The organism is Streptomyces sp. NPDC029836 (assembly GCF_055574495.1).
The window spans coordinates 894,855-951,728 of record NZ_JBVHZI010000002.1; the positions used below are offsets into that span (position 1 = coordinate 894,855).

Genomic DNA, 56,874 nt, shown 5'->3' on the forward strand with positions numbered 1-56,874 from the left:
GGGGGGCGGGGCTGCACCCGCGGCGGATTTTCTTGTCCCCCAACACCCCCCTGGGGGGGGGGGGGGGGGGCCGCGGGGGGCGGGGCCGGCGGGGGGGGGGGGGGGCGCCCCGGCCCCCCACCACCCCTTTTCCCGCTCCGCGCCGCGACTGGAGAGACCCGCCCATGCGCATCCGCCGCCGCCCCACGCGCCCCCGCAGCGTCGCCGTCCTGCTGGCCGGTCTGTGCGCCCTGCTGCTCCCCGCCACCGCCCCGAGCACGGCCACGGCCGCGGACAACGGCACCTGGGGCGTCTTCCCCACGCCCCCGGCCGGGGCGGCGATGACCGACCGCGCCTACTTCTTCCACCAGGGCGCCGCCGGGACGACCCTCGGCGACAGCGTGACGATCCTGAACTCCTCCGACCGTGATCTGACGTTCCAGGTCTTCGCGACGGACGCGATGAACACCCCGTCGGGCGGTGCGTTCGCCCTGCTGCCGGTCGAGGCGAAGCCGAAGGACGTCGGCGCGTGGATCGCGTTGGCTCCCGAGGCGGCGACGACCGTGACCGTCCCGCCGAAGGGCCGCAAGGACGTCCCGTTCCATGTGAAGGTGCCCGCGGACGCGACCCCGGGCGACCACGTCGGCGGGATCGTCGCCTTGAACACAGCCGTCGAGGGCGTGCAACGGGACGGCAAGGTGCAGGTCGGTGTGAAGCGGTCGGTGGGCGCGCGTCTGTACTTCCGGGTGCCGGGACCGGTGACCGCGGGCCTGAGCGTGGAGGACGTACGGGTCAGCCGCGGCACCCCCCTCGTGCCCTGGCTGGGCGACGCCCGCGCCCGCGTCACCTACACCCTGGTCAACCGGGGCAACGTGGTGGTCGAACCGCGCGTGACGATCTCCGCGCGCGGACTGTTCGGACGGGAGGTCCTGGACCGGCCCGCCAGGGCGACCGGCCTGGTCCTGCTCCCCGGGCAGCGCGTCGAACTGGCCGAAGCGTGGCCGGACGCACCGCAGTTGGACTGGGTGGACGTGAAGGTCTCGGCGGACGCGACCGCCCACCCGGATCTGCGGTCGCAGTCCGGTACGGACTTCCTCGCCGTTCCCTGGCCGGCCGCCGGCACCGTCCTCCTGCCGGCGACCGCCGGCGCCGCCCTCCTGATCCTGCGGCGTCGCCGCCGCGCCGTCCCGGAACACCCGGATCCCGTACCGGACCTGGTGGGCGGGCGCTGACGACCAGCCGCGACCCCTCCCCGTGCGCTCGCACCGTGCAGCTCACGGCGAAGTCGGGCGACGGCAGGAAGCCCCCGACCGGTGAGGGTGGTCGGGGGCTTCCTGGGTTCGTGGGGGGCGGCCGTCAGTGGTTGCGGGGGAAGCCCAGGTCCACGCCGGACGGGGCGTCGGCCGGGTCGGGCCAGCGGGTCGTGACGACCTTGCCGCGGGTGTAGAAGTGGATGCCGTCGTTGCCGTAGATGTGGTGGTCCCCGAAGAGGGAGTCCTTCCAGCCGCCGAAGGAGTGGTAGCCCACCGGCACCGGGATCGGCACGTTCACGCCGACCATGCCCGCCTGGATCTCCAGCTGGAAGCGGCGGGCGGCGCCGCCGTCGCGGGTGAAGATCGCGGTGCCGTTGCCGAACGGCGAGGCGTTGATGAGGGCGACGCCCTCCTCGTAGGTGTCGGTGCGCAGCACGCACAGCACCGGGCCGAAGATCTCGTCGCGGTAGGCGTCGGAGTCGGTCTTGACGTTGTCGAGGAGGGACAGGCCGATCCAGTGGCCGTTCTCGTTGCCCTCGACCGTATAGCCGGTGCCGTCGAGGACGACGTCCGCGCCCTGGGCGGCGGCGCCCTTGACGTACGAGGCGACCTTGTCGCGGTGGGCGGCGGTGATCAGCGGGCCCATCTCGGAGGTCGGGTCGTTACCGGGGCCGACCTTGATCTTCTCGGCGCGCTCGCGGATCTTCTCGACGAGTTCGTCGGCGATGGCTCCGACGGCGACGACGGCGGAGATCGCCATGCAGCGCTCGCCGGCCGAGCCGTAGGCGGCGGAGACGGCCGCGTCGGCGGCGGCGTCCAGGTCGGCGTCGGGCAGGACGAGCATGTGGTTCTTGGCGCCGCCCAGCGCCTGGACGCGCTTGCCGTTGGCGGAGGCGGTGGTGTGGATGTGGCGGGCGATCGGGGTCGAGCCGACGAAGGAGACGGCCGCGACGTCGGGGTGCGCGAGCAGCGCGTCGACCGCGACCTTGTCGCCGTGGACGACGTTGAGGACGCCCGCCGGCAGGCCGGCCTCCGTCATCAGCTCGGCCAGCTTGTTGGCGGCCGAGGGGTCCTTCTCGCTCGGCTTGAGGATGAAGGTGTTTCCGCAGGCCACGGCCAGCGGGAACATCCACATCGGGACCATCGCCGGGAAGTTGAAGGGGGTGATGCCCGCGACGACGCCGATCGGCTGGCGGATCGAGGCGACGTCCACCCGGTTGGAGACGGACGTGGACAGCTCGCCCTTGAGCTGCACGGTGATCCCGCAGGCCAGCTCGACAATCTCCAGGCCGCGGGCCACCTCGCCCAGCGCGTCCGAGTGGACCTTGCCGTGCTCGGCGGTGATCAGCTCGGCGATGGCGTCGCGGTTGGCGTCCAGCAGGGCGCGGTAGGCGAACAGCACCTTGGTGCGGGCGGCCAGCGAGGACTGGCCCCAGCTGAGGAAGGCCTCCTTGGCGACCCGGACGGCCGCGTCGACCTCTTCGGTCGAGGCGAGGGCGACCTGAGTGGTGACCTCGCCCGTCGCCGGGTCGGTGACCGGGCCGTAGTTGCCCGACGCGCCCTCGACGGTCTTGCCACCGATCCAGTGGTTGACGGTCTTCATGCCTTGCTCCTTCACAGATGGCGACGTCGCTGCGCGGCTTGCCGGTCGTACTCTTCACGGGCCAGGGCCGCCGACGTACGGGTCGCGGTCTCGGCCACAGGAACATCCCACCACGCCTGTGCCGGGGGTGGGCCCGACACAGTGTCGGGTGTTCGGGTCTGTGCGTAGACACATGTGGGACGGTCCGCCTCCCGCGCTTCGGCGAGGGCTTTTCGCAGGTCACCGACGGTGCGGGTGCGGATGACGGCCATCCCCAGGGAGGCCGCGTTCGCCGCGAGGTCCACCGGAAGGGGAGCGCCGTCGTACGCGCCGTCGGCCCCCCGGAAGCGGTACGCGGTGGCGAACCCCTCCGCGCCCACGGCCCCGGACAGGCCGCCGATGGAGGCGTAGCCGTGGTTGTCGAGGATCACCAGCCGCAGCGGCAGGCCCTCCTGGACGGCGGTGACGATCTCGGTGGGGTTCATCAGGTACGTCCCGTCGCCGACCAGCGCCCACACGGGGCGGCCGGGCGCGGCGAGGGTCACGCCGATCGCGGCGGGGATCTCGTAGCCCATGCAGGAGTAGCCGTACTCGACGTGGTACTGGTCGCCGGAGCGGGCCCGCCACAGTGCGTGGAGGTCGCCGGGGAGGGAGCCGGCGGCGTTGATGAGGATGTCGGTGTCGTCGACGAGGGCGTCGAGCAGGCCGAGGACCTGGCCTTGCGTGGGCGGCCGGTCCTCGTCGGGGGCGGGTACGGCGTAGGCGGCGTCGACGCGGGTCTGCCAGTCGGCCTTCGCCGCCGTGTACGCGGCCTCGTACGCGGGGTCCACGCGGTGTCCGGCCAGGCCCTCGGCGAGTGCCCGCAGGCCGGCCCGGGCGTCGGCGAGCAGCGGGGCGCCGGCCATCTTGTGCGCGTCGAACGCGGCGACGTTGAGGTTGACGAACCGGACGTCGGGGTTCTGGAACAGGGTGGCGGAGGCGGTCGTGAAGTCGGTGTACCGGGTGCCGACGCCCAGCACCAGGTCGGCTTCGCGGGCCAGGTGGTTGGCGGTGGCCGTGCCGGTGTGGCCGATGCCGCCGACGTCGGCCGGGTGGTCGAAGGGCAGCGAGCCCTTGCCCGCCTGGGTGGACGCGACGGGGATGCCGGTGGCCGCGGCGAGCGCCCCGAGGGCGTTCCCGCCGCCGCTGTGCCGCACCCCGCCGCCGGCGATGATCAGCGGTCGACGGGCCGCGCGGAGGGCGGCGCGGGCCGCGTCGAGTTCCTCGGGGTCGGGTTGCGGCGCCCTGATCCGCCAGACCCGTTCGGCGAAGAACTCCTCGGGCCAGTCGTACGCCTCCACCTGTACGTCCTGCGGCAGCGCGAGGGTGACGGCGCCGGTCGCGGCGGGGTCGGTGAGCACCCGCATCGCCTGGAGGGCGGCGGGGACCAGCGCCTCGGGCCGGGTGATCCGGTCGAAGTAGCGGGACACGGGCCGCAGGGTGTCGTTGACGGAGACGTCGCCCGCGTGGGGCACTTCGAGCTGTTGGAGCACCGGATCGGCGGGCCGGGTCGCGAAGGTGTCCCCGGGGAGCAGCAGCACCGGCAGGTGGTTGATCGTGGCGAGGGCGGCGCCGGTGACGAGGTTGGTCGCGCCGGGCCCGATGGAGGTGGTCACGGCGTGCGCGGACAGCCGGCCGCGCTGGCGGGCGAAGCCGACGGCGGCGTGCACCATGGCCTGCTCGTTGCGTCCCTGGAAGAACGGCATCGCCCGCGGCCCGCTCTCCAGCAGGGCCTGGCCGATCCCGGCGACGTTGCCGTGCCCGAAGATCCCCCAGGTCGCGGCGATGAGCCGCTGCCGGTGGCCGTCGCGTTCGGTGTACTGGCGGGCCAGGAAGCGTACGAGCGCCTGGGCGACGGTGAGCCTCATGCTTGCTCCGCGCGGTAGAAGGGCAGCCGGGGGTCCACGGGGTGCCCGGCCCAGGTGTCCCGGATCCAGCCGTGCTCGGGGTGGTCGCGGATCAGCCACTCCCGGGTGCCGTCGGCCGGGCCGGCCATGACGTTGAGGTAGTACATGTCGTGTCCGGGAGCGGCGATGGAGGGGCCGTGCCAGCCATCCGGGATGAGGACGGTGTCGCCCGTCCGCACCTCCGTGAGGATGTCCGTCCGCCCCGCCGGGGAGGGGCTGACCCGCTGGTAGCCGAGGCCGGGGACGCCCCCGTGGGCGGCGATCTCGAACCAGTAGATCTCCTCCAGCCGGGATTCCTCGCCGGGATGGTGCTCGTCGTGCTTGTGGGGCGGGTACGAGGACCAGTTCCCGCCGGGGGTGAGCACCTCGACGGCGATGAGCCGGTCGCAGCGGAAGGCGTCGGCGGCGGCGAAGTTGTTGACCTGCCGGGAGCAGGTCCCGGCGCCGCGCAGCTCGACGGGTACCCCGGCGGCCGGCCCGTGGCGGGCGGGCAGCCGGCGCTCGCACAGGGCGCCGGCGAGGGCGAAGCGCCCGCCGGCCGCCGAGGTGACCTCCGCGTGCGCGTCGCGCGGCAGGTAGGCGAAGTCACTGACCGCGTCGAACACCCCGCTCCGCCCGCGCAACGGGAACACCGCGTCCCCCGCTTCCGCTTCCGCGCAGCGGACCTCGCAGCCGCCCGACAGCGGGAGCACGATCCACTCCGCCTCCCCGCACGCGAAGGCGTACGTCTCCCCGGGCGCGAGGTCGAGGACCCGCAGCCGGGTGAAGGCCATCTCCGTCTCAGACACCAGCGGCACGCGCCAGCACCTCCTCCACCTCGGCGGGGAACGGCATCGCCGCCCCGCACGCGAGCCGGGAGGCGACGATGGCCCCCGCGGCATTGGCGTACCGCAGGATCCGTTCCAGGTCCCAGCCGGCGAGCAGCCCGTGGACCAGGGCGCCCCCGAAGGCGTCGCCGGCGCCCAGGCCGTTCACCACGGTCACGGGTACGGGCGGCACCTCCACCACCGCGCCGCCGCGATCCGCGGCCAGCACGCCCAACGGGCCCCGCTTGACGACGGCGAGTTCCACCCCGGCCGCGAGCAGCGCGCGGGCGGCGGCGTGCGGGTCGCTCTCCCCGGTGGCGATCTCGCACTCCTCGGCGTTGCCGACGGCAACGGTCGCCAACGCGAGCGCCCGCCCGTACCAGGGCTGCGGCGGCCCCTCCCACAGCATGGGCCGCCAGTCCAGGTCGAAGACGGTGGCGCGGGCCGGCCCGGATTCCGAGCGGGCCTCCAGCGCGGCCGACCCGGATTCCGAGCGGGCCTCCAGCGCGGCGAGAGTGGCGCTGCGGCTCGGCTCCGCGCTGAGGCCCGTACCCGTCATCCAGAACACCCGGGCGGCGCGCACCGCGTCCCGGTCCACCTCTTCGGGGCGGATCTCCAGGTCGGGGGCCTTGGGCAGCCGGTAGAAGTACAGCGGGAAGTGGTCCGGCGGGAAGATCTCGCAGAAGGTGACGGGGGTCGGCCAGCGGTCCACCTCCCCCGCCCACCGGTCGTCGACGCCGAAGCCGCGCAGTTCGGAGCGCAGGTAGGCGCCGAAGGGGTCCGCGCCGGTCCGGGTGATGACCGCGGTACGGCGCCCCAGTCGGGAGGCGGCGACGGCGACGTTCGTCGGCGAGCCGCCGAGGAACTTGCCGAAGGTGTCCGCCTCGGCGAGCGGTACACCGGTCTTCAGCGGGTAGAGATCCACCCCGATCCGCCCCATGGTGATGAGGTCGTACGCCCCGCCGTCCGCCCCACCGTCCGCCCCGCCGTCCGCGCGGCCTTGCTCCGTGGTCACCGCAGGCCCTCCTCCCACTCGTCTTCCTCGTCCCTTCGAGCCTCGCACCCTAAGGTGGCCGACATGACGTCCTCCCCGCCCGCGTTGACCCGTATCCGCATCGGTTCGGCTCCGGACTCCTGGGGTGTCTGGTTCCCCGAGGATCCCCTCCAGACGCCCTGGGACCGTTTCCTCGACGAGGTCGCGGACGCCGGTTACGAGTGGATCGAGTTGGGCCCGTACGGCTACCTGCCCACCGATCCGGTCCGCCTCGCCGACGAGACCGCCCGGCGGGGCCTGCGGGTGTCCGCCGGCACGGTCTTCACCGGACTCCATCACGGGCCCGCCGTGTGGGACGAGACCTGGGCGCACGTGTCGCGGATCGCGGAACTCACGGCGGCGACGGGCGCGGACCGGCTGGTCGTCATCCCTTCCTTCTGGCGCGACGACAAGACCGGGAAGGTGCTGGAGGACCGGGTGCTGACCCCGGAGCAATGGCGTGAACTGGCCGCGCAGACCGAGCGCCTGGGCCGGGAGGTCCAGGACCGGTACGGGTTGGGGATCGTCGTCCACCCGCACGCCGACACCCACATCGACACCCCGCAGAACGTGGCCCGGTTCCTGGACGCCACCGACCCCGCGCTGGTCTCCCTGTGCCTGGACACGGGGCACTACGCGTACTGCGGCGGGGACAGCGTCGAGGCCGTGGAGGCCTTCGGGGAGCGGATCGGCTACCTGCACCTCAAGCAGGTGGATCCGCGGATCCTCGCCGAAGTGGTCGCGGAGCAACTGCCGTTCGGACCGGCGGTGGCGCGCGGGGTGATGTGCGAGCCCCCGTCGGGGGTGCCCGCGCTGGAACCCGTACTGGCGGCCGCGCAGCGGCTCGGCGTGGACCTGTTCGCGATCGTGGAGCAGGACATGTACCCGTGTCCGCCGGACCGGCCGCTGCCCATCGCCCGGCGCACCCGCGCCTACCTGCGCTCCTGCGGCGCCCGCTGACCGGCCTGACCCCCGAAGGGACACCCGTTACATGAGCACGCTCGGCATCGCCGTCATCGGGACGGGGAGGATGGGCGCCGACCACGTGCGCCGGATCGGCGCCGCGGTCGGCGGGGCCCGGGTGGTGGCGTTGGCCGATCCCGACGGGGACCGGGTCAAGGAGATCGCCGCGGGCCTGGACGGCGCGGGCGCGTACACCGACCCGGCGGCGGCGATCGCCCACCCCGGGGTGGAGGCCGTACTGATCGCCTCGCCCGGCCCGGCCCACGAGGAAGCGATTCTGCACGCGCTGGGACGGCAGTTGCCGGTGCTCTGCGAGAAGCCGCTGACCCCCGACCCGGAGGGCGCCCTGCGGGTGATGGAGGCCGAACGCCGCCTCGGCCGGCGCCTGGTGCAGGTGGGGTTCATGCGGCGCTACGACGCCGAGTACGCGCGCCTCAAGGAACTCCTCGACGCGGGCGGCATCGGACGGCCGCTCTTCCTGCACTGCCGCCACCGCAACGCCGCCTCGCCGGCCTTCTTCACCAGCGACATGCTGATCACCGATTCGGTGGTGCACGAGGTCGACGCGGCACGCTGGCTGCTCGGCCAGGAGGTGACCGCCGTGACGGTGCTCTCCCCCACGCCGTCCTCGGCCGCCCCCGAAGGGCTGCGCGATCCCCGGCTGGTGCTGCTGGAGACCTCGGGCGGGGTGATCGTGGACGTCGAGATCTTTGTCAACTGCGGTTTCGGCTACCAGGTCCGCTGCGAGGCGGTCGGCGAGTCCGGCAGCGCGCGGATCGGGGACGGCCACGCGATGGTCGTCGAGTCGGCCGGCCGCTGGGGCGGGGAGATCACCCAGGACTTCACCACCCGGTTCGCCGACGCCTACGACCGCCAGGTCCGCCGGTGGGTCACCGCCGCCGCGCGGGGCTGCGTCGAGGGTCCGGACGCCTGGGACGGGTACGCGGCGGCCGCGGTCTCCGCGGCGGGACTGACCGCGGCCCGCACCGGCGTTCGGACCGAGGTCCGACTGGCGGAGCGCCCGGACCTGTACCGCCGCTGACGGGACTCTCGGCGACCGCCGGCCGCCGTGTCGCCGGTCGCCGTGTCGCCGGTCGTACAAGCATCTTCTGGACAGCGTTTTCACCCGTCGACTCCTGTGCCGCATCCGTCACAGGAGTCGCTCTCGTGTCACACGTGTCCGCATTACGCGGGTTTTCCGTCACAGGCGCTCGACAGCCGCTCCCCTGCCTTCACCCAGCGTCGTTCTCCGGGCACAACCTGAGTGATCGTCTGTGTCCACGCGCCGGCTCCCCCGACGGCCTCCCGGCCGGCCCTGCGGCGTGGACGAGGAGGTGTCGTCGATGAGCGACCGTCAACTGTGGTCGTACAAGGAGATCGCCGCCCATATCCGGGTGCAGCCGGACACGGTGCGGTCCTACCGAAAGCACGGACTGCTTCCCCAGCCCGACCACGTGGAGGGCGGCAAGCCCTACTGGTACGCCGACACCGTCCGGGAGTGGGTGGCACGCCGCCCCGGCAACCGGGGCCGCCGCGAGGACTGACCGCGCCGCCCGGTCCGGGGCCCCGCCCCGGACCGGGCGGTTCACCAGGATTCCGCCTCGTCCGCCGCCCGGGTGCCCCGCGGCCGCGGGGTCCCCGACCGGGCCCGCAGCCGCATCCCCAGCAGCGGGAAGACCAGCACCGACAGCATTCCGGCCCCGACCAGCGCCGCCGCCTCGCCCGGCTCCACCTTCCCGGCCTCCACGCCGAGGGTGGTGATCGCGACCACCAGCGGCAGGGCGGTCGAGCCGAACAGGACGAGCGCCGAGCGGTCCCGGCGCCCCAGGTCGCGCGGGGCCAGCAGCCACATCGGCAGTCCGCGCACCACCAGGAACAGCGCGAGGAAGACGGGCAGCAGCAACAGCGTCCCGCCGCCCGCCAGCAGGGCGTCGAGGTCGAACTCGATGCCGGTGACCACGAAGAAGAGCGGCACCAGGAAACCGAACCCGATGGCCTCCACCTTCGACAGCACGGCCTCGCTGCTCTCCGGCGCCGCCCCGTGCAGCACCAGCCGGGTGATCAGCCCGGCGGCGAAGGCGCCGAGGAGGACGTCGAGCCCCAGGACCTCGGCCAGCGCGAGCATGGCGACCAGCATCAGGAACACCAGCCGGACGGCGAACTGCGCGCTGCTGTGCAGGGTGGTGGCGATGACCTTGGAGAACCACGGAGGCTTGGGTCGCAGGGCCCAGAACACGGCGGCCGCCGTCAGTACCCCGAAGGCGATCAGCACGGCCGCCGAACCGGCCGGGGCCCGCCCGCTGAGCAGCAGCGCCATGGCGATGATCGGCCCGAACTCGCCGACCGCGCCCATGGCCATCATCACCGTCCCGAAGCGGCTCCCAAGGTCCCCGGCGTCCCGCAGCACCGGCAGGATCGTGCCGAGGGCGGTGCTGGTGAGGGCGGTGCCGATGTAGACGCCCTTCTCGAAGCCGTCGCCGTGGGCGAGCAGGATGCCGGCCACGAGGCCGAGCACCAGGGTCACGAGCCAGGCCACCACGGAACGGTTGAGGGTGTCGCCCTTGACCTGCTCGAACCGGATCTCGTACCCGGCGAGGAAGATGAGCATCGCGAGGCCGAGTTCGCTGAGGACGTCGATCACGTCGCCCGTGTGGGCCCAGCCGAGCACGTCGGGCCCGATGAGGATGCCCAGCACGATTTCGAAGATCACCAGCGGGACGGAAAGCCGGCGCGAGACCCAGTGGGCGAGGATCGGAGCGAGGACGGCGATGGCCATGATCAGGAGGAGTGTCCCCGGATGATCCATGAGGGACATTTACTGATGTTCCGGATGGTTTGTCCATCACGCGGGCCGCGCCGACGCCACACGACCCGCCGAATGGTCGCTCAATACCCCCTAGGGGTATAATCTATGAGAAAGACCCCCCGAAAGAGGAGAACGAGATGACCGCCGAGACGGACACCCCGCAGTCGAGCGGATCCTGCTGCTCCAGCACCGGCTCCTGCCACGACGGCACCGTCGACGTCGGCGCCGTCACCGCCGTGTACAAGGTCACCGGCATGACCTGTGGGCACTGCGAGGGCGCCGTGACCGCCGAGCTCACCGCCCTGCCCGGCGTGACCTCGGTCAAGGCCGTCGCCGCCACCGGCGAGGTGACCGTGATCTCCGGCGCCCCGCTCACCGACGAGGACGTGCGCGCCGCCGTGGACGAGGCCGGTTACGAGCTCGCCGGTCGGGCCTGAGCCCGGCAGCCCCGCACTTCCGCGGCACTCCGCCGGGTCGTGCCGGCCGGCTCATACCGGTTCCGTACGGCCCGGCCCTCCCCCTGGAGCCGGACATGAGCAGCAGCACAGTGCACGACGGGCCCATGGTGGCGACCGGTGCGGCCGAGGTCGAGCTGGTGATCGGCGGCATGACCTGCGCCTCCTGCGCGGCCCGCATCGAGAAGAAGCTGAACCGGATGGACGGGGTCACCGCCACGGTGAACTACGCCACCGAGAAGGCCCGGGTCTCGTACGCGGGTGACGTACGCGTCGCCGACCTCATCGCGACCGTCGAGAAGACCGGCTACACCGCCGAGGAACCCCCGCCGCCGGCTCCGGCGGCCGATGCCGACGCGCAGGCCGCCGCTCCGGTGGGCGACCCCGAATCGGCGGCGCTGCGGCAGCGGTTGCTGGTGTCCGCCGCGCTGGCGTTGCCCGTCGTCCTGCTCTCGATGGTCCCGGCCCTCCAGTTCGACAACTGGCAGTGGCTCTCGCTCACCCTCGCCTCCCCCGTGGTCGTCTGGGGCGGCCTGCCCTTCCACCGGGCCGCCTGGACCAACGCCCGGCACGGCGCCGCCACCATGGACACCCTGGTCTCCGTCGGCACCCTCGCCGCCTACGCCTGGTCGCTGTGGGCCCTGTTCTTCGGACACGCGGGCATGCCCGGCATGCGGCACGGCTTCGCCCTCTTCACCGTTCAGGGGGGCGCCGTCACCCGCACGGACGGCTCCTCCGCCCTGTACCTGGAGGTCGCGGCGGGCGTCATCACGTTCATCCTGCTCGGCCGGTACCTGGAAGCCCGCTCCAAGCGGAAGGCGGGCGCCGCCCTGCGGGCGCTGCTGGAACTGGGCGCCAAGGAGGTGGCGGTGCTGCGCGGGGGCCGGGAGGTGATGGTCCCGGTGGGCGCGCTCGCCGTGGGCGACCGCTTCGTGGTCCGCCCCGGGGAGAAGATCGCCACCGACGGGAAGGTCGTCGAGGGCGGCTCGGCAGTGGACGCCTCCATGCTGACCGGCGAGTCCGTGCCCGTGGAGGTCTCCGTCGGCGATCCCGTCACCGGCGCCACCGTCAACACCTCGGGCCGCATCGTGGTGGAGGCCTCCCGCGTCGGAGCCGACACCCAGCTCGCCCGGATGGCGAAGATGGTCGAGGACGCGCAGAACGGCAAGGCCGAGGTGCAGCGCCTCGCCGACCGGATCTCCGCCGTGTTCGTACCGGTCGTCCTGCTGCTCGCGCTGGGCACCTGGGTGGCCTGGCTGCTGATCACCGACGATCCGACGGCCGCCTTCACCGCCGCCGTGGCCGTCCTGATCATCGCCTGCCCCTGCGCCCTGGGCCTGGCCACGCCGACCGCCCTGATGGTCGGCACCGGCCGGGGCGCGCAGCTCGGCATCCTGATCAAGGGGCCGGAGGTGCTGGAGTCCACCCGTCGGGTCGACACCGTCGTCCTGGACAAGACCGGAACGGTCACCACCGGCCGGATGGCCCTGTCCGCGGTGCACGTCGCCGAGGGCGTCGACGAGAAGGAACTGCTGCGGCTCGCGGGCGCCTTGGAGCACGCCTCCGAGCACCCGGTCGCCCGCGCGATCACGGTGGGGGCCGTCGAGCGGACCGGTGGGGGCGAGGGCGCGCTGCCGGTCCCGGAGGCCTTCGAGAACCTGGCCGGGCTCGGGGTCAGCGGCGTGATCGACGGCCGCGGCGTGCTGGTGGGGCGGGAGCGGCTGCTCGCCGACCGGTCCGTCACCCTGCCGCCCGGCCTCGCCCGGGCCAAGGCCGCCGCCGAGGCCGAGGGCGGCACCGCCGTCCTGGTCGCCTGGGACGGCGAGGCGCGCGGGGTGCTCGTGGTCGCCGACGCCGTCAAGGAGACCAGCGCCGAGGCCGTGTCCCGGCTGCGGGCGCTCGGCCTCACGCCGGTGCTGCTGACCGGCGACAACCGGGCCGTCGCCGAGACGGTGGCCCGGGAGGTGGGCATCGAGGAGGTGATCGCCGAGGTGCTCCCGCAGGACAAGGTGGAGGTCGTACGCCGCCTCCAGGCCGAGGGCCGGACGGTCGCCATGGTGGGCGACGGCGTCAACGACGCGGCCGCGCTGGCCCGGGCGGACCTGGGGCTGGCCATGGGCACCGGCACCGACGCGGCCATCGAGGCCGCGGACCTGACCCTCGTACGGGGTGACCTGCGGGTGGCCGCCGACGCCATCCGGCTCTCCCGCCGGACCCTGGCCACCATCAAGGGGAACCTGTTCTGGGCCTTCGGCTACAACGTGGCGGCGCTGCCTCTGGCCGCCGCGGGCCTGCTCAACCCGATGATCGCGGGGGCGGCGATGGCCTTCTCCTCGGTCTTCGTCGTCACCAACAGCCTTCGCCTGCGCTCCTTCCGCTGAGGGACCGCAGGCGGTACCGCCCGGGTGATCACCGGGAGCAGCGCCTCCCCCGGTCCTCCACATCTCCTTCACGGGAGACGCAGATCACAGTGATGACAACGTAACCATCCGGGGTCGCCACGGGTCTAATGGGGCGATGCCAAAAACGTCTTGGGGGACGTTTGACGGAGGTCTTGGGGGACGTCCGGGCATCAGCCGGCCGGGGCACGTGCCCGCGGGAGCCTTGAGCGGCCTTCCCGAACCGAACGGGTCCCGGCACACAGACGCCCCGGCGCGGGTCCCGTGGGGGGAGTCCGCATCCGGGGAATGGGAAGCGCCCCGACCGTCGACCCGTGGGGGGATCGACGGCGGGGCGCTTTTCGCACAGGTCCCGCCGCGGCTCACCGCGGCGGCACGAACGCCGAGAGGTCCGGTGTCAGCGGGCCTCGACCGGGACGAAGTCGCGCAGGACCTCGCCGGTGTAGATCTGGCGCGGGCGGCCGATGCGGGAGCCGGGCTCCTTGATCATCTCGTGCCACTGGGCGATCCAGCCGGGAAGCCGGCCGATCGCGAAGAGCACGGTGAACATCTCGGTCGGGAAGCCCATGGCCCGGTAGATCAGGCCGGTGTAGAAGTCCACGTTCGGGTAGAGGTTGCGCTCGACGAAGTACTCGTCGGCCAGCGCGTGCTCTTCCAGCTTGAGCGCGATGTCCAGCAGCTCGTCGCTCTTGCCGAGCGCCGACAGGACGTCGTGGGCCGCCGCCTTGATGATCTTCGCCCGGGGGTCGAAGCTCTTGTAGACGCGGTGTCCGAAGCCCATGAGCCGGACGCCGTCCTCCTTGTTCTTCACCTTGCGGATGAAGGCGTCGACGTCGCCGCCGTCCTGCTTGATGCCTTCCAGCATCTCCAGGACGGACTGGTTGGCGCCACCGTGCAGCGGGCCCCACAGGGCCGAGATGCCGGCGGAGATCGAGGCGAACATGTTCGCCTGCGAGGAGCCGACCAGACGCACGGTGGAGGTCGAGCAGTTCTGCTCGTGGTCCGCGTGCAGGATCAGCAGCTTGTCGAGCGCCGAGACCACGACCGGGTCCAGGTCGTACTCCTGGGCCGGCACGGAGAAGGTCATGCGCAGGAAGTTCTCGACGTAGCCGAGGTCGTTGCGCGGGTAGACCACCGGGTGGCCGACCGACTTCTTGTACGCGTACGCCGCGATCGTCGGCAGCTTGGCCAGCAGCCGGATCGTCGAGAGGTGGCGCTGCTGGTCGTCGAAGGGGTTGTGGCTGTCCTGGTAGAACGTGGACAGTGCGCTGACCACGGAGGACAGCATCGCCATCGGGTGCGCGTCCCGCGGGAAGCCGTCGTAGAAGCGCTTCACGTCCTCGTGCAGCAGCGTGTGCTGGGTGATCTCGTTGCGGAACGACGCGAGCTGGTCGACGGTCGGCAGCTCCCCGTTGATCAGCAGGTAGGCGACCTCGATGAAGGTCGAACGCTCGGCCAGCTGCTCGATCGGGTACCCGCGGTAACGCAGGATCCCCTGCTCGCCGTCGAGATAGGTAATCGCGGACTTGTAGGCGGCGGTGTTGCCGTAGCCACTGTCCAGAGTGACGAGCCCGGTCTGGGCCCGCAGCTTCGCGATGTCGAAGCCCTGGTCACCGACGGTGCTCTCGACCACCGGGTAGGTGTATTCACCGTCCGCGTACCGGAGTACTACAGAGTTGTCGCTCACGTCATCCCTCACCGACGTAGTGCCTCTTCTTCGAGGTGCCCTGACTGCCTCTACCTTCCCCCATTTGGCGCAGGAGAGTGCACTCGGGGTCGGCCTTTGGTCCTTTTGACGGCACTGAGTGCCGTCAACTTGAACATCCTGCCCCTTCCGCACCGGGCGGGGAACCCCGAATGATCGATCATTTAGGTGATGTTTCCCACCGGTATCCGGCCGGAGAGTCTGGATGCCACCGCCGTGTACCTCCTGCCAGCCGAAACGGTACGCACCGCCTGGCCGAGGGCCTTGCGTGACCCGACCAGGACGACCAGTTTCTTCGCCCTGGTCACGGCCGTGTAGAGCAGGTTCCGCTGGAGCATCATCCAGGCGCCGGTGGTGACCGGGATCACGACGGCCGGATATTCACTCCCCTGGGAACGGTGGATGGTGACCGCGTAGGCGTGGGCGAGCTCGTCGAGTTCGGCGAACTCGTACACGACCTCCTCGTCCTCCTCCGTACGGACCGTCAGGCGCTGTTCGTCCAGGTCCAGGGCGGTGACCACGCCGACGGTGCCGTTGAAGACGCCGTTGGCGCCCTTCTCGTAGTTGTTCCGGATCTGGGTCACCTTGTCCCCCACCCGGAAGACCCGGCCGCCGAACCGCTTCTCGGGGAGGTTCGGCCGGGCCGGCGTGATGGCCTGCTGGAGCAGCCCGTTGAGGTTGCCGGCGCCGGCGGGGCCGCGGTGCATCGGGGCGAGGACCTGGATGTCCCGGCGGGGGTCGAGCCCGAATCTGGCCGGAATGCGTCGTGCGGCCACGTCGACCGTGAGGATTCCGGCCGCCTCGGTGTCCTCCTCGGGGAAGAGGAAGAAGTCGGGCAGGTTGTCGGTGAGGGGCGGCAGTCCGGTGTTGATGCGGTGTGCGTTGGTGACCACCCCGGACTGCTGGGCCTGACGGAAGATCCTGGTCAGCCGGACGGCCGGGACCGGCCCGCCCTCGGCCAGCAGGTCCCGCAGCACCTCGCCGGCGCCGACCGACGGCAGTTGGTCCACGTCCCCGACGAGCAGCAGGTGCGCGCCCGGGGCCACCGCCTTGACCAGCTTGTTGGCGAGCAGCAGGTCCAGCATCGAGGCTTCGTCGACCACGACGAGGTCGGCGTCCAAGGGACGGTCCCGGTCGAAGGCCGCGTCGCCGCCCGGCTTCAGCTCCAACAGCCGGTGCACGGTGGACGCCTCGGCCCCGGTGAGCTCGGACAGCCGCTTCGCCGCCCGGCCGGTGGGGGCGGCGAGCACCACCTTGGCCTTCTTGGCGCGGGCCAGCTCGACGATGGAGCGCACGGTGAAGGACTTGCCGCAGCCGGGCCCGCCGGTGAGGACGGCGACCCGGCGGGTCAGGGCGAGCCGTACGGCGTCCCGCTGCTCGGGGGCCAGGGCGGCCCCGGTGCGGCCGGCCAGCCAGCCGAGGGCCTTCTCCCAGTCCACGTCCCGGAAGGCCGGCATCCGGTCCTCCTCCGCGTTCAGCAGCCGGCGGACCTGGCCGACCAGCGAGAGTTCGGCGCGGTGGAAGGGGACGAGGTAGACCGCGGTGATCGGCGGGCCGCCCTGCGGGTCGGGCACGGGCTCGCGCACGACGCCCTCCGGATCGGCGGCGAGTTCGGCGAGGCAGTCGATGACCAGTCCGGTGTCGACCTGGAGGAGTTTGACGCCGTCGGAGATGAGCCGCTCCTCGGGCAGGAAGCAGTGGCCCTGGTCGGTCGACTGGGACAGCGCGTACTGGAGGCCGGCCTTGACCCGCTCGGGGCTGTCGTGCGGGATGCCCACGGCCTGGGCGATCCGGTCGGCGGTGAGGAAGCCGATGCCCCACACGTCGGCGGCGAGCCGGTAGGGCTGGTTCTTCACGACCGAGATGGAGGCGTCCCCGTACTTCTTGTAGATGCGCACCGCGATGGAGGTGGAGACGCCGACTCCCTGGAGGAAGACCATGACCTCCTTGATGGCCTTCTGCTCCTCCCAGGCGGCGCCGATCAGCTTGGTCCGCTTCGGGCCGAGGCCCGGCACCTCGATGAGGCGCTTGGGCTCCGCCTCGATGACGTCGAGGGTGTCGGTGCCGAAGTGCTCCACGATCCGGTCGGCGATCTTGGGCCCGATGCCCTTGATGAGGCCGGAGCCGAGGTAGCGGCGGATGCCCTGGATGGTGGCGGGGAGGATCGTCGAGTAGTTGTCGACGCTGAACTGCTTGCCGTACTGGGGGTGCGAGCCCCAACGGCCCTCCATGCGCAGGGATTCGCCGGGCTGCGCGCCGAGGAGGGAGCCGACCACGGTCAGCAGGTCCCCGGAGCCGCGGCCGGTGTCGACCCGGGCGACCGTGTACCCGCTCTCCTCGTTGGCGTAGGTGATGCGCTCCAACACCCCCTCGACCACCGCCGGCTGCACCGCCCCGTTGGATGTCATGGCACGACGCTACCGCCCGGCGCCGACAGCGCGCCGGGGGGTGTGGACGAAGGGGAACGGCGGTCGGCGCGCTCCGCGGCGGACGGAGGGGGACGAACGAAAGGGGGGCCGGCCTCGCGGCCGGACCCCCTCACGGTTACCCCTCCCTCGTCGGACTTCCCGATCCCCCCGGATCCCCTCCCGAAAGTCCCGACGCACCATACGACCCACGATCCGCGCGCAGGGTTGCACCGGGAAACGGAGCTTTACCTTTCCATTACCCAAGGGGGGTCCGACGGCGGTCCGAAGTGCCACCGAATCACCGCACACGTAGCGTTTCCGGCATGAGCGAATCTTCCTTCCAGGACGACGTGCTGGGTGAACTCGGCGACGACAGGCTTCAGGAGATCGCCGGGCTGCTCGGCACCGACGCCGCCGGCGCCCGCGAGACCGTCTCCGAAACCGTCGGCGCCATGACGGGCGACCTCCAACAGAAGGCCCACGCCGATGACGACGACGGCGTGGAGGTGCGCCAGGCCATCGCGGAGGTGACCGAGCCGCCACTGCGGGGCGTGGCCACGCTCGGCGGCGGCATGGGCGGCCTGCTGAGCGGCGGCATGATGGCCGGGGTGCTCGCCAAGGTGAGCAGGCCCGTGGCCAACGCCGTGTCCAAGAAGACCGGCATCCCCGCGCCCACCATCAGCCGGGTCATCGAGATGCTGATCCCGGTGCTGCTGACCGTCCTCGCCAAGCGCGCGTCCGCCGGCAAGGGCGCGGGCGGGGCGACGGCCGGCGGCGCCCCGACGCCGGGAGCCGCTCCCGGTACGCCGGGGGCGGCTCCCGGCGCCGGGGGCGCCGGCGGCGGCCTCGGAGACCTGCTGGGGCAGATCCTGGGCGGCGGCAAGAAGTAGCCCGTACGCGCGCGGGAGCCCGCCCCCACCGGGGGCCGCACCCGTACGGAGCAACGGTGCCCGGCCCGCCCCGGCCGGGCACCACCCCCGTCGGAGCCCGTCCCCCCGCGCCGGGCCGCGCGCTATCCTCGGGCGCCATGGAGACCTCCGGCGCACAGGTACGGCTCAGGGATCCGGAGCCCGGGGAACTGGGCTGGATCGTGCAGCGGCACGGCGCGCTCTACGCGGCCGAGTACGGCTGGAACCAGGAGTTCGAGGGGCTGGTGGCCCGGATCGTCGCGGACTTCGCCGAGGACCACGACCCGTACGTGGAACGGGTCTGGATCGCCGAGCACGACGGCCGTCCGGTGGGCTCGGTGATGTGCGTGCGCGAGGAGGGTTCACCGGGCACCGCCCGGCTGCGACTGCTCCTGGTGGAGCCCGCCGGACGCGGTCTCGGCATCGGCGGCCGGCTCGTGGACACCGTCGTCGCGTTCGCCCGGTCGGTCGGTTACCGCGAGCTGGTGCTGTGGACCAACGACGTGCTGAGCGAGGCCCGTTCGCTCTACGAGCGGGCCGGTTTCACGCTGGTCGCCGAACGCCCGCACCGCTCGTACGGCGTCACCCTGACCGGGCAGGACTGGCGGCTGCCACTGCGGGAGGGCTCCCCGCGCTGACGCCCGAACCGACCCCTGTACGGTTCGGGCGCCGCGCGGGGGCCAGTGAGGTGAGGCCGACGCCGCCGACGAGGAGCACGGCGGCCACCCAGCGGGTCCCGGAGATCCCCTCCCCGAGCACGAGCGCGGCCGAGGACATCCCGAACACCGGGACGAGCAGGGAGAACGGGGCCACCGAGGAGGCCGGGTAGCGGCGCAGCAGGTAGCTCCAGGCGCCGAAGCCGAACACCGTGGACACCCAGGCGACGTAGCCGATGACGGCGACGCCGGACCAGTCGAGGGCGCGCAGCGCGGCCAGGTCCCGGTCGGGCCCTTCGATCAGCAGGGACAGGCCGATCAGCGGCAGGACCGGGACGGCGCACACCCACACCATGAAGTTCATGGCGTCGGGCGGGGCGGCCTTGCGGGTCAGGACGTTGGAGACGCCCCAGCAGGCGGCGGCCGCGACGACCAGGGCGAAGCCGAGCCCGGATCCGGACAGGCCCCGGTCCACGGCGGCGACCGCGATCCCGGCCAGTGCCACGGCCATGCCGATCAGCCGCACCCGGCCGGGCCGCTCGCGCAGGACGAGGCCGGCGAGGGCGGCGGTGAAGACGGCCTGGACCTGGAGCACGAGGGAGGAGAGCCCGGCCGGCATCCCGGCGGCCATGCCCGTGAACAACAGTCCGAACTTGGCGATGCCGAGGGCTGCCCCGACCCCGAGGATCCACTTCCACGCGACCTTGGGCCGGCCGACGAAGAACACGGCGGGCAGGGCCGCGACGAGGAAACGCAGCGCGGACAGGAGCAGCGGCGGGAAGTGGTCGAGGCCGATCTCGATGACGACGAAGTTGAAGCCCCAGACGGCGGCGACGACCACGGCGAGTGCGGTGTGTACGGGACGCATGCTTCGAGCATCGACGCCCCGACCATGTAGCACCAGCGCGGATCTCTTCCGGGATGGATGTAGCAACGCTTACGCTCGGGGCATGCTCGACCTGTCCCGGCTGCGCGCCCTGCACGCCGTCTCCGTCCACGGTTCGGTCGCGGGCGCGGCGGCCGCACTGGGCTACACCCCGTCAGCGGTCTCGCAGCAGATCGCCAAACTGGAGCGGGAGACCCGTACGACGCTGCTGGAGCGGCGCGGGCGCGGGATCGCGCTCACCGAGGAGGCCCGACACCTGGCGGACACCGCCCGGGAGTTGCTGACGATCGTGGAGCGGGCCGAGACCACCCTGGAGGAGCGGCGCGGGCGGCCGAGCGGCGTGCTGACGGTGGCGGCCTTCGCCTCGGCGGCGCGCGGGCTGCTGCCGGGGGTGCTGGCCGATCTGGCGCGCCGGCATCCGGCGCTGGACGTCCGGATGACGGAGGTCGACCCCCACCTGTCGGTGGACCTGGTGGCTCGGGGGGTCACCGACCTGGCGGTGGCGCACGACTGGGACATCGCCCCACTGCCCGCCCCGGAGGGCGTGGAGCACGCGGTGATCGGGCACGACCTCTGCGATCTGGTGGTTCCGGCCGGACACCCCTTCACCGCGCGGCGGATGGTGCGCCGCGCGGACCTCGGCGGGCTGCGGTGGGTGTGCCAGCCGCCCGGCCGGGTGTGTCACGACTGGCTGGTACGGACCCTGCGGACGGCCGGGTTCGAGCCGGAGATCGCCCATGTGGCGGAGGAGAACCACACGATCGTCGCCCTCGTCGCCGCCGGGCTCGGGGTGGCGGTGGTGCCCCGGCTGGGGACCGGGGCGCTGCCGCCGGGGGCGGTGGCCGTGCCGCTGGAGCCGGGCCCCGTACGCAGGTTGTACGCCCTGTGGCGGACGGGGGCGGCCCGCCGGCCGGCGATCACCGAGGCGGTACGGACCCTGCGGGAGCACTGGCCGGCGGTGGCGGGACCACTTCCGGGGGACCTCCCGAGTGTCCCCGGGGCCGGGGGCGCGGCCCGGCAGTAGGGTCCGGCGGGTGCCGAACCACGCGTCCCGCCGGACCCTGCTCGCCGCCGCCCTGGCCACCGTCGCCGCCGCCGGGGCGGCCTCCGCGGCCGTCGGGTCCCGTGCCGTCCCCGATGACTCCCGCGCCCCCGAGGAACCGCCGGGCCGCCATCCCGACCGGGCGCGGCTGTTGGCCTTGGTCGCGGGGATGAGCCTGGCCGAGCAGGTCGGGCAGCTCTTCGTGTCCCGGGTGTACGGGCACTCCGCCACCGATCCCGAGCCGGCGGACGCCGAGCAGAACCTGGCCCAGTTCGGGGCGCGCAGCGCCGCCGAGCTGGTCGCGCGCTACCACTTGGGCGGGGTCGTCTACTTCGGCTGGGCCCACAACACGCGCTCCCCCCGGCAGATCGCCGAACTGTCCGACGGCCTCCAGCGGGCGGCGCGCGGCTCCGGGTCCGGGATCCCGTTGATGCTGTCCGTCGACCAGGAGCACGGCGCGGTGGCCCGGATCGGCAAGCCGGTGACCCTGTTCCCGGGGGCGATGGCGCTGGGCGCGGGCGGCTCCACGGCCGACGCCCGTCGGGCGGCGCGCATCGCGGGTGCCGAGTTGCTCGCGCTGGGGATCCGGCAGGACTACGCGCCGGTGGCCGACGTGAACGTGAACCCGGCCAACCCGGTTATCGGCGTACGGTCCTTCGGTTCCGATCCGCGCGCGGTGGCGGCGCTGGCCGCCGCCCAGGTGCGCGGCTACCAGAGCGCCGGGGTGGCCGCGACGGCGAAGCACTTCCCCGGCCACGGCGACACCGAGACCGACAGTCACGTCGGGCTGCCGGTGATGCGGCACTCGCGCGCCCGGTGGGAGGAGCTGGACGAGCCGCCGTTCCGGGCGGTGGTGGAGGCGGGCGTGGACTGCGTGATGACGGCGCACATCGTCTTCCCCGCGCTGGATCCCTCCGGCGATCCGGCGACCCTCTCGCGGCCCATCGTCACCGGCATCCTGCGCGAACGCCTGGGCTTTCGGGGGGTGGTGGTGACCGACGCCCTCGACATGGCCGGGGTCCGTCAGAAGTACGGGGACGAACGGGTGCCGGTACTGGCGCTCAAGGCCGGGTGCGACCAGCTGCTGAACGCGCCGGACCTCGGGCTCGCGCAGCGCGGCGTGCTGGCGGCGGTGGAGTCGGGCGAGCTGTCGCGGGAGCGGATCACGGAATCGGTGCTGCGGATCCTGGAACTCAAGGCCCGTCGGGGCCTGTTCGAGGAGCCGGCCGGTGCGGTCGGGACGGCGGACCCGGAGGTCGGCACGGCCGCGAACCTGGCCGCCGCCGACGAGATCGCGGCCGCCACGACGACCTTGCTGGCCAATCCGCGGGGCCTGCTCCCGCTGGACGCGACCGCCCGTCCCCGGCTGTTGGTGACCGGCGCCGAACCCGTCTCCCCCAGCGGTACGACGGGACCCCCTACGACGGTACTGGCGCGGGAGCTGGAGGCGCTGGGCTGCCGGGCGACCGCGGTGCCCGTGGACCGGGCGGTGGCGGCGGCCGACGGGCACGCGGCGGTGCTCGTGTGCACGTACAACGTCCCCGAGGGGGAGAGCCCGCAGCGGACGCTGGTGGCGGAGCTGGTCGCCACCGGGGTTCCGGTGGTGCTGGTGGCCGTCCGCAACCCGTACGACCCGGCGCGGCTGGCGACCTGCGCCGCGGAGCTGGCGACGTACTCCTGGACGGACGTGGAGCTGCGGGCGGCGGCCCGGGTGATCACCGGGGTCCGGCGGCCGGTCGGCCGTCTACCGGTCCCGGTGCCGGGCCGCTACCCGCTGGGCCACGGGCTGTCCTACCCGCCCGTGGCCCGCTGATCGGCGGTTACGGCCGCAGCTGCGGCTCGCGCTCCAGGTCCTGCTGGTCGAGCTGCGCGTCGGCGGACGCCAGCGGCTTCGCCTTCGCGGAGTCGGCGAGCGCGGCGGCGGGTGCCACCCCGGCCCACTGGAGGATCTTCGCGGTGGCGAGGGCCTTCTCGCCCTCCTGGAGCTGGGCCACGTTGGCCCCGTGGTTGGCGCCCGGCGCGGTCATCACGTAGCTGTCGCGCGTCTTGTAGCCGATGCGGAACGGCTCGGCGCCCCACGGGTCGTTCTGCCCGTAGACGAAGAGCATCTGGTGGGCGTTGTCGCGGACCCACCCGTCGATGTCCGCCATGGCCCCCGACTGGAAGGTCATCGGGATGTCACGGGGCACGAACTCGCGCGGCGGCTGGTAGCCGTAGCGGCTCAGTCCCTTGAGGTGGGGCTGCTTGATGTCGGGCGAACCGAGCTGCGTACCCGCCTGGTAGTAGTACGGCGTGTACGTCTGCAGCCCCTGGTCGGCGTAGGCCGAGAAGCCGGAGATCGCGTCGATGGTGTCCCAGATCTCCTGGTCGCTCGCGGTGGCGGCCGTGGGGATGGAGGAGCAGTCGGCGAGCAGGCTGTACTGCCAGAACGCCCACACGTAGTCGAGGACGACGGCCTCGTACGCCTTGTCGAGGTTGCCGACGGTGGTGAAGGTCCAGCCGTTCTCGGCGGCCGCGGCGGCGTACTTGGCCTCCAGCGGGACGCGGCGCACGAGCGCCTCGCGCTGGACGGCGTTCAGCCGGTCGCGGCACTCCTTGGTGCCGACCTTGGCGAAGAACCGGTCGTAGGCCGAGTCCTCGTTGTTGACGACGTCGTTGGGCGCGACGTACGCGACGACGCCGTCCATGTCACGCGGGTAGAACCGCTCGTAGTACGTCGCGGTCATGCCGCCCTTGCTGCCGCCGGTGGACAGCCAGTTCTTGTTGTAGATCTTCTTCAGCGCGGTGAAGATGCGGTGCTGGTCGCTGGCGGCCTGCCAGATGTCCAGCTTCGCCCAGTTGGCCGGGTCGGGCCGGGAGGGCGTGAAGAATCGATACTCCAGAGAGACCTGGTTGCCGTCGACGATGGTCGTCGGCTCGCTCCGGCGCGGGTTGGGGTTGACGTTGTAGCCCGAGGTGAAGAACACCGTGGGGCGGGAGACGTCCTTGTGCAGCAGGGTCATGCGCTGCTTGAAGGTGCCCTTCCACGGCTGCCGGTGGTCGACCGGCTGCTCGTAGTTCAGTACGAAGAAGCGGTACCCGGGGTACGGCTTCTCCTCTATCAGGCTCATCCCCGGGATGCCGAGGATCCGGTCCTTGATGTCCGTGGCGGCGGCCGGCCCCGCGGCTGTGGCCGCCTGTGCCGTGGCGCCGGCCGCCCCCATGGTGCCGATGAGCACCACGAGCGACAGCAGCCATCCGAGCGTCTTGCGCATTCACCCTCCCCTTGGTTCACACTGGTCGCCGTGAACCTAGCGGGGTCAACACGCCCGTGAACAGTAGTGGTTGGGCCCTACGTCAGCACAGGATCCAGCCGGATGCGACGGATTCGGCCGCCACGCTCCCCGTCACGTGGACGCACCGATTGACCGCGCCGACCACGACGGGGCCCGCGAACCGGGTGAACTGCCCCGCGTCGCGCACGGGGGCGCCGCCCCGCGGCTGGACGACCACCGTCATCCGCCGGCGCTCCCCGGGCCGCGCGGCGACCGTCACCGCGCAGGCCTGGGTCCGGCTCTTGTACACGCGCACCTCCCCCGTCGACAGCGGCAGCGGGAGCGTCCGGACGAGCCGGCCCGGGCAGCCGCCGGTCGCCGCCTGCGCGGGAGGCGCCGCGAACACGCCCCCGACGCCGAGCCAGAGCGCCGCCCCGAACACCCCGACCGACACCGCCCGCCGCCGGCCCCGCCCCTTCCACCGCTTCAACACCCTCGCCCCCCGATCGGTCGTACGTAACACGTACGCACGTACGACGCCCGGGCCCGCCGGATGGTTGCACGGCACAACGGAGTGCCGACCGCACCGAGCCGACGGGGGCGGTGCCCCGGCGCGGACCGGGCCACCGCCGCTACCTCGTACGAGTGCATCCACAACTTCCCAGCCGGGGAGGGGGAGTTCACGATCGACGCGGACATTACGCTAGGCGACCGGACAACCGCCCACCGTAGCCGTGAAAGGCATCCGACATGACGAACGACCTGCTGGACCGCAAGCTGGAGCGCGCCTTCGCGCACTTCGACGACAACGGCAACGGCGTCATCGACGCGGAGGACGTGATCGCGCTGGGGACCCGGCTGATCGCCGCGATGGAGGAGCCGTCCGATTCCCCCAAGGCCGCCGAGGTGTTCCGGGGCCTGACCGACTTCTGGGTGGACCTCTTCGCCGAACTCGACGTCGACCGGGATGGCAAGCTCACCCCCCAGGAGTACGCGGAGGGGATGACGCGGCTGTACAAGGACGGCGGGCCCGCCTACGACAAGTCCTTCCGGCCGCTGGCGCGGGCGATCCTCACCGTCGTCGACACCAACGGCGACGGGCGGATCAGCCCCGAGGAGTTCCACACGGCACAGCTGGCCTTCGACACGAAGCTGGAACTCGCCGACGCCCAGGCGCTGTTCGCCCGGATCGACAAGAACCACGACGGGTACCTGTCCGTGGACGAACTCCTCGTCTCGGTACGCGAGTACTACACCGGTGACGACGAGGACGCCCCGGGGAACCTGCTCTTCGGCGAGCTCTGATCCCCGGGACGTCCCGCGGCGGTACGCGCGGGCGCGGCCGGATCAGGCCGCCGCCCGCTCGTCCTCCCCGACGAAGGTCCGCCACAGCTGCGCGTAACGGCCGCCGCGGGCCAGCAGTTCGGCGTGGCTGCCGTCCTCGACGACCTGCCCCCGGTCCATCACCACGACCCGGTCGGCGCGGGCGGCGGTCGTCAGCCGGTGCGCGACGACCAGCGTGGTGCGCTTGCCCGCGAGTCGATCGGTGGCCTGATTGACCTGGGCCTCGGTGGCCAGGTCGAGGGCCGCGGTGGCCTCGTCCAGGAGCAGCACGTCCGGGTCGACCAGCTCGGCCCGGGCCAGCGCGATCAGCTGGCGCTGACCCGCCGAGAGGTTGCGGCCTCGTTCGGTGACGATGTGCAGGTAGCCGCCGTCGAGCGTGGCGACCATGTCGTGGGCGCCGACCGCGCGGGCCGCCGCCTCCACCTCGGCGTCGGAGGCCTCGGGTCGCCCGTACGCGATGGCGTCCCGGACCGTCCCCGGGAAGAGGTACGACTCCTGGGGGACGACCCCGAGCCGGTGGCGGTACTCCGTCAGGTCCAGCTCCTTGAGGTCCGCGCCGTCGGCGGTCACCCGGCCGGAGGTCGGATCGTAGAACCGGGCCACCATCTTGACCAGGGTGGACTTCCCCGCGCCGGTCTCGCCGACGAAGGCGACGGTCTGCCCCGCGGGGATCCGCAGGGTGACGCCGGCCAGCGCCTCGCCCGTCTCCCCGCGCTCCTCGGCGGTGCCGTACTGGAAGCGCACGTCCTCGAAGGCGATCTCGCCGCGCAGTTCCCGCACCGCACGGGGTGCGGCCGGGCGCGGGGTGCTGGTGGGCTCGCGCAGCAGGTCCTGGATCCGGCGGAGCGAGACGGTCGCCTGCTGGTAGCCGTCGAAGACCTGGGAGAGCTGCTGGACGGGGGCGAAGAACAGGTCGATGTAGAGCAGGTACGCCACGAGCGCGCCGGTGGTCAGCGTCGCCGCGTCGACCCGGCCCGCGCCGACGATCAGCACGGCGGCCGCCGCGCCCGAGGACAGCAGCTGCACGAAGGGGAAGTACACCGAGATCAGCCACTGGCCGCGCACCCGCGCCTCGCGGTACGCCTCGCTGCGCTCGGCGAACCGGGCGGCGCCGGTCCCCTGCCGGCGGAACGCCTGGACCAGGCGCAGGCCCGCGACGGACTCCTGGAGGTCGGCGTTGACCGTGCCGACCCGGTCGCGGGCCAGCTCGTAGGCGGCGACCGACTTGCGGCGGAAGACGATGGTCGCGAGGACCAGCGGGGGCAGCGTCGCGAAGACCAGCAGGGCGAGTTCGACGTCGAGGACGAGCAGCGCGACGAGGATGCCGAAGAAGGTCAGGACGGAGACGACGGCGGTGACCAGGCCGGTCTGCAGGAACGTCGACAGGGCGTCCACGTCGGTGGTCATCCGCGTCATGATCCTGCCGGTGAGCTCGCGCTCGTAGTAGTCGAGGCCGAGCCGCTGGAGTTGCGCGAAGATCTTGACGCGCAGCGAGTACAGCACCCGCTCGCCGGTGCGCCCGGTCATCCGGGTCTCGGCGAACTGCGCGACCCACTGGCCGAGGACGACGACGAGGGCGAGCCCGGCGGCCACCCACACCGCGCCGAGCGCGGCCTGTTCGACGCCCTGGTCGATGCCGTGCCGGATCAGTACGGGCAGCAGCAGTCCGGAGCCCGCGTCGAGGGCGACCAGGCCCAGGCTGATGGCGAGCGGCGCCCAGAAGCCGCGGAGCAGCCGGCGCAGCCCGTAGCTGTCCTCGGCGGAGGCGGCGGCGTTCTCGTCCACCTCGGGGCGGTCGTCGGTGGGCGGCAGCGCGGCCACCTGGGCGAGCAGTTCGGGGGTCGCGGGCATCCCGGCGACGGCTCCGGCCATCGAGTGCCCGGCACCGGGGGCGCGGGGCGCTCCGATGGCGGCGGCCGGGGCGGCGGCGGCCTTGTCGTCCTCCTGGCGGCGCCACAGCTCGGGGGTGACTCCGTCGCTGACCCGGCGCTTGGCGTTGACGGGCTCGGAGTCGATCTCCGCTTCGAGTTCGAGGTCCCGTTCCAGGTCCCGGTCGGCGCCGCGTTCGAACTCGGCGGCGGCCGGCGCGTCGGGGGTGCGGGGGGAGCCGGCCCCGAGGGCCTCGGGGTCGGTCAGCAGCCTGCGGTACAGGGCCGAGCGGCGTTCCAGTTCCTCGTGGGTGCCGATGTCGGCGAGCCGGCCGCGGTCCAGGACGGCGATCCGGTCGGCGAGGGCGAGGGTGGAGCGGCGGTGGGCGATGAGCAGGGTGGTGCGGCCGGCCATGACGGACCGCAGGGCCTCGTGGATCTCGTGCTCGACGCGGGCGTCGATGGCGGAGGTGGCGTCGTCGAGCAGCAGCAGCCGGGGGTCGGTGAGCAGGGCGCGGGCGAGCGCGATGCGCTGGCGCTGGCCGCCGGAGAGGGTGAGTCCCTGTTCGCCGACCGTGGTGTCCCAGCCGGCGGGCAGGGCCTCGATGAAGCCCTCGGCCTGGGCGGCGCGGGCGGCGGCGCGGATCTCCTCGTCCGTGGCGTCGGGGCGTCCGTAGGCGATGTTCGCGCGGATGGTGTCGGAGAAGAGGAAGGAGTCCTCGGGGACGAGCCCGATGGCGGCGCGCAGCGAGTCGTACGTCAGGTCGCGCACGTCGTGGCCACCGACCCGGACGGTGCCCGCGTCGGGGTCGTAGAACCGCGGCAGGAGCAGGGAGACGGTGGACTTGCCGCTGCCGGAGGCGCCGACGACGGCGACGGTCTCGCCCTCGGCGACGGTGAGGGAGAACCCGTCGAGGACGGGCCGCTCGGGGTCGTACCCGAAGCGGACGTCGTCGAACTCGACGGTGCCGGGCGCGTCGGCGGGCAGTTCGGTCGCGCCCTCGCGGATGACGGGTTCGGTGTCGATGAGCTCGAAGACGCGCTCGGCACCGGCGCGGGCCTGCTGGGCGACGGTGATCACCATGGCGAGCATGCGGACGGGGCCGACGAGCTGGGCGAGGTACGTCGAGAACGCGACGAAGGTGCCGAGGGTGACGCGGCCCTCGGTGGCCATCCAGCCGCCGAGGGCGAGCATGGCGACCTGGGCGAGCGCGGGGACGGCCTGGAGCGCGGGGGTGTAGCGCGAGTTGAGGCGGATGGACCGCATCCGGCCGCCGAACAGCCGGCGTCCGGCGGCGCGCAGCTTGCCGGTCTCCTGGTCCTCCTGGCCGAAGCCCTTGACGACGCGGACGCCGGTCACGGCGCCGTCGACGACGGAGGCGACGGCGGCGGCCTGGCCCTGGGCGTACCAGGTGGCGGGGAAGAGCTTCTTGCGGCTGCGCTTGGCGATGAACCAGAGGGCGGGCGCCATGAGCAGGGCGACGAGGGTCAGCAGCGGCGAGAGCCACAGCATGATCCCGAGGGATATCCCGAAGAGCAGGAAGTTCCCGATGGTCATCGGGAGCATGAAGAGCAGGCCCTGGATCAGCTGGAGGTCGCTGGTGGCCCGGCCGACGACCTGGCCGGTGGACAGCTCGTCCTGGCGGCGGCCGTCGAGGCGGGAGATGGTCTCGTACATGTCCGTGCGCAGGTCGTGCTGCACGTCGAGGGCGAGCCGGCCGCCGTAGTACCTGCGGATGTAGGTGAGGACGTACACGAGGACGGCCGCGGCTATGAACATGCCGGCCCAGGGGGCCATCTCGCGGGACTTGTCGCCGACGACGTCGTCGATGATCACTTTGGTGACCAGCGGTACGAGGGCCATGACGGCCATGCCGGCCAGTGAGGATCCGAGCGCGAGCAGGACGTTGGTCCTGTACCGCCAGGTGTAGGCCGTCAGTCGCCTGCCCCAGCCCAGTTTGCCGCCGGCCGCCGTCTGTCCCGCCGTCACGTGGTGCCTCCCCGTCGCTGCTGTCCTGCCGCCTCCCCCAACGCGCCGACCGGCGGATTTCATCCCGCCGCAACAATCGCACCGGTGTCCGGACGCCGCGAGCGGGGCATACTCCGGTCGGCGCAGGCCGGGGGGCCGGGGGACTAAACAGTTCCGGGGCGGGCGGCCCAGCGCGTGGGCTGGCCGGTGACCCGAGCGATGGTGTCGAAGTCCCTGTCGTAGTGGAGCAGGGTCAGGCCGGTGAGCTCGGCGGTCGCCGCGACGAGGAGGTCGACGGGTCCCGCGCTGCGGTGCTCGCCCCGGTCCGTGAGAAGCCGCTGGACCGCGCGGGCGCGCACGTACGCACCGTCGGGCAGGGGAGCCCAATTGAACAGTTCTCCCAGCAGGGCTTCCTTCTCCAAGCGGTCCGCGAGCGAGCGGGCGGAGAAGAGGATCTCCAATTCGGAGATCTCACAGATGCCGATCACCCCTTCCGCGAGGTGGTCCTGCCAGGCCTTGCGCACATCCTCGTTGGTCAGGATGCGGGCGACGGCCGACGTGTCGATGAGGTGGGTGACGGCGCTCATCGACGGTAGTTGGCCTTGTCCAGCAGCACGTCGAAGTCGCCGCCCTGGCCCATTTCCACAAGGCGCTCCAGCGCCTTCAGCCTCTTGTGGCGTCGGGCCACCTCCTGCAGGGCGGCGTTGACCGTGTCCTTCTTCGACTTGGTGCCCAGTATCGATGCGGCTTCGGCGAGTGCCTCGTCGTCCACTTCGACGTAGAGGTTGGACATATATGCCCCCTAGCTCTGTTTCATATGAAGCATAGGGAACGGAACCGGACCGGGCAACGGGATCAGAGGTGCGTCGGGGCGAACATCTTCAGGGTGGTCGGCAGGACCAGGACCGAGGGGCCCGGGGTGGCGAGGGCCTTGGCGAGGTCCTCGCGGAGGGTGGCCGGGGTGGTGGTGGTGGCCGGGACGCCGAAGGAGCCCGCCAGGGCGACGAAGTCGGGGCGGGTGAGTTCGGTGCCGGTCGGGGTGCCGTAGGCGTCGGTCATGTAGGCGCGCAGGATGCCGTAGCCGCCGTCGTCCACGATGAGCCAGGTGACGTCGAGGTCGTGCTGGCGGGCGGTGGCCAGCTCGGCGATCGAGTACATGGCGCCGCCGTCGCCCGAGACGGCCAGCACCGGGGTGCCGGGTTCCGCGAGGGCCGCGCCGAGGGCCGCCGGGAAGGCGTAGCCGAGGCCGCCGGCGCCCTGCGCCGAGTGCATGGTGTTGGGGTGCTCGGCGTCGAAGGCGGACCAGGCCCAGTAGGACAGGATCGTCATGTCCCAGAACGACGGGGAGCGGGCCGGCAGGGCGGCGCGGATCGAGCCCAGGAGGCCCTGCTCCAGGGTGACGTCCTGGCCGGCGAGGCGGGCCGCGATGTCGGCGAGCAACAGGCGGACCCGCTCGGGGGCGGTCGGGTCCTCGCGTTCGGGGACGGTCTCCAGCAGGGCCTGGAGCGCGAGGCGGGCGTCGGCGTGGATGCCGAGGGCCGGGTGGTTGGACTCCAGCTTGCCGAGGTCGGCCTCGATCTGGACGACCCGGCCCGTCGGGAAGAACGTGTGGTAGTTCGAGGAGAGTTCGCCGAGGCCGGAACCGACCACCAGCAGGACGTCGGCGTCCTCCAGGAAGTCCGTCATGTGCCGGTCCTCCAGCCAGGACTGGAGGGACAGCGGGTGCGTCCAGGGGAAGGCGCCCTTGCCGCCGAAGGTGGTGACGACGGGCGCGTTCAGCCGCTCGGCGAGCTGCTTGAGCTTGCCGGCGGCGTCGGCGCGGACCACTCCGCCGCCCGCGATGATCACCGGGCGGGAGGCGTTCGCCAGCCAGTGCGCGGCCACCGCCGTCAGCTCGGGGCGCGGCGCGAGTTCGTGCGGGGTCGCGTCCATGCCGGTGACCTGCGGGATCACCGTCGGGGCGGCCAGTACGTCCTCGGAGATCTCGACCCAGACCGGGCCGAAGGGGGCCGTCAGGGCGGATTCCCAGGCCTCGGCGATCACCGAGGGGATCTGCGAGGGGGTGCGGGCGGTGTGCACCGACTTGACGACCTCGCGGAAGGAGGCGGCCTGGTCCCGCAGCTCGTGCAGGTGGCCGCGCCGGCCGCCGCCGAGGCCCGGGGTCGGGACCTGGGAGGAGATCGCGAGGACGGGCGCCGAGGCGGCCGCCGCCTCCGCCAGCGCGGGCAGCGCCATCAGGGCGCCCGGCCCGGTGGAGAGCAGCAGCGGGACGGCCTCGCCGGTGATCCGGCCGTAGGCGTCGGCGGCGAAGCCCGCGTTGTTCTCCGTACGCAGGCCGACGAGGCGCAGGCCGGAGCGGCCGACGGCGTCGAAGAGGGCCAGCGCGTGCTGGCCCGGCAGCCCGAAGACGGTGTGGGCGCCGAGCGAGTGCAGCGTTTCCACGACCAGGTCCCCGCCGGTGCGGCCGGGCGGCGGCGCGAGGGCGGCCGTCGTCTGGGCCTCGGTGGGTCGGAGTACCAGGTCGTGGTCGTGCGTCACTGTGCTTACTTGCCCTTCGCCTGCGCGATCTGACGGCTCATGATCGTGGTGAGCTCGTACGCGGTGTGCGAGGCCGCGACCGAGGTGATCTCGGCGTGATCGTACGCCGGGGCGACCTCGACGACGTCGGCGGAGACGAGGTTGCAGGACGACAGGCCGCGGATGATCTCCAGCAGCTCGCGGGAGGTCATGCCGCCCGCCTCGGGGGTGCCGGTGCCGGGCGCGTGGGCCGGGTCGAGCACGTCGATGTCGATGGAGATGTACAGCGGGCGGTCACCGATGCGCTGGCGCAGCTGGTCGGCGACCTCGTCGGCGCCGCGGCGGTAGACGTCGGCGGAGGTGACGATGCCGAAGCCCATCTTGGCGTCGTCGTCCAGGTCCTGCTTGCCGTACAGCGGGCCGCGGGTGCCGACGTGGGACAGCGCCTCGGTGTCGAGGATGCCCTCCTCGACGGCGCGGCGGAACGGGGTGCCGTGGGTGTACTCGGCGCCGAAGTAGGTGTCCCAGGTGTCGAGGTGCGCGTCGAAGTGGAGGAGCGCGACCGGGCCGTGCTTCTTCGCGACGGAGCGCAGCAGGGGCAGGGCGATGGTGTGGTCGCCGCCGAGGGTCATCAGGCGGGAGCCGTTGCCGATGAGCTCGTCGGCCGCGGCCTCGACCGTCTCGACGGCCTCGTTGATGTTGAACGGGTTGCAGGCGATGTCACCGGCGTCCGCGACCTGGGCGAGGGCGAACGGGGAGGCGTCCTGGGCCGGGTTGTACGGCCGCAGCAGGCGGGAGGCCTCGCGGATGGCGTTGCCGCCGAAGCGGGCGCCGGGGCGGTAGGAGACACCGGAGTCGAAGGGCACGCCGACGACGGCCACGTCGGCCTTGCCCCCGACCTCGTCGAGGCGGGGCAGCCGGGCGAAGGTCGCGGGGCCCGCGTAGCGCGGGATGCGGGAGGAGTCGACGGGGCCGCGCGGCTGCGTGCTCATGGGGGAGTGCCCTTCAGGTGGTCCTACGGTGCGGTACTTCGAGCGTACGGGGACGGTTCGGGCGCGAGCAGTGTACGTTTCATCCACTGTTGGCCTTGTCGATGTACGGAGTGGCCATGGAGGCTCCCCCCACCCCGCCGGTCCCCCTCGCCCGCCTCCTCACGGACGCGGAACTGGGCCTGCGGCTGCTGACCGGGCCCGCGGAGGCGGAGGTCCACGGGGTCCACGCCTCGGAGATGGCGGACCCGTCCCCGTACCTGCTGGGCGGCGAACTCCTGCTGACGGCGGGGGCCGAGTTGGCGGGCGGACCCGAGGGCGCGGGGCTCGTGGACGCCGGGACGTACGCGGCCCGGCTCGTCCGGGCCGGCGTGGCGGCCGTCGGGTTCGGCGTGACGCCGGTGCACGGGACGGTGCCGCCGGAGTTGGTGGAGGCCTGCGCGCGGCACGGGTTGCCGCTGGTGGAGGTGCCGCCCGGTACCCCGTTCACGGCGGTCGGTCGGGCCGTGTGGCGGCTGATGGCGCGGGCCCGTACCGCCGAGCTGCGCCGGGTGACGGAGGCGCAGCAGTCCCTGGCGGCGGCGGCCGCCCGGCCGGATCCGGTGCCGGCGGTGCTGTCCCGGTTGGCGGCCGCGCTGGGCGGCCGGGCCGCCCTGCTGGCCCCGGCGGCGGACAGCGCGGGCCGACCGGCCGGCGCCGCGCAGCAGCCCGTCTCCGCCGGGGCGCCGGTCGGGGACGACGTGCGGGCGGCGCTGGAGGGGCTGGCGGCGCGGGTGGCCCCGGGGTCCGCCGCGACCGCCACCGACACGCTGGGCGGCACGCACCTCGCCGCGTACGCGGTGGGCGGCGGCCGGACGCTGGTCCTGGCCACGGGGGCCCGGGCCCCCGGGGACCACACGATCGCCTCCGTCGGCGCCGTGCTGCTGACCCTGCTCACGGCGGGCCGCCCGGCCGGGGACGAGGCGGCCGCCCTGACCCGGCTGCTGCTGGACGGCGATCCGGCGGCGGCCCTGTCCCCGGGCCCCTGGTACGCCGTGCACGCGCGGGGCGGCACCGGCCCGCAGGCCCTCGCCGCGGCGCTGGGCACCGCGTTGCTGGACCCGCGCCCCGACGGCGTGCGCCTGCTCACCGACCGGCAGCCCGCACCGCAGCCCGGCTGGCGGCTCGGGGTGAGCGCCGCGGCGCCGCCCGGGGGGCTGCGGACCGCCGACGCGCAGGCCCGGCGGGCCCTGGAGCGCGCCGAGGCGGCCCGGTCCCCGCTCGCCCGGCACACGGACCCCGGGCTGTCGGGGCTGGTCGGCGAGGCGGAGGCCCGCGCGCACGCCGCCGCCCTGCTCGCGCCGCTCTCCCCCGTCCTGCGGGGGACGCTGCGCGGCTGGCTGGCCCACCACGGCGGGTGGGACCGTACGGCCGCCGCCCTGGGGGTGCACCGCAACACGGTGCGCCAGCGCGTGGCCCGCTGCGCGGACCTGCTGGAGCGGGACCTGGACGACCCGGACACCCGGATGGAACTGTGGTTCGCCCTGCGCCGGGAGCCGCCCGCGCCGGCCGGCGAGCCGGCGGACCGACCGGACTGACGGGGGTGCGGCCCTGGCCGACCACCTCGCGAAGCCCGCGAGCCGACTCCCCCCGGGGCGGTCGCGGGTGCGGGTCGGCCGTCCGGCGTAACCCCGGGGCCGTCCGGCCGTCGTTGCCGGGCCGGGGGTGCGGGCGGGGGCGAGAGTGTGGGTCCGCGGCGAGGTGAGGATGGACCCCTAATGGACCTGGCTCTGGCCTTCGACACGCTGGCCCGGTGGCAGTTCGGCATCACCACCGTCTACCACTTCCTGTTCGTCCCGCTGACGATCTCCCTGTCGACCCTGGTCGCCGTCCTCCAGACGGCGTGGGTGCGGACCGGGAACGAGAAGTACCTCGGCGCCACGAAGTTCTGGGGCAGGCTCTTCCTCATCAACATCGCGATGGGTGTCGTCACCGGCATCGTCCAGGAGTTCCAGTTCGGCATGAACTGGTCCGACTACTCGCGCTTCGTCGGGGACGTCTTCGGGGCGCCGCTGGCCCTGGAGGCCCTGATCGCCTTCTTCTTCGAGTCCACCTTCATCGGCCTGTGGATCTTCGGCTGGGACAAGCTGCCGAAGAAGATCCACCTCGGCTGCATCTGGGCGGTGTCGATCGGCACCATCCTGTCCGCCTGGTTCATCCTCGCCGCCAACTCCTTCATGCAGCACCCGGTCGGCTACCGCATCGACGAGGGGCGCGGGCGCGCCGAACTCACCGACTTCTGGCTGGTCCTCACCCAGAACACCACCCTGGTGGTCGTCCACCACACGCTCTCCGCCGCCTTCCTGACCGGCGGCGCCTTCGTGGCGGGCATCGCGGCCCTGCACCTGCGGCGCGGCCGGCACGTGCCGGTGATGCGCACCTCGCTGCGGTTGGGGATGGTGACGCTGCTGGTCGCCGGGGTGCTGGTCGCCCTCAGCGGGGACAGCCTCGGCAAGGTGATGGTGCAGCAGCAACCGATGAAGATGGCCGCCGCCGAGGCCCTGTGGGACGGCCAGACGTCCGCGCCGTTCTCCGTCTTCGCCATCGGCGACGTCTCCGAGGGGCACAACACGGTGGAGTGGTCGATCCCCGGGCTGCTGTCGTTCCTGGCGGAGGGCAACTTCACCGCGTACGTGGCGGGCATCAACGACACGCAGACGGCCGAGGTGGCGAAGTACGGACCCGGTGACTACCGGCCCGACATCCCGGTCGCGTTCTGGGGCTTCCGGTTCATGATGGGCTTCGGCATGACCTCGTTCGCGATCGGCGCCGTGGGCCTCTGGCTGACCCGCAAGAAGGTCCTGCTCGATCCGGGGCTGCGGACCGGCGAGGACGAGGTGCCGCACCTGGCCGTGACCCGGAGCCGGACCCTGGGATCCCTGCTGACCACCTGGTACTGGCGCGCGGCGGTGTGGACCCTGGCCTTCCCGCTGATCGCCAACTCCTGGGGCTGGATCTTCACCGAGACGGGACGTCAGCCCTGGGCGGTCTACGGGGTGCTGCGCACCGGCGACGCGGTCTCGCCGAACGTCTCCCACGCCGAGGTCATCGCCTCGATGTCCGCCTTCACCCTCCTGTTCGCCGTGCTCGCGGTGATCGAGGTCAAGCTGCTGGCGAAGGCCGTGATGGCCGGCCCGCCCGAGCTCACGCCCGCCGACCTCACCCCGCCCCGCCGGGTCGGCGGGGACGACGACCAGGACCCGGACCGGCCGATGGCGTTCTCGTACTGAGGGCGGGTACCGGAGGCACGGGGGGACGGCGCGCCGAGGCACCGGGGGAAGGCGCCCCGGGGTGACGGACGGCACCGCCCCGTACCCGGACCGGGCGCCACCGGCTCTGGACAGGGCGGACAACCCGCCGGTAACTTATTCTGAGCAAGCGCTTAGGCACAAGCGGCGGACCGCCGCGACCGAAGGGAGCCGGCCCAGTGCGCCGTACCGTTTTCAACGAGGACCACGAGGCGTTCCGCGAGACCATCCGCGCCTTCATCGAGGCCGAGGTCGTCCCCGTCTACGACGACTGGTTCCAGGCGGGCCAGGCTCCCCGCGACTTCTACTACAAGCTCGGCGAGCTGGGCGTCTTCGGCATCAACGTGCCCGAGGAGTTCGGCGGCGCGGGCCTGGACACCCACAAGTTCGAGGCCGTCCTCTACGAGGAGACCTCGCGCGCGGGCGTGAACTTCGGCGGCTCCGGCGTGCACGTGCTGCTCGCCCTGCCGTACATCAAGATGCTCGGCAACGACGAGCAGAAGAAGCGCTACCTCCCGAAGTTCGTCTCCGGTGAGGAGATGTGGGCCCTGGCGATGACCGAGCCGGGCACCGGTTCCGACGTCGCGGGCATGAAGACCACCGCCAAGCTCTCCGAGGACGGCACCCACTACGTCCTCAACGGCTCCAAGACCTTCATCACCGGCGGCGTGCACGCCGACCGCGTGATCGTCTGCGCCCGCACCTCCGCCCCGCGCGAGGACGACCGCCGCTTCGGCATCTCCCTCTTCGCGGTGGACACCAAGTCCGAGGGCTACTCGATCGGGCGCAAGCTCGACAAGCTCGGCCTGCGCACCTCCGACACCGCCGAGCTGGCGTTCGTCGACGTGAAGGTGCCGGTCGAGGACCTGATGGGCGAGGAGAACAAGGGCTTCTACTACCTCGGCGCCAACCTGCCCTCGGAGCGCTGGGGCATCGCCTTCGGCGCCTACGCGCAGGCCAAGGCCGCCGTCCGGTTCGCCCAGCAGTACGTGACCGACCGCACCGTCTTCGGCAAGCCGGTCGCGCACTTCCAGAACACCAAGTTCGAACTGGCCTCCTGCCAGGCCGAGGTGGACGCCGCCGAGGCGGTCGCCGACCGCGCCCTGGAGGCCCTGGACGCCGGCGAGCTGACGGCCGCCGAGGCCGCCTCCGCGAAGCTGTTCTGCACCGAGGTCGCGCACCGCGTCATCGACAAGTGCCTCCAGCTGCACGGCGGCTACGGGTACATGAACGAGTACCCGATCGCCCGCCTGTACGCGGACAACCGCGTCAACCGCATCTACGGCGGCACCAGCGAGGTCATGAAGTCGATCATCGCCAAGTCGATGGGTCTGTAAGTCCCCTTGACCGAGCTCGACGAGAACGAGGCGCTCACCGATCTCCTCGATCTGCTCGACCTGGAGCAGATCGAGGAGAACATCTTCCGCGGCACGAGCCGGCAGTCCCTCGTGCCGCGGGTGTTCGGCGGGCAGGTCGCGGCGCAGGCACTGGTCGCGGCCGGCCGGACCGTGCCCGCGGACCGGACCGCGCACTCGCTCCACTCGTACTTCCTGCGCGCCGGTGACCCGGGCGCGCCCATCGTGTACTCCGTCGACCGGATCCGCGACGGGCGCTCCTTCACCACCCGTCGCGTGGTCGCCGTCCAGCACGGACAGCCGATCTTCCACCTCTCCGCGTCCTTCCAGACGTACGAGGAGGGGTTGGACCACCAGGCGCCGATGCCGGCGGCGCCCGACCCGGAGTCCCTGCCGACCGCCGCCGAGTCCCTCCCCCTGTACCGGGACGTCTTCCGGGACCCGGGGACCGTGGAGCGGCTGGTCGCGGCCCGGGCGGCGGTGGACCTGCGGTACGCGACGACCCCGCCGTGGGGCAGCGTCGGCGAGCCGGTCGAGCCGCGCTCGCAGGTGTGGTTCCGCACCGGCGGCAAACTCGCGGACGACCCCCTGCTGCACACCTGCCTGGCCACGTACGTCTCCGACATGACCCTGCTGGACTCGGTGCTGCTCGCGCACGGCCGGGGCGGCTGGGCGGTGGGCGACGTGGTCGGTGCCTCGCTGGACCACGCCATGTGGTTCCACCGGCCCTTCCGCGCCGACGAATGGCTCCTGTACGACCAGGAGTCCCCCTCGTCGGCGGCCGGCCGGGGCCTGGGCCAGGCCCGGATCTGGACCCGGGACGGCCGACTGGCGGTCACCGTCATCCAGGAGGGCGTCGTGCGCGTACCGCGCGCCTGAGCCCGCCCGGTCGCGGCGCCGGGTGTCGCTGGCCTCGCGGCCCCGGGGCCGGACATACCGTCACGTCATGCCCGAACAACCCGAAAGCGTCGCCACGGTGGTCGTGGCCACCGTCACCAACCTCGGGATCGCCGCCGCGAAGGCGGTCGCCGGGGTGCTCGGCGGGTCCAGCGCCATGCTGTCCGAGGCGGCGCACTCGGTCGCCGACACGGTGACCGAGGTCCTGCTGCTGACCGCCCTCAAGCGCAGCGCCCGACCGGCCGACGAGGCGCACCCGCTGGGCTACGGCCCCGAGCGCTGGATCTGGGCGCTGCTCGCCTCGATCGCGACGTTCGCCGGCGGCGCGGTCTTCGCGGTGTACGACGGCGTCCACACGCTGGTGCACGGCGAGGATCCGGGCGACCCGACGCTGTCCTACGTCGTCCTCGCGGTCGCCGCCGTCCTGGAGGGCTGGTCGCTGCTGGTGGCGTGGCGCCAGGTGCGCGGCGAGGCGCGGCGGATGCGGGCGCCGCTGGGCCTGTACGTGAAGCACACCCCGGACACGGCGGTGAAGGCGGTGCTGCTGGAGAACGCGGCCGCGCTGATCGGGCTTGCGCTGGCGGCGGGCGGCCTGCTGGGGGCTCAGCTGACGGGTTCGGGCGTGTACGACGGGGTGGCGTCGCTGCTGATCGGCCTGCTGCTGGTGTGGGTGGCGTGGGAGCTGGGGCGTTCGAACGCGCAGTACCTGATCGGGCGGCCGTTGCCCGCGGCGATGCGGGACGAGGTCCGCGAGGAGCTGCTGTCGGTGCTGCACATCGAGGCGGTGCTGGAGCTGACGACCCTGGTGCAGGGTCCGGACGAGGTGCTGATCGCCGCGAAGGTCGACTTCCACGACCTGGCGTCGGCCCGGCAGGTGGAGACGGCCTGCGAGGTGGCGGAGGCCCAGTTGCGCGAGCGCTTCCCGGCGATCCGCCGCGTCTACCTGGACCCGACGCCCTCCTGAGGGCCCGACGGCCCGTTCGGCCGCGCCGGCGGCGGGTCCCGCGGGGCGGCCCGGAGGGTCCGGCAGCCGGCCGGGGACCGCGCGGGTCGCCGGAGAGCCCCACCGGCTGCCGCGGCCCGGCGGCACGCTGATCGCGGGGAACCTCGTGCTCGGTCCGGCGGCCGAGGTCGGCCGCCCACCGGCCGATCCGGCCCGTTGGGCGCACCGCTCCCTCAGCGGGACGGCGCTGTGCGTCGAGCGCTGGTCCCCGCGCCCCGGCCGGAGCCGGTTCAGGCGTCGAGCAGGCCCGCCGCCGCCAGCAGGTAGGCCGTCATGGGGTCGTAGAAGCGCGGGTCGCGGACGTGGTCGTCCAGCGGGACCGCCACCTGGAGGGTGCCCTCGGCCTCGCCGAGGAAGAGCGCCGGGTCGTTGCAGTCGGCGTAACCGGCGGCGTCGATGCCGCGCTGGGCCGCGCAGCCCGCCCAGCCGTGGTCGGCGACGACGAGGTCGGGCAGGTCCCGGCCGTCGGCGGCGAGCCCGTCGAGGATCGCGGCCATCGGGGCCGGGGAGTGGGTGTGCCACAGGGTGGCCCCGCGCTCCTGCACGGCGACGCCCGCGAACTGCCACACGGAGCCCTGGTCGGCGGTGAGGCCCCTTGGGATGACGACGATCTCGCAGCCGGCCGCCCGCAGGGCGTCGGCGGTGGCGCGGTGGACGTCGAGGAGGCCGCCGGGGTGGCCGGTCGCGAACAGGACCCGCTGGCGGTCCAGGGCGGCCTTGTGCAGGCGGGCGGCGAGCCGTTCGAGGCCGGACACGGTCAGCTCGGGGTCGATGGTGTCCTGGCCGAAGCGGTGCGAGGGGTCGTCCACGACTCCGCAGCGCTCGGCCATGACCGCGAGCACGTCCTGCTCGTCGCTCCAGCGGTCCCCGAGCTCCAGGCCCAGCCAGTAGTGGCGGTCCCCGTTGGCGAGCTTGCGGTAGTGGCTCAGGTTGTTCTCGCGCGGGGTCGCGACCTCCCCCGCGATCCGCGTGCGGACCAGGTGTTCGACGAGTTCGGCGCGGCTGGGTACGGGCGTCTCTATCGGCATGGCGCCCATTCTGCCGCCGTCGGGCCGGAGCCGTCCGCTCCGTCCCGGACGTCGGACACCCGGGGTCAGTCCGACAGCGCCCCGAAGGCGCCGTTGGCCATGCGCCGCAGCAGGGACTCGGTGGCGTCGCGGCCGAGGGCGGCGAGGTGGGGGGTGGAGTTGAGGAGGCCGAAGACCGCGTGCACGGAGACGCGCACCTCCGCTTCGCCCACCCGGGGGTGCAGTTCCCGTACGACCGCCACCCACAGCTCCACGTACTGGCGCTGGAGCTGGCGCACGAGCTTGCGGTCGGCGTCCCGCAGCCGGTCCAGTTCCCGGTCGTGGAGGGTGATCAGCGCCCGGTCGTCGAGTGCGAAGTCGATGTGGCCCTCGACGAGGGAGGCGAGGAGCTCCACCGGGTCCCCGGCGGCCTCCTCGACGCGCCGCCGTCCGCCGGTCAGCAGGCGTTCGCTGATGCCGACGAGCAGTTCGGCCAGCATGGCGTCCTTGCCCGCGAAGTGCCGGTACAGGCCGGGGCCGCTGATGCCGACCGCGGCCCCTATCTCGTCCACGCCCACGCCGTGGAAGCCGCGCTCCGCGAAGAGACGAGCGGCCTCACTGAGGATCTGCTCGCGACGGGTCGGGGCGGCCGCTCTGGTGCTCATGGGAATCCATTCTAGACAGGGCCGTTAGCGCTCGTTAACCTGAGGGCGAGAGAGTTAACGCTCACTAACAGCATGCACCGAGCAAGGGAGCTCGACCGATGCAGCAGGCACCAGTGCTGACGAGCGCCGCGGACCCGGCGTCCGAGGCCTGGCGGACCAATGAGGCCGCCCACCGCGAGCTGACCGAGGGCCTGCGCGCCCGGCTCGACGCGGCCCGGCTCGGCGGTGGCGAGCGGGCCCGCGCCCGCCACACCGCGCGCGGCAAGCTCCTGCCCCGCGACCGCGTGGACACCCTCCTGGACCCGGGGTCCCCCTTCCTGGAGCTGGCCCCGCTGGCCGCCGAAGGCATGTACGGGGGCGCGGCCCCGGCCGCCGGGGTGATCGCCGGCATCGGACGGGTCAGCGGCCGCGAGTGCGTCATCGTCGCGAACGACGCCACCGTCAAGGGCGGCACGTACTACCCGATGACCGTCAAGAAGCACCTGCGCGCCCAGGAGGTGGCCCTGGAGAACCGTCTCCCCTGCCTCTACCTGGTCGACTCGGGCGGCGCCTTCCTGCCCATGCAGGACGAGGTCTTCCCCGACCGGGAGCACTTCGGCCGGATCTTCTACAACCAGGCCCGCATGTCGGGGGCCGGGATCCCGCAGATCGCGGCCGTCCTCGGGTCCTGCACGGCGGGCGGGGCGTACGTCCCGGCGATGAGCGACGAGGCGGTCATCGTGCGCGGCCAGGGCACGATCTTCCTCGGCGGCCCGCCGCTGGTGAAGGCCGCGACCGGTGAGGTCGTCACCGCCGAGGAGCTGGGCGGCGGCGAGGTCCACTCCCGGGTCTCCGGCGTCACCGACCACCTCGCGGAGGACGACGCGCACGCGCTGCGGATCGTCCGGAACATCGTGGCGACCCTGCCGGAGCGCGGGGCCCTGCCCTGGTCGGTGGAGGCTCCCGAGGAGCCCAAGGTGGACCCGTACGGGCTGTACGGCGCGGTCCCCGTCGACTCCCGCACCCCGTACGACGCGCGGGAGATCATCGCGCGCGTCGTGGACGGCTCCCGCTTCCAGGAGTTCAAGGCCGAGTACGGCCAGACCCTGGTCACCGGCTTCGCGCGGATCCACGGGCACCCGGTCGGGATCATCGCCAACAACGGCATCCTGTTCTCCGAGTCCGCCCAGAAGGGCGCCCACTTCATCGAGCTGTGCGACCAGCGCGGCATCCCGCTGCTGTTCCTCCAGAACATCTCCGGCTTCATGGTCGGCCGGGACTACGAGGCCGGTGGCATCGCCAAGCACGGCGCCAAGATGGTCACGGCCGTCGCCTGCACCAGGGTCCCGAAGCTGACCGTGGTCGTCGGCGGATCGTACGGCGCGGGCAACTACTCGATGTGCGGGCGGGCCTACTCGCCGCGCTTCCTGTGGATGTGGCCCAACGCGAAGATCTCGGTGATGGGCGGCGAGCAGGCCGCCTCGGTGCTGGCCACCGTCAAGCGGGACCAGATCGAGGGCGCCGGCCAGGAGTGGCCCGCCGAGGACGAGGAGGCCTTCAAGGCCCCGGTCCGCGCGCAGTACGAGGAGCAGGGCAGCGCGTACTACGCCACGGCCCGGCTGTGGGACGACGGGGTCATCGACCCGATGGAGACCCGGCAGGTGCTGGGACTGGCCCTGACCGCGTGCGCGAACGCCCCCCTGGGCGAGTCGGGCTTCGGCATCTTCCGTATGTGACGTGAGGACCTCACTGATGTTCAGCACTGTTCTGGTCGCGAACCGGGGCGAGATCGCGGTCCGGGTCATCCGCACCCTGCGGGAGCTCGGCGTGCGCTCCGTGGCCGTCTTCAGCGACGCCGACGCCGACGCCCGGCACGTGCGGGAGGCCGACACGGCCGTCCGGATCGGCCCGGCGGCGGCCGCCGAGAGCTACCTGTCCGTGGAGCGGCTGCTCGACGCGGCGCGCCGCACGGGCGCCGAGGCCGTCCACCCCGGCTACGGCTTCCTCGCCGAGAACGCGGCCTTCGCCCGGGCCTGCGCGGAGGCGGGGCTGGCCTTCATCGGCCCGCCGGCCTCGGCGATCTCCCTGATGGGCGACAAGATCCGCGCCAAGGAGACGGTGCGGGCGGCCGGCGTCCCGGTGGTCCCCGGGTCCTCCGGCAGCGGCCTGACCGACGGGGAACTCGTCGACGCGGCGCGGAAGATCGCCATGCCCGTCCTGCTCAAGCCCTCGGCGGGCGGCGGCGGCAAGGGCATGCGGCTGGTCCGCGACGAGGCCCTGCTGGCCGAGGAGATCGCGGCGGCCCGGCGCGAGGCGAAGTCCTCGTTCGGTGACGACACCCTGCTCGTGGAGCGGTGGATCGACCGGCCCCGGCACATCGAGATCCAGGTCCTGGCCGACGCCCACGGGAACGTGGTGCACCTGGGCGAGCGCGAGTGCTCCCTCCAGCGGCGCCACCAGAAGGTGATCGAGGAGGCCCCCTCGGTCTTCCTGGACGAGGCGACGCGGGCGGCGATGGGCGCGGCGGCCGTGGAGGCGGCCCGCTCGTGCGGGTACGTCGGCGCGGGCACCGTGGAGTTCATCGTCCCCGGCGAGGACCCGTCCTCGTACTACTTCATGGAGATGAACACCCGCCTCCAGGTCGAGCACCCGGTGACGGAGCTGATCACCGGCCTGGACCTGGTCGAGCAGCAGCTGCGGGTCGCCTCCGGCGCCGAACTGGGCTTCGGTCAGGCCGACGTGACGCTGACCGGGCACGCGATCGAGGCCCGCGTCTGCGCCGAGGACCCGGCCCGCGGGTTCCTGCCCTCCGGCGGTACGGTCCTGGCCCTGTCCGAGCTGTCGGGCGGCGCGGTGCGCACCGACTCGGGTCTGACGGCGGGCGTCGACACCGGCTCCACCTACGACCCGATGCTGTCCAAGGTGATCGCGTACGGCCCGGACCGGGCCACCGCCCTGCGGGTGCTGCGCGGGGCGCTGGCGGACACCGTGATCCTGGGCGTCCAGACGAACACGGGGTTCCTGCGCCGGCTCCTGGCCCACCCCGACGTGGTCGCGGGGAACCTGGACACCGGCCTGGTCGAGCGGGACCTCGCCGAACTGCTGCCCGACGGCGTCCCCCCGGAGGTGTACGCGGCGGCGGCCCTGCTGGCGACCGCCCGTCCGGCGCGGACGCCCGGCTGGGTCGACCCGTTCGACGGCGCCGACGGTTGGCGCCTGGGCGGCACCCCGGCCTGGACGGTGCACCACTTCCGGCTCCCGGGCCAGGACCCGGTCGAGGTCCGCACCCGCCCGTCCGGGGCGGGCACCGACCTGCTGACGCCCACCCCCGACGGCGCCGCCGCCACCCCGGGCCACGGCCGGATCGTGGCCCGCGCCGCGGACCGGGTGACCGTCGAACTGGACGGCGTCACCCACACGTTCAGCTGCGCTCCGTCCCCCGAGGGCACCTGGCTGGGCCGGGCGGGCGACTCCTGGCACCTCCAGCGGCACGACCCCGTCGAGGCGAACCTGCGCGGCGGGACGCGCGGCGGCGCCGACACCCTGGCCGCGCCGATGCCCGGCACGGTGACCGTCGTCAAGGTCGCCGTCGGGGACAAGGTCGTCGCGGGTCAGAGCCTGCTCGTGGTGGAGGCCATGAAGATGGAGCACGTCATCTCCGCCCCGCACGCCGGCACCGTCACCGAACTCGACGTCGCGCCCGGCAGCACGGTGGCCATGGACCAGGTCCTGGCCGTGGTCACCGCCGACGAGGAGGCCGGCGAATGAACGGGCTGCCGATGACCGTCCCGGCCCCGGCCGGGCTGCCCGCGCGGGTGCGGATCCACGAGGTCGGCGCGCGCGACGGGCTCCAGAACGAGAAGACGGCCGTGCCCACCGAGGTGAAGGCGGAGTTCGTCCACCGCCTGGCGGCCGCCGGCCTCACCACCATCGAGGCCACCAGCTTCGTCCACCCGAAGTGGGTGCCGCAGCTCGCGGACGCCGAGCGGCTGTTCCCGCTGCTCGCCGACGTCGGGGCGGCGCTGCCGGTCCTGGTCCCCAACGAGCGCGGCCTGGACCGGGCGCTCGCCCTCGGGGCCGACCGGATCGCGGTGTTCGGCTCGGCGACGGAGACCTTCGCCGCGCGGAACCTGAACCGTACGGTCGCCGAGTCCCTGGCCATGTTCGAGCCCGTCGTGGCCCGCGCCAAGCAGGAGGGGGCGCACGTCCGGGGCTACCTGTCGATGTGCTTCGGCGACCCGTGGGAGGGCGCGGTACCGGTCGAACAGGTCGTGGGGGTCGCCAAGGCCCTCCTCGACCTCGGCTGCGACGAGTTGAGCCTCGGCGACACCATCGGCGTCGCCACGCCGGGCCACGTCCAGGTCCTGCTGGCCGAGTTGAACGGGCGGGGCGTGGCCACCGACCGGATCGGCGTGCACTTCCACGACACCTACGGCCAGGCCCTGTCGAACACCCTCGCCGCGCTCCAGCACGGCGTGACGACGGTCGACGCCTCCGCGGGCGGCCTCGGCGGCTGCCCGTACGCCAGGAGCGCCACCGGCAACCTCGCCACCGAGGACCTGGTGTGGATGCTCGACGGCCTCGGCATCGAGACCGGCGTCGACCTGGCCGCCCTCACCGCCACGAGCGTGTGGATGGCCGAACAACTGGGCCGACCCAGCCCCTCCCGTACCGTCCGCGCCCTCTCCCACAAGGAGTAGTCACCCCATGCCCCTCGACCACCGGCTCACCCCCGAGCACGAGGAACTCCGCCGCACGGTGGAGCAGTTCGCCCACGACGTCGTCGCCCCGAAGATCGGCGACCTGTACGAGCGGCACGAGTTCCCGTACGAGATCGTCGCCGAGATGGGCCGCATGGGCCTGTTCGGCCTGCCCTTCCCCGAGGAGTACGGCGGCATGGGCGGCGACTACCTCGCCCTCGGCATCGCCCTGGAGGAGCTGGCCCGCGTCGACTCCTCGGTCGCCATCACCCTGGAGGCCGGCGTCTCCCTGGGCGCCATGCCGCTGTACCTGTTCGGTACGGAGGAGCAGAAGCGGCAGTGGCTGCCGAAGATGTGCTCCGGTGAGGTCCTCGGCGCCTTCGGCCTCACCGAGCCCGGCGCCGGCAGCGACGCCGGCGGCACCCGCACCACCGCCGTGCGCGACGGCGACGAGTGGGTCATCAACGGTTCGAAGTGCTTCATCACCAACTCCGGTACGGACATCACCGGTCTGGTCACCGTCACCGCCGTGACGGGCCGCAAGGCCGACGGCCGCCCGGAGATCTCCTCGATCATCGTCCCGTCCGGCACCCCGGGCTTCACGGTGGCGGCGCCGTACTCCAAGGTGGGCTGGAACTCCTCCGACACCCGCGAGCTGTCCTTCAGCGACGTACGGGTACCGCTGGCCAACCTGGTCGGCCAGGAGGGCCGCGGCTACGCGCAGTTCCTGCGGATCCTCGACGAGGGCCGCATCGCCATCTCGGCGCTCGCGACCGGCCTCGCGCAGGGCTGCGTGGACGAGTCGGTGAAGTACGCGAAGGAGCGGCACGCCTTCGGCAAGGCCATCGGTGACAACCAGGCCATCCAGTTCAAGCTGGCGGACATGGAGACGCGCGCCCACATGGCGCGGATCGGCTGGCGCGACGCGGCCTCGCGGCTGGTGGCGGGCGAGCCCTTCAAGAAGGAGGCGGCGATCGCGAAGCTGTACTCCTCGACCGTCGCCGTCGACAACGCCCGCGACGCCACGCAGATCCACGGCGGGTACGGGTTCATGAACGAGTACCCGGTGGCCCGGATGTGGCGCGACTCCAAGATCCTGGAGATCGGCGAGGGCACCAGCGAGGTCCAGCGCATGCTCATCGCCCGCGAGTTGGGCTTCGGGGGCCAGTAGCGGCGTGACGGGGGCCGGGCGGCGGGTCCGGCCGCCCGGTCCCCGTCCCGCAAGGCCGTCTTCGCACTTCCAGCAAAGGTTAGGCTAACCTTCCTGGCGAACGGCCCTGTGGTCACCTCGCACCCACGCACGAAAGCGGACTTCGACATGCCCAAGCCCCGGACCTCCCCCCTCTCCCGCCGCGGCCTCATCGCCGCCGGTGGCGCCCTCGGCCTCGTCGCGGTCCTGTCCGCCTGCGGGAGCACCGACGCGGCGAAGGACGGTACGGGCACGGACAAGGCCTCCGCCGCCGCGGGCCCGTGGAGCTTCAAGGACGACCTGGGCAAGGACGTCACGACCAAGTCCACGCCGAAGAAAATCGTCGCGTTCACCGGCACGGCCGCCGCGCTCAACGACTACGGCGTCCAGGTCAAGGGCGTCTTCGGCCCCACGAGGACCGCCGACGGCAAGCCCGACGTCCAGGCCGGTTCGCTCGACATATCCAAGGTCGAGATCCTCGGCAACGTCTACGACGAGTTCAACGTCGAGAAGTACGCCGCCCTCCAGCCCGACCTGCTCGTCACCAACACCTGGGACGGCTCGTACTGGTACGTGCCGGAGGCCTCCAAGGACAAGATCCTCAAGCTGGCCCCGGCCGCCGCGATCTCCGTCGGCGGCGACGCCACCCTGGACAAGGCCCTGGAGCGCACCGCGGACCTCGCCAAGTCGCTGGGCGCCGACATGAACACCAAGACCACCGTCGACGCCAAGGCCCGCTTCGAGGCCGCCTCCGCGAAGGTCCGCGAGGCCACCAAGGCCAACCCGGGCATCAAGGTGCTCGTCGGCTCCGGCTCCGCCGACCTCTTCTACGCCTCCACCCCGAAGACCTCCGCCGACCTCAAGTACTTCGAGCAGCTCGGCGTCGAGTTCGTCACCCCGGACAAGGTCGAGGGCGGCTTCTTCGAGAGCCTCAGCTGGGAGAACGCCGGCAAGTACAAGGCCGACCTGATCCTCCTCGACAACCGCACCAGCGCCCTCCAGCCCGAGCAGCTGAAGGCCAAGCCGACCTGGGCCGAGCTGCCCGCCGTCAAGGCCGCCCAGATCGCCCCGCGCGTGACCGAGCCGATCTACTCGTACGACCGCTGCGCCCAGATCCTCGAAGACCTCGCGAAGGCCATCCAGAACGCGAAGAAGGTGGCCTGACCCGACCGGCTCCGGCCACCGCCCCGGGAAGGAAGGATGTCGGGCCCACCCCGTGCCCTGATTCTTAGGTGAGGCTGACCTAAGCGCAACACGTCGTCACGGGACCTGCCCCTGACGGTGGAGCAGGCCCGGGCGGGCGATCGATACGGTCCCTCGATCGCCCGCCCCTGCTTTGTTCCCTCGCGACTCCCGGACTCCCCGGCTCCCCCGCCCCCATGCGTCCTCAGGACCAGGGGACGTCCGGCGCCCGGTGGTAGGTGATCTCCTGGGCGTCCAACCGCGGCCCCTGCGCCGCCAGCCGCTCGCGGTACGAGGTCCAGCCGAGCGCCCCCGCCGGCGACCAGCCCAACTCCGCCAACCCGAGCACCCGCGGGAAGGCCATCAGCTCCCAGTCGCCCCGCTCGGCGATGGTCTCCGTCCACAGCGGCGCCTCCACGCCGAGGACGGCGGATTCCGGGGCCCCGGCCAGGTAGCTCCCCGGGTCCCAGGAGTAGGACCGCTCCACCGGCACGTACCCGGCCCACGCCAGCCCCGGCTTCGTCGTCGTGTCGTACTTCATGTCCAGGTACGCCCGGTCCGCCGGGGACAGGATCACCGGATGCCCGGCCTTCGCCGCCGCCACCACGGCCGCCCTCTCCGCGGCCGGAGTGCGGTCGTGACCCCAGTACTGGATCACCGCGCCCGGCGCCGGCCGCCCCTGCGCGAGCTGGTGCCATGCCACCACGGTCTTCCCGTGCCGGGCCACGACCTCCTGCGCGCGGTCCATGAAGGCCGCGTAGTCGTCGGCCGGCGTCGCGTGCGCCTCGTCGCCCCCGATGTGCAGGTACTTCCCCGGGGTCAGCTCCGCGATCTCGCCCAGCACCTGGTCCACGAACTCATAGGTGCGCTCCTGACCCACGCACAGCGAGCTGAAGCCGACCTTGACCCCGGTGTAGCGCTCCCGCGCCTTCCCGTCGCAGTTCAGTTCCGCGTAGGAGGCCTGCGCCGCGTTCGTGTGACCCGGCATGTCGATCTCCGGGACCACGTCCACGTACCGGCGGGCCGCGTACTCCACCAGGTCCCGGTACTCCTCCTTGGTCCAGTGGCCCCCGGGGCCGCCGCCGACCTCGCTGCCGCCGCCGTACTCCGCGAGCCGCGGCCACGAGTCGATCGCGATCCGCCAGCCCTGGTCGTCGGTCAGGTGCACGTGCAGCGTGTTGATCTTGTACTGGGCCAGCTGGTCGACGTACCTCTTCACCTGTTCCACCGGGAAGAAGTGACGCGCGACGTCGACCATCGCCCCGCGGTACGCGAACCTCGGCGCGTCCGTGACCGTTCCGCCCGGCACGCTCCCCGTCCCGCGCACCGGCACCAGCTGACGCAGCGTCTGCCCGCCGCGGAAGAGCCCCGCCGGGGTCCGGGCGGTCAGCGTCACCCCGGAGGCGGTCGTCCGCAGCCGGTAGCCCTCCGCCCCCAACTCCCGGGCGCCCTCGTCGAGCAGCAGCCGGATCCCCTCGCCCTCCTGGCCGTCGACCACCGGCAGCGGCAGCCCGCTCGGCCCCCGCAGCTGCTCCGCGAGCAGCTCGCCGACCTGGCGGACCTCCTCCCCGGAGCCGGCGCCGGTACGGATGACCGTGCCGGCGCCGAAGTCGTACCCGGCGCCTTCGGCCCGCGCGGAGGCGGGCGCCGGCAGCAGTCGGTCGTAGGGGGCGAGGGCGGCGGGGCGCGGGCCGCCGGGTTTCGCGTCGTCGCCGTGGGCGGCGGTGCAGGAGACGGCCGCGCCGAGGACGAGGAGGGTGCCGAGCGTGCGTCGCAGGACTCTCATGCAGCCCAGGTATAGACCGAACGACGGGCATCCGGCGATGGGAGAATCGCCGGATGGCGGAAATCATCCAGAAGGACGGTACGTGGACCTTCGACGGGGACGCGGTGCGCATCGTGCCGGGCCGCGACAAGGGGGTGTCCCTGCTGCGCCAACACCTCGGCGAGGTGACCGTACCCCTTCGCGCGATAGCGGGGATAAGCCACGAACCGGGCCGCAAGGCGGGCCGGTTGCGCCTGCGGCTGCGTGACGGCGCGGACCCGCTCCTCCAGGTCACCGGGGGAACGCTGCCGGAGAGCTCGGACCCGTACCGCCTGACCGTGGAGCCGGACCGCACCGGGGTCGCGGAGTACTTCGTCGACGAGGTCCGCAACTCCCTGCTGTTGGAGCAGGTCGACCCCGGACCGGCGCACGCCTACCTGATGCCCGGCCCCGCGGTACCGATCTCGGTGAGCGCGGGCGACGGGACGGTGACCTTCGACGGGGACACGATCACCTTGAAGTGGAGCTGGACGGCGGAGGACGCCAAGACCGCCGGCGGACCGCGCACCTTCCGCACGGCGGACCTCAGGTCGGTCGAGTGGGTGCCCGCGCGGGGACTGGAGAACGGCTGGCTGCGCTTCTGCCTGACGGGCGTCCCGTCGGCCGGCCCCAGCAAGTACGACCCGTACACGGTGGAGATCTTCGGGCTGAAGAAGGACCCGCTGATGGCGCTGGCCGCGGCCGCGGTCGCCGTACGGATGCCCCACCCGGCGGCGACCTCCGCGGCGGCCGCCCCCGGCCCGGCCGCCCTCCCCGCGCCGACCGCGACGCCGGCGCCGGCCTCGGCTCCAACCCCGGCCCCGGCCCCGGCCCCGGCCCCGGCGGGCGACGATCAGGACTCCCTGTTGCGCCGCCTGCGCGAGCTGGGCGAACTGCACACGACGGGCATCCTGACCGCCGAGGAGTTCACCCTGGCGAAAGCGGCGATTTTGCGCCGCTTCTGACCGACCCGAGCCGGAATCACCCATTCCTCTGGTCCAGACCAGCGAGATCCTGCCCGATTCCGGGCAGGATCTTTGCGTTCCGCCCGTTCGCCCGTCAATATCTACGAGTGCTCGACCGCCGCCCGTCGCATGACGACCTCGTCGACCACCTGGTGCGCAGCACCGCGCTGCAGCGCGGTGAGGCCGCCCGGGTGGTGCTCGACGTACTCGCCTACTTCGACGAGACGACCGAGGAGTTCGTCCGGCGCCGCCACCGCGAACTGCAGTCCGCCGGCGCGGTCAACGCCGAGATCTTCGAGCGGATCGCGGCAGAACTGCCGCACCGTGCCGTGGCGCCCCCGGAGCTGTCCCTCCGGCAGTTGCGCCGCATCGTCTACGGCTGAGCACGACAACCGAACTTCAGGAGGGGCAATACCGTATGTGCGGAATCGTGGGTTACATCGGCAAGCGCGACGTGGCACCGCTGCTGCTGGAGGGTCTCCAGCGGCTGGAGTACCGCGGCTACGACTCGGCGGGCATCGTCGTCAACAGCCCGAAGTCGGCGGCCCTGAAGGTCGTCAAGGCCAAGGGTCGCGTCCGTGAGCTGGAATCCCGCGTCCCCAAGCGCTTCGCCGGCACCACGGGCATCGCGCACACCCGTTGGGCCACCCACGGCGCGCCGAGCGACATCAACTCGCATCCGCACCTGGACGCCGAGAACAAGGTGGCGGTCGTCCACAACGGCATCGTCGACAACGCCTCGGAGCTGCGCGCCAAGCTGGAGGCCGAGGGCGTCGTCTTCGTCTCGGAGACCGACACCGAGGTCCTCGTCCACCTGATCGCCCGCTCGCAGGCCGAGACGCTGGAGGAGAAGGTCCGCGAGGCCCTCAAGGTCGTCGACGGCACCTACGGCATCGCCGTGATGCACGCCGACTTCGCCGACCGCATCGTGGTCGCCCGCAACGGCTCCCCGGTCGTCCTCGGCATCGGCGAGAAGGAGATGTTCGTCGCCTCCGACGTCGCCGCCCTGGTCGCCCACACCCGCCAGGTCGTCACCCTCGGCGACGGCGAGATGGCCACCCTGAAGGCCGACGACTTCCGGACGTACACCACGAGCGGTACGACGACCACCGCCACGCCCGAGACCGTGGAGTGGGAGGCCGCCTCCTACGACATGGGCGGCCACGACACCTACATGCACAAGGAGATCTCCGAGCAGCCCGACGCGGTCGACCGCGTGCTGCGCGGCCGGATCGACGACCGCTTCAACACGGTGCACCTGGGAGGCCTGAACCTGGACCCGCGCGAGGCGCGCGGCATCCGCCGGGTCAAGATCCTGGGCTGCGGCACCTCGTACCACGCGGGCCTCATCGGCGCCGGCCTCATCGAGAGCATGGCCCGGATCCCCGCCGACGCCGAGCCGGCCTCCGAGTTCCGCTACCGCAACCCGGTCGTGGACCCCGACACCCTGTACATCGCCGTCTCCCAGTCCGGTGAGACGTACGACGTGCTCGCGGCCGTCCAGGAGCTCAAGCGCAAGGGCGCCCGCGTCCTCGGCGTGGTGAACGTGGTCGGTTCCGCCATCGCCCGCGAGGCCGACGGCGGCGTGTACGTGCACGCCGGCCCCGAGGTCTGCGTCGTGTCCACGAAGTGCTTCACCAACACGGTCGTCGCGTTCGCGCTGCTCGCCGTGCACCTCGGCCGGATCCGGGACCTCTCCGTCACCGACGGCAAGCGGATCATCGAGGGCCTGCGCAAGCTGCCCGCGCAGATCCAGGAGATCCTGGACGGCGAAGAGGACATCAAGAAGCTGGCCGCCGAATACGCCGAGGCCAAGTCGATGATGTTCATCGGTCGCGTCCGCGGCTACCCGGTGGCACTGGAGGCCTCCCTCAAGCTCAAGGAGATCTCCTACATCCACGCCGAGGCCTACCCGGCCTCCGAGCTCAAGCACGGCCCGCTCGCCCTCATCGAGCCGGCGATGCCGACGGTCGCGATCGTCCCGGACGACGACCTGCTGGAGAAGAACCGTGCCGCGCTGGAGGAGATCAAGGCCCGCAGCGGCCGCATCCTCGCGGTCGCCCACCGGGAGCAGGAGAAGGCCGACCACACCCTCCTCGTCCCCAAGAACGAGGACGAGCTGGACCCCATCCTGATGGGCATCCCGCTCCAGCTGCTGGCGTACCACACCGCCCTGGCCCTCGGCCGGGACATCGACAAGCCGCGCAACCTGGCGAAGTCGGTCACCGTCGAGTAGCCGGACCGCGCACATGGGAACGGCCCCCCGGGATCCCCCGGGGGGCCGTTCCGCGTCCGCTCCCCTACCGCGCCTCAGCCCGCGGCGACCGCGCCGCGGCGCGAGGACCGGCCGAACGCCATCGGCCAGTGCGCCAGGACCGCCGTGGCCCCGTACCAGGAGAGCAGTCCGGCGACCGCCGCGACCCAGCCCGCCGCCTTGGCGAGAACGCCGCTGTCGGCGAAGGCGCCTATCGCGAGCAGCAACAGGGAGAGCGTGAAGAGGCCGTACACGCCCTGGCCGAAGAGCCCGCTCGCGGCCCCCACGGTGAGGGTCAGGCCGAGCAGGGCGAACAGGACGAGGAACGATCCGGCGGCATCCGCCGAAACCTTTCCGTCGGCTCCGGCGGCCCAGGTGAACCAGAAGGCGCCGAGGCCCGCGAACGCCGTGCCGTTGAAGCCGTTGCCGCCGCGGAACTCCAGGAGTCCGAGGACGAACAGGGCGAGACCGCCGACGTAGGTGGCGAGCGACACGGAGTTGGCCGCGGACACACCGTCGATGATTCCGGTGTGGCCGATACCGAACGCGAGAAGGGTGAGACCCAGGGCGATGTGTCCCAGGGTCGAGGTCGAGGCCGTGCTTCCCGCAGAGACACCATTGTCCACGGCGGGCTCCCTTCGATCTGCAGTTGTTTGCTGCGTCCCAGCAGCATTTATCTACCCTTTACATGGGGGTTCACAACCGCACAATCGGCATACGGTGGGTTACGGAATGACAACAACGGGTCGCTGCGCCCGCTTCGCCAGCCGCCCCGCCACGGAACCGAAGATCCGGCCCACGATCCCGTGCGTGGAGCCGACCACGATGGCGTCCGCCGAGTACTCCCGGCCGACCTCCTCCAGCTCGTGGCAGATGTCCCCGCCCCGCTCGACCAGGATCCACGGCACCTCGGCCAGGTAGTCGGCGCAGGCCAGTTCCAGCCCCAGCACCTCGGTGCGGTGGTCGGGCACGTCCACGAAGACGGGCGGCTCGCAGCCGGCCCACACCGTGGTCGGCAGCCGGTTTGCCACGTGCACGATGATCAGGCCGGAACCGGATCGCCGGGCCATCCCGATGGCGTACGCGAGGGCCCGCTCACTGGACGTGGAGCCGTCGAAGCCCACCACCACCCCGTGCCGGAAGGCAGGGTCGCAGGGGTGGCGCGTCTGTTCCACCGCGCGCAGGTCGGCCGAACCGGAGTCGGCGAGGGGTTTGCGCTTGCGGTCCGCGGGTTCGGAGAATTCGTGACCGGCCATGGATGTCTCGGCGAAGGATCCTCGGGGGAAGCGACAGGGACGATTTCGGCGACGCAGTGTGACGGGGTTCTGTCCGGGAAGCATCTTCCCGGGCCCTTACCCACCAGGGTACGGCGACACTCCTGTCCTGGCACGGGGCATGCCACCCTTGGAGAGCGTCCCAGGGAGCATGACGGAGGTCCGGCGCCTTGGCAATGGCCGCTGTCCCCTACAGGCAGTGACGAACGACCTCTCAGTCACCCCCGCACACAGTGACCGAGCGCTGTCGCGGGCGTTGGACAGGCGTCCGACCGTCCAGGAAGAGCCCGCAGGGAGTACGCCGTGCCCGGCCATCCGGTTCACCCCGTCCAGCCAGCTCAGCCGACGCAGTCCACCCCGTCCGCCCCTCCGTCCCCCTCCTCCGCGCATCCCCTGCTTCACCCGTCCGTGCCATCCGCCAGGGCGCCTCATGATGACGACCCGGCCGGTGACGTGGTCCGTTGGGCCGCCTTCAGCTGCCTGCTCGTGCCCGTCGTCCTCGTCGTCTACGGCACCTCCTACGGCGGGGCGGCCGTCGCGACCCTGGGGTTGGCGGCCGTCACCGCCGCCTGCCGGGTGCTGTTGCGGTACTCCGAGAAGGCCGAGCGGGCCGCCGCCCGGGTGCTCGCGGAGGAGCCGCTCGGGTCCGGGCACCGCGGTCGGCACTCGCGTACGGGGGGCGGCTCGCACCGCGGTTGCCACGGTTCCGGACCGCTGTCCCCTCACGACTGACCGGTTCGCACGTACACACCCGGTTGTTTTCAGCCAACTTCCCGACCGGGTGCCCCCCTTGCCGGAATGTCCCCCCAACCCCCCTACCACCAGCGACTACAGAGCCCCGCGGGCGTCGCGACCCTACGGGTACTGGCCATGGCCGGACGGGGCGCTTCCCACCCGGGTAGCGGAGTGGAACGCTTCCTGATCGAATGCTTTTCGCCAAGTTGCCAAGTCGACATAGCGCTGCGTGCTGAACTTGTCACGCCGACACCACGGGACGCAGTAGATTCGATCATGTATTTACGGCGGGGGATCCACGTGCAAGGCCGAGGGGAAACGTGCAGGTGCGACCAGACCAAGGAGTCGCGACACCCAAGGGGGGCTTAGCGCCATGAGCCAGGATTCCACCGCCGTCGTCGCGGACGCGGGGCGGAAACTCGCGGGGCGTCGCCGCAGGGAGATCGTCGCGGTGCTGCTGTTCAGCGGCGGGCCGATCTTCGAGAGTTCCATTCCACTTTCCGTGTTCGGCATCGACCGGCAGGACGCGGGAGTTCCACGCTATCGACTGCTCGTGTGCGCCGGGGAGGACGGTCCGCTGCGGACCACCGGCGGACTCGAACTGACCGCGCCGTACGGGTTGGAGGCGATCGCCCGGGCAGGCACGGTCGTCGTTCCGGCCTGGCGCTCCATCACTTCACCGCCGCCGCCCGAGGCGCTCGACGCACTACGTCTGGCGCACGAGGAGGGGGCCCGGATCGTCGGTCTGTGCACGGGAGCCTTCGTGCTCGCCGCCGCCGGACTGCTGGACGGCCGGCCCGCCACGACGCACTGGATGTACGCGCCGACGCTGGCCAAGCGGTACCCGTCCGTCCACGTCGATCCGCGCGAGCTGTTCGTCGACGACGGCGACGTGCTCACGTCCGCGGGCACCGCGGCCGGAATCGACCTGTGCCTGCACATCGTGCGCACCGATCACGGCAGCGAGGCGGCCGGGGCCCTGGCCCGCAGGCTCGTCGTCCCGCCGCGGCGCACGGGTGGCCAGGAACGCTACCTCGACCGGTCGTTGCCCGAGGAGATCGGCGCCGACCCGCTGGCCGAGGTCGTCGCCTGGGCGCTGGAGCACCTCCACGAGCAGTTCGACGTGGAGACGCTGGCCGCCCGCGCCTACATGAGCAGGCGCACCTTCGACCGGCGGTTCCGTTCGCTCACCGGCAGCGCGCCGCTCCAGTGGCTGATCACCCAGCGGGTGCTCCAGGCACAGCGGCTGCTGGAGACCTCCGACTACTCGGTCGACGAGGTCGCCGGACGCTGCGGGTTCCGTTCGCCCGTCGCGCTGCGCGGTCACTTCCGGCGGCAGCTGGGGTCCTCCCCGGCCGCCTACCGCTCGGCCTACCGGGCGCGCCGCCCGCAGGTCGACGTGACGCCGGTGACGCAGCTGTCCGACGTACCGGTGCCGCACCAGCGCACCGCGCAGCCCCAGCGGGCGGCGGCGGCCCTGGCCGCGTCCGGTCCGAGCGTGACGGAGCTGTACGCGCCCGGCCGGGTGCTGCGCGAGCACGCGTAGCGTCCCCCGGGAACCGCATCCGACGAAGGTCCCCCGCACCGGCCGAGCACCGTTGTGGGGGACCTTCGGCATAAGGTGGGGCGCATGAACGATCGCATGGTGTGGATCGACTGCGAGATGACCGGGCTCTCGTTGACGGACGACGCACTTATCGAGGTGGCCGCACTGGTCACCGACTCGGAGCTCAACGTGCTCGGCGAAGGCGTGGACATCGTGATCCGCCCGCCGGACGCGGCCCTGGAAACCATGCCGGACGTGGTGCGC

Annotated in this window: 46 protein-coding genes and 1 pseudogene (1 of these 47 cut by a window edge); 27 read left to right on the plus strand and 20 right to left on the minus strand. The window is 72.5% G+C overall.

The features are described 5' to 3' along the window. Positions 1-164: 164 nt before the first annotated feature. Positions 165-1,211: a WxL protein peptidoglycan domain-containing protein gene (locus ACZ4XJ_RS09825; RefSeq protein WP_468495825.1), complete on the plus strand. Its 1,047-nt coding sequence runs from the start codon at positions 165-167 to the stop codon at positions 1,209-1,211. Between the two features lie 124 nt (positions 1,212-1,335). Here ACZ4XJ_RS09825 and ACZ4XJ_RS09830 read toward each other — a convergent pair whose 3' ends face one another. Genes ACZ4XJ_RS09830 through iolC form a run of 4 tightly spaced genes read right to left on the minus strand, consistent with a single transcriptional unit; the run spans position 1,336 to position 6,506 of the window. Further along, on the minus strand, positions 1,336-2,835 hold the full coding sequence (locus tag ACZ4XJ_RS09830; RefSeq protein ID WP_362879107.1) for a CoA-acylating methylmalonate-semialdehyde dehydrogenase: 1,500 nt from the start codon (positions 2,833-2,835) through the stop codon (positions 1,336-1,338). Positions 2,836-2,846: 11 nt separating this feature from the next. After that, a complete protein-coding gene (gene iolD, locus ACZ4XJ_RS09835) occupies positions 2,847-4,721 on the minus strand; it encodes a 3D-(3,5/4)-trihydroxycyclohexane-1,2-dione acylhydrolase (decyclizing) (protein WP_362879109.1) in 1,875 nt (624 codons plus the stop codon). Continuing rightward, complete coding sequence (iolB, locus tag ACZ4XJ_RS09840; RefSeq protein ID WP_468495944.1) at positions 4,718-5,533, minus strand: 5-deoxy-glucuronate isomerase; 816 nt, start codon at positions 5,531-5,533, stop codon at positions 4,718-4,720. Before iolB ends, iolD begins: the two co-directional genes overlap by 4 nt. Before the next feature lie 7 nt (positions 5,534-5,540). After that, positions 5,541-6,506, minus strand: a complete 966-nt coding sequence (gene iolC, locus ACZ4XJ_RS09845; protein ID WP_468495945.1) for a 5-dehydro-2-deoxygluconokinase — start codon at positions 6,504-6,506, stop codon at positions 5,541-5,543. Positions 6,507-6,644: 138 nt separating this feature from the next. Between iolC and ACZ4XJ_RS09850 the strand changes: the two genes are divergently transcribed. From ACZ4XJ_RS09850 to ACZ4XJ_RS09860, 3 genes are all read left to right on the plus strand, one after another. Then, a complete protein-coding gene (locus ACZ4XJ_RS09850; RefSeq protein WP_362879111.1) occupies positions 6,645-7,559 on the plus strand; it encodes a sugar phosphate isomerase/epimerase family protein in 915 nt (304 codons plus the stop codon). Positions 7,560-7,590: 31 nt separating this feature from the next. Continuing rightward, positions 7,591-8,604 (plus strand): Gfo/Idh/MocA family protein, encoded by a 1,014-nt coding sequence (locus tag ACZ4XJ_RS09855; RefSeq protein ID WP_468495826.1) that lies wholly within the window; start codon positions 7,591-7,593, stop codon positions 8,602-8,604. A gap of 301 nt (positions 8,605-8,905) precedes the next feature. Next, positions 8,906-9,106: a helix-turn-helix transcriptional regulator gene (locus ACZ4XJ_RS09860; RefSeq protein WP_362879115.1), complete on the plus strand. Its 201-nt coding sequence runs from the start codon at positions 8,906-8,908 to the stop codon at positions 9,104-9,106. Positions 9,107-9,147: 41 nt separating this feature from the next. On the opposite strand, the gene ACZ4XJ_RS09865 is transcribed toward ACZ4XJ_RS09860, so the two are convergent. Next, a complete protein-coding gene (locus ACZ4XJ_RS09865; RefSeq protein WP_468495946.1) occupies positions 9,148-10,368 on the minus strand; it encodes a cation:proton antiporter in 1,221 nt (406 codons plus the stop codon). Between the two features lie 137 nt (positions 10,369-10,505). On the opposite strand from ACZ4XJ_RS09865, the gene ACZ4XJ_RS09870 reads away from it, so the two are divergent. Both ACZ4XJ_RS09870 and ACZ4XJ_RS09875 read left to right on the plus strand, forming a co-directional pair. Beyond that, positions 10,506-10,805: a heavy-metal-associated domain-containing protein gene (locus tag ACZ4XJ_RS09870; protein WP_468495827.1), complete on the plus strand. Its 300-nt coding sequence runs from the start codon at positions 10,506-10,508 to the stop codon at positions 10,803-10,805. Positions 10,806-10,900: 95 nt separating this feature from the next. Continuing rightward, positions 10,901-13,204 carry a heavy metal translocating P-type ATPase gene (locus ACZ4XJ_RS09875; RefSeq protein ID WP_468495828.1) on the plus strand — a complete coding sequence of 768 codons (2,304 nt, stop codon included), beginning with the start codon at positions 10,901-10,903 and terminating at the stop codon, positions 13,202-13,204. 415 nt (positions 13,205-13,619) lie between these two features. Here the strand turns inward: ACZ4XJ_RS09875 and ACZ4XJ_RS09880 are convergent, their stop codons facing one another. Then, positions 13,620-14,909, minus strand: a complete 1,290-nt coding sequence (locus ACZ4XJ_RS09880; protein WP_384000711.1) for a citrate synthase — start codon at positions 14,907-14,909, stop codon at positions 13,620-13,622. A gap of 182 nt (positions 14,910-15,091) precedes the next feature. Next, the gene (gene recD2 / locus ACZ4XJ_RS09885; RefSeq protein ID WP_468495829.1) at positions 15,092-17,335 is read right to left on the minus strand and encodes an SF1B family DNA helicase RecD2; all 2,244 of its coding nucleotides are present in this window, start codon (positions 17,333-17,335) and stop codon (positions 15,092-15,094) included. Between the two features lie 323 nt (positions 17,336-17,658). Here recD2 and ACZ4XJ_RS09890 point away from each other — a divergent pair, with 323 nt between their 5' ends. After that, entirely contained in the window at positions 17,659-18,225 is a 567-nt protein-coding gene (locus tag ACZ4XJ_RS09890) for a DUF937 domain-containing protein (protein WP_468495830.1), read from the plus strand. 158 nt (positions 18,226-18,383) lie between these two features. Next, positions 18,384-18,881 (plus strand): annotated as a pseudogene (locus ACZ4XJ_RS09895) (GNAT family N-acetyltransferase); the annotation flags it as partial. Here ACZ4XJ_RS09895 and ACZ4XJ_RS09900 read toward each other — a convergent pair. After that, the gene (locus ACZ4XJ_RS09900; RefSeq protein ID WP_468495831.1) at positions 18,826-19,767 is read right to left on the minus strand and encodes an EamA family transporter; all 942 of its coding nucleotides are present in this window, start codon (positions 19,765-19,767) and stop codon (positions 18,826-18,828) included. The pseudogene ACZ4XJ_RS09895 and the gene ACZ4XJ_RS09900 overlap by 56 nt on opposite strands. A gap of 82 nt (positions 19,768-19,849) precedes the next feature. On the opposite strand from ACZ4XJ_RS09900, the gene ACZ4XJ_RS09905 reads away from it, so the two are divergent. Beyond that, positions 19,850-20,809, plus strand: coding sequence for a LysR family transcriptional regulator (locus ACZ4XJ_RS09905; protein WP_362879129.1), 960 nt, complete (start codon positions 19,850-19,852; stop codon positions 20,807-20,809). A 10-nt stretch (positions 20,810-20,819) separates the two neighbouring features. Then, a complete protein-coding gene (locus ACZ4XJ_RS09910; protein WP_468495832.1) occupies positions 20,820-22,640 on the plus strand; it encodes a glycoside hydrolase family 3 protein in 1,821 nt (606 codons plus the stop codon). Positions 22,641-22,647: 7 nt separating this feature from the next. Here the strand turns inward: ACZ4XJ_RS09910 and ACZ4XJ_RS09915 are convergent, their stop codons facing one another. After that, positions 22,648-24,081, minus strand: a complete 1,434-nt coding sequence (locus tag ACZ4XJ_RS09915; RefSeq protein ID WP_468495833.1) for a S28 family serine protease — start codon at positions 24,079-24,081, stop codon at positions 22,648-22,650. Positions 24,082-24,163: 82 nt separating this feature from the next. Next, a complete protein-coding gene (locus tag ACZ4XJ_RS09920) occupies positions 24,164-24,574 on the minus strand; it encodes a hypothetical protein (RefSeq protein ID WP_362879135.1) in 411 nt (136 codons plus the stop codon). Positions 24,575-24,831: 257 nt separating this feature from the next. Between ACZ4XJ_RS09920 and ACZ4XJ_RS09925 the strand changes: the two genes are divergently transcribed. Continuing rightward, complete coding sequence (locus ACZ4XJ_RS09925; RefSeq protein WP_362879137.1) at positions 24,832-25,386, plus strand: EF-hand domain-containing protein; 555 nt, start codon at positions 24,832-24,834, stop codon at positions 25,384-25,386. Between the two features lie 42 nt (positions 25,387-25,428). Here the strand turns inward: ACZ4XJ_RS09925 and ACZ4XJ_RS09930 are convergent, their stop codons facing one another. The 5 genes from ACZ4XJ_RS09930 to speB all read right to left on the minus strand — a co-directional run bounded on the left by ACZ4XJ_RS09930 (position 25,429) and on the right by speB (position 32,771). Further along, positions 25,429-29,346, minus strand: coding sequence for an ABC transporter ATP-binding protein (locus ACZ4XJ_RS09930; RefSeq protein ID WP_468495834.1), 3,918 nt, complete (start codon positions 29,344-29,346; stop codon positions 25,429-25,431). Between the two features lie 80 nt (positions 29,347-29,426). After that, the gene (locus tag ACZ4XJ_RS09935) at positions 29,427-29,849 is read right to left on the minus strand and encodes a PIN domain nuclease (protein WP_362879141.1); all 423 of its coding nucleotides are present in this window, start codon (positions 29,847-29,849) and stop codon (positions 29,427-29,429) included. Then, positions 29,846-30,055: a type II toxin-antitoxin system VapB family antitoxin gene (locus ACZ4XJ_RS09940; RefSeq protein WP_362879143.1), complete on the minus strand. Its 210-nt coding sequence runs from the start codon at positions 30,053-30,055 to the stop codon at positions 29,846-29,848. Before ACZ4XJ_RS09940 ends, ACZ4XJ_RS09935 begins: the two co-directional genes overlap by 4 nt. Positions 30,056-30,117: 62 nt before the next feature. Beyond that, positions 30,118-31,800 (minus strand): thiamine pyrophosphate-binding protein, encoded by a 1,683-nt coding sequence (locus ACZ4XJ_RS09945; protein WP_468495835.1) that lies wholly within the window; start codon positions 31,798-31,800, stop codon positions 30,118-30,120. A gap of 5 nt (positions 31,801-31,805) precedes the next feature. Beyond that, positions 31,806-32,771: an agmatinase gene (gene speB / locus ACZ4XJ_RS09950; RefSeq protein ID WP_281210177.1), complete on the minus strand. Its 966-nt coding sequence runs from the start codon at positions 32,769-32,771 to the stop codon at positions 31,806-31,808. A 116-nt stretch (positions 32,772-32,887) separates the two neighbouring features. Between speB and ACZ4XJ_RS09955 the strand changes: the two genes are divergently transcribed. The 5 genes from ACZ4XJ_RS09955 (at position 32,888) to ACZ4XJ_RS09975 (ending at position 39,271) form a co-directional block, all read left to right on the plus strand. Continuing rightward, positions 32,888-34,345, plus strand: coding sequence for a PucR family transcriptional regulator (locus tag ACZ4XJ_RS09955; protein ID WP_468495836.1), 1,458 nt, complete (start codon positions 32,888-32,890; stop codon positions 34,343-34,345). Positions 34,346-34,525: 180 nt separating this feature from the next. Next, positions 34,526-36,037, plus strand: coding sequence for a cytochrome ubiquinol oxidase subunit I (locus ACZ4XJ_RS09960; protein ID WP_468495837.1), 1,512 nt, complete (start codon positions 34,526-34,528; stop codon positions 36,035-36,037). A gap of 197 nt (positions 36,038-36,234) precedes the next feature. Beyond that, positions 36,235-37,392, plus strand: coding sequence for an acyl-CoA dehydrogenase family protein (locus ACZ4XJ_RS09965; protein WP_362879151.1), 1,158 nt, complete (start codon positions 36,235-36,237; stop codon positions 37,390-37,392). Positions 37,393-37,398: 6 nt separating this feature from the next. Further along, the gene (locus ACZ4XJ_RS09970; RefSeq protein ID WP_362879153.1) at positions 37,399-38,289 is read left to right on the plus strand and encodes an acyl-CoA thioesterase; all 891 of its coding nucleotides are present in this window, start codon (positions 37,399-37,401) and stop codon (positions 38,287-38,289) included. Positions 38,290-38,356: 67 nt separating this feature from the next. Continuing rightward, a complete protein-coding gene (locus ACZ4XJ_RS09975; RefSeq protein ID WP_362879155.1) occupies positions 38,357-39,271 on the plus strand; it encodes a cation diffusion facilitator family transporter in 915 nt (304 codons plus the stop codon). A gap of 269 nt (positions 39,272-39,540) precedes the next feature. Here ACZ4XJ_RS09975 and ACZ4XJ_RS09980 read toward each other — a convergent pair whose 3' ends face one another. Together ACZ4XJ_RS09980 and ACZ4XJ_RS09985 are read right to left on the minus strand one after the other, a co-directional pair. Then, positions 39,541-40,347 (minus strand): phosphatase, encoded by an 807-nt coding sequence (locus ACZ4XJ_RS09980; RefSeq protein ID WP_468495838.1) that lies wholly within the window; start codon positions 40,345-40,347, stop codon positions 39,541-39,543. Between the two features lie 56 nt (positions 40,348-40,403). After that, positions 40,404-40,982: an SACE_7040 family transcriptional regulator gene (locus ACZ4XJ_RS09985; protein ID WP_362879159.1), complete on the minus strand. Its 579-nt coding sequence runs from the start codon at positions 40,980-40,982 to the stop codon at positions 40,404-40,406. Between the two features lie 98 nt (positions 40,983-41,080). On the opposite strand from ACZ4XJ_RS09985, the gene ACZ4XJ_RS09990 reads away from it, so the two are divergent. The 5 genes from ACZ4XJ_RS09990 (at position 41,081) to ACZ4XJ_RS10010 (ending at position 48,014) form a co-directional block, all read left to right on the plus strand. Next, the gene (locus ACZ4XJ_RS09990; RefSeq protein ID WP_384000762.1) at positions 41,081-42,697 is read left to right on the plus strand and encodes a carboxyl transferase domain-containing protein; all 1,617 of its coding nucleotides are present in this window, start codon (positions 41,081-41,083) and stop codon (positions 42,695-42,697) included. A gap of 16 nt (positions 42,698-42,713) precedes the next feature. After that, the gene (locus tag ACZ4XJ_RS09995; protein ID WP_468495839.1) at positions 42,714-44,729 is read left to right on the plus strand and encodes an acetyl/propionyl/methylcrotonyl-CoA carboxylase subunit alpha; all 2,016 of its coding nucleotides are present in this window, start codon (positions 42,714-42,716) and stop codon (positions 44,727-44,729) included. After that, entirely contained in the window at positions 44,726-45,661 is a 936-nt protein-coding gene (locus ACZ4XJ_RS10000; RefSeq protein ID WP_362879163.1) for a hydroxymethylglutaryl-CoA lyase, read from the plus strand. Before ACZ4XJ_RS09995 ends, ACZ4XJ_RS10000 begins: the two co-directional genes overlap by 4 nt. A gap of 7 nt (positions 45,662-45,668) precedes the next feature. Further along, a complete protein-coding gene (locus ACZ4XJ_RS10005) occupies positions 45,669-46,832 on the plus strand; it encodes an acyl-CoA dehydrogenase family protein (RefSeq protein ID WP_468495840.1) in 1,164 nt (387 codons plus the stop codon). A gap of 147 nt (positions 46,833-46,979) precedes the next feature. Beyond that, positions 46,980-48,014: an ABC transporter substrate-binding protein gene (locus tag ACZ4XJ_RS10010; protein WP_468495841.1), complete on the plus strand. Its 1,035-nt coding sequence runs from the start codon at positions 46,980-46,982 to the stop codon at positions 48,012-48,014. A 223-nt stretch (positions 48,015-48,237) separates the two neighbouring features. On the opposite strand, the gene ACZ4XJ_RS10015 is transcribed toward ACZ4XJ_RS10010, so the two are convergent. Beyond that, the gene (locus ACZ4XJ_RS10015; RefSeq protein ID WP_468495842.1) at positions 48,238-49,818 is read right to left on the minus strand and encodes a beta-N-acetylhexosaminidase; all 1,581 of its coding nucleotides are present in this window, start codon (positions 49,816-49,818) and stop codon (positions 48,238-48,240) included. Positions 49,819-49,871: 53 nt separating this feature from the next. On the opposite strand from ACZ4XJ_RS10015, the gene ACZ4XJ_RS10020 reads away from it, so the two are divergent. The 3 genes from ACZ4XJ_RS10020 to glmS all read left to right on the plus strand — a co-directional run bounded on the left by ACZ4XJ_RS10020 (position 49,872) and on the right by glmS (position 53,037). Then, complete coding sequence (locus tag ACZ4XJ_RS10020) at positions 49,872-50,801, plus strand: DUF4429 domain-containing protein (protein WP_468495843.1); 930 nt, start codon at positions 49,872-49,874, stop codon at positions 50,799-50,801. 107 nt (positions 50,802-50,908) lie between these two features. Beyond that, entirely contained in the window at positions 50,909-51,184 is a 276-nt protein-coding gene (locus tag ACZ4XJ_RS10025; RefSeq protein WP_362879172.1) for a hypothetical protein, read from the plus strand. A gap of 35 nt (positions 51,185-51,219) precedes the next feature. After that, complete coding sequence (gene glmS, locus ACZ4XJ_RS10030) at positions 51,220-53,037, plus strand: glutamine--fructose-6-phosphate transaminase (isomerizing) (protein WP_362879173.1); 1,818 nt, start codon at positions 51,220-51,222, stop codon at positions 53,035-53,037. A gap of 74 nt (positions 53,038-53,111) precedes the next feature. Here glmS and ACZ4XJ_RS10035 read toward each other — a convergent pair whose 3' ends face one another. Both ACZ4XJ_RS10035 and ACZ4XJ_RS10040 read right to left on the minus strand, forming a co-directional pair. Continuing rightward, positions 53,112-53,681, minus strand: a complete 570-nt coding sequence (locus ACZ4XJ_RS10035) for a GPR1/FUN34/YaaH family transporter (RefSeq protein ID WP_362879175.1) — start codon at positions 53,679-53,681, stop codon at positions 53,112-53,114. Positions 53,682-53,780: 99 nt separating this feature from the next. After that, a complete protein-coding gene (locus ACZ4XJ_RS10040) occupies positions 53,781-54,311 on the minus strand; it encodes a universal stress protein (protein ID WP_362879177.1) in 531 nt (176 codons plus the stop codon). A gap of 426 nt (positions 54,312-54,737) precedes the next feature. On the opposite strand from ACZ4XJ_RS10040, the gene ACZ4XJ_RS10045 reads away from it, so the two are divergent. From ACZ4XJ_RS10045 to orn, 3 genes are all read left to right on the plus strand, one after another. After that, a complete protein-coding gene (locus ACZ4XJ_RS10045; RefSeq protein WP_468495844.1) occupies positions 54,738-55,061 on the plus strand; it encodes a hypothetical protein in 324 nt (107 codons plus the stop codon). Between the two features lie 376 nt (positions 55,062-55,437). Beyond that, positions 55,438-56,610, plus strand: coding sequence for a helix-turn-helix domain-containing protein (locus ACZ4XJ_RS10050; protein ID WP_362879179.1), 1,173 nt, complete (start codon positions 55,438-55,440; stop codon positions 56,608-56,610). Between the two features lie 84 nt (positions 56,611-56,694). Beyond that, positions 56,695-56,874: the start of an oligoribonuclease gene (gene orn / locus ACZ4XJ_RS10055; RefSeq protein ID WP_362879180.1), read on the plus strand. 423 nt of this gene lie beyond the right edge of the window; the window shows 180 of its 603 coding nt (coding positions 1-180); it begins with the start codon at positions 56,695-56,697; its stop codon lies beyond the right edge, outside the window.

Bases quoted from the DNA above. Each gene is read 5' to 3' on its own strand.
- ACZ4XJ_RS09825 (WP_468495825.1), top strand. From the start codon at position 165: ATGCGCATCCGCCGCCGCCCCACGCGCCCCCGCAGCGTCGCCGTCCTG.
- ACZ4XJ_RS09830 (WP_362879107.1), bottom strand. From the start codon at position 2,835: ATGAAGACCGTCAACCACTGGATCGGTGGCAAGACCGTCGAGGGCGCG.
- iolD (WP_362879109.1), bottom strand. From the start codon at position 4,721: ATGAGGCTCACCGTCGCCCAGGCGCTCGTACGCTTCCTGGCCCGCCAG.
- iolB (WP_468495944.1), bottom strand. From the start codon at position 5,533: ATGGCCTTCACCCGGCTGCGGGTCCTCGACCTCGCGCCCGGGGAGACG.
- iolC (WP_468495945.1), bottom strand. From the start codon at position 6,506: ATGGGGCGGATCGGGGTGGATCTCTACCCGCTGAAGACCGGTGTACCG.
- ACZ4XJ_RS09850 (WP_362879111.1), top strand. From the start codon at position 6,645: ATGACGTCCTCCCCGCCCGCGTTGACCCGTATCCGCATCGGTTCGGCT.
- ACZ4XJ_RS09855 (WP_468495826.1), top strand. From the start codon at position 7,591: ATGAGCACGCTCGGCATCGCCGTCATCGGGACGGGGAGGATGGGCGCC.
- ACZ4XJ_RS09860 (WP_362879115.1), top strand. From the start codon at position 8,906: ATGAGCGACCGTCAACTGTGGTCGTACAAGGAGATCGCCGCCCATATC.
- ACZ4XJ_RS09865 (WP_468495946.1), bottom strand. From the start codon at position 10,368: ATGGATCATCCGGGGACACTCCTCCTGATCATGGCCATCGCCGTCCTC.
- ACZ4XJ_RS09870 (WP_468495827.1), top strand. From the start codon at position 10,506: ATGACCGCCGAGACGGACACCCCGCAGTCGAGCGGATCCTGCTGCTCC.
- ACZ4XJ_RS09875 (WP_468495828.1), top strand. From the start codon at position 10,901: ATGAGCAGCAGCACAGTGCACGACGGGCCCATGGTGGCGACCGGTGCG.
- recD2 (WP_468495829.1), bottom strand. From the start codon at position 17,335: ATGACATCCAACGGGGCGGTGCAGCCGGCGGTGGTCGAGGGGGTGTTG.
- ACZ4XJ_RS09890 (WP_468495830.1), top strand. From the start codon at position 17,659: ATGAGCGAATCTTCCTTCCAGGACGACGTGCTGGGTGAACTCGGCGAC.
- ACZ4XJ_RS09900 (WP_468495831.1), bottom strand. From the start codon at position 19,767: ATGCGTCCCGTACACACCGCACTCGCCGTGGTCGTCGCCGCCGTCTGG.
- ACZ4XJ_RS09905 (WP_362879129.1), top strand. From the start codon at position 19,850: ATGCTCGACCTGTCCCGGCTGCGCGCCCTGCACGCCGTCTCCGTCCAC.
- ACZ4XJ_RS09915 (WP_468495833.1), bottom strand. From the start codon at position 24,081: ATGCGCAAGACGCTCGGATGGCTGCTGTCGCTCGTGGTGCTCATCGGC.
- ACZ4XJ_RS09925 (WP_362879137.1), top strand. From the start codon at position 24,832: ATGACGAACGACCTGCTGGACCGCAAGCTGGAGCGCGCCTTCGCGCAC.
- ACZ4XJ_RS09930 (WP_468495834.1), bottom strand. From the start codon at position 29,346: ATGAAATCCGCCGGTCGGCGCGTTGGGGGAGGCGGCAGGACAGCAGCG.
- ACZ4XJ_RS09935 (WP_362879141.1), bottom strand. From the start codon at position 29,849: ATGAGCGCCGTCACCCACCTCATCGACACGTCGGCCGTCGCCCGCATC.
- ACZ4XJ_RS09940 (WP_362879143.1), bottom strand. From the start codon at position 30,055: ATGTCCAACCTCTACGTCGAAGTGGACGACGAGGCACTCGCCGAAGCC.
- speB (WP_281210177.1), bottom strand. From the start codon at position 32,771: ATGAGCACGCAGCCGCGCGGCCCCGTCGACTCCTCCCGCATCCCGCGC.
- ACZ4XJ_RS09955 (WP_468495836.1), top strand. From the start codon at position 32,888: ATGGAGGCTCCCCCCACCCCGCCGGTCCCCCTCGCCCGCCTCCTCACG.
- ACZ4XJ_RS09960 (WP_468495837.1), top strand. From the start codon at position 34,526: ATGGACCTGGCTCTGGCCTTCGACACGCTGGCCCGGTGGCAGTTCGGC.
- ACZ4XJ_RS09975 (WP_362879155.1), top strand. From the start codon at position 38,357: ATGCCCGAACAACCCGAAAGCGTCGCCACGGTGGTCGTGGCCACCGTC.
- ACZ4XJ_RS09980 (WP_468495838.1), bottom strand. From the start codon at position 40,347: ATGGGCGCCATGCCGATAGAGACGCCCGTACCCAGCCGCGCCGAACTC.
- ACZ4XJ_RS09985 (WP_362879159.1), bottom strand. From the start codon at position 40,982: ATGAGCACCAGAGCGGCCGCCCCGACCCGTCGCGAGCAGATCCTCAGT.
- ACZ4XJ_RS09990 (WP_384000762.1), top strand. From the start codon at position 41,081: ATGCAGCAGGCACCAGTGCTGACGAGCGCCGCGGACCCGGCGTCCGAG.
- ACZ4XJ_RS09995 (WP_468495839.1), top strand. From the start codon at position 42,714: ATGTTCAGCACTGTTCTGGTCGCGAACCGGGGCGAGATCGCGGTCCGG.
- ACZ4XJ_RS10000 (WP_362879163.1), top strand. From the start codon at position 44,726: ATGAACGGGCTGCCGATGACCGTCCCGGCCCCGGCCGGGCTGCCCGCG.
- ACZ4XJ_RS10005 (WP_468495840.1), top strand. From the start codon at position 45,669: ATGCCCCTCGACCACCGGCTCACCCCCGAGCACGAGGAACTCCGCCGC.
- ACZ4XJ_RS10010 (WP_468495841.1), top strand. From the start codon at position 46,980: ATGCCCAAGCCCCGGACCTCCCCCCTCTCCCGCCGCGGCCTCATCGCC.
- ACZ4XJ_RS10015 (WP_468495842.1), bottom strand. From the start codon at position 49,818: ATGAGAGTCCTGCGACGCACGCTCGGCACCCTCCTCGTCCTCGGCGCG.
- ACZ4XJ_RS10020 (WP_468495843.1), top strand. From the start codon at position 49,872: ATGGCGGAAATCATCCAGAAGGACGGTACGTGGACCTTCGACGGGGAC.
- glmS (WP_362879173.1), top strand. From the start codon at position 51,220: ATGTGCGGAATCGTGGGTTACATCGGCAAGCGCGACGTGGCACCGCTG.
- ACZ4XJ_RS10040 (WP_362879177.1), bottom strand. From the start codon at position 54,311: ATGGCCGGTCACGAATTCTCCGAACCCGCGGACCGCAAGCGCAAACCC.
- ACZ4XJ_RS10050 (WP_362879179.1), top strand. From the start codon at position 55,438: ATGAGCCAGGATTCCACCGCCGTCGTCGCGGACGCGGGGCGGAAACTC.